The organism is Actinoplanes sp. NPDC020271 (assembly GCF_044388125.1).
GTDB lineage: Bacteria > Actinomycetota > Actinomycetes > Mycobacteriales > Micromonosporaceae > Actinoplanes.
The window spans coordinates 449068-506242 of sequence record NZ_JBIRWQ010000003.1 but is presented as its reverse complement, the minus strand read 5'-3'; the positions used below and the strand labels follow the sequence as shown (position 1 = coordinate 506242).

The window sequence follows — 57175 nt, the reverse complement described above, 5'->3', positions numbered from 1 at the left end:
GCTGATGAAGGAAGGTGTCGCCCGGGGCCGCATCGACACCGTGCACACCCAGCACACGCCGGAGGCGATGCGCCGGGCGCCGCGCGTCGACCGGCACGGCGGTGAGGTCTACGTCTACCGCCGCACCGGTCAGCCGTGCCTGGTCTGCGGCACGCCCGTCGCGATCGGCCCGCTGGCCGGCCGGAACCTGTATTGGTGTCCGACCTGCCAGCCGGTCACTCGGTAGCGGCCGGCGTCGCCGAGGTGCTGGTCGTCGGCGTGGCCGCCGGGTCCGGCGCCGTCGTGCTCGTCGACGGGCTGGGCGTGGCCGCGGTCGGCGCGGGCGTGGCCGGGCTGCGCGGCGTCTCGCCGGTGCCGGAGGGCACGCCCAGCTCGTAGTGCTCCTTGAGCCAGGGCAGCAGTTCCTTGTACGCCGCGATCGTGTCCGGCTGGTTGAAGTCGTGCGACAGCACGATCGCGCCCGGCTTCACGCCCTTCTTCACCGAGGCGACCACCCGTTTGATGTGCTCGGCGTCGCTCTCGTTCTCGGTGTGCTCCCAGTCGCGCGGGTCGACCTCCCAGTAGAGCGAGGCCATCCCGGCACCGTGCGCCACGGTCACCAGCTTGTCGTTGAAGTTGCCGCCCGGCGCCCGGAAGAACGGGATCGCCGCGTCCGGCACCGCGGCCCGGATCGCCGCGTTCGTCTTCGCCAGGTCGCCCCGGATCTGCGACGGCGTCTTCTTCGCGATCGTCAGGTCGTGGTTGAACGTGTGGTTGCAGAGCGTGTGACCGGCCGCGACGATCTGCCGCACCAGTTCCGGGTGCCGTTTGGCCTGCTCGCCGACCAGGCAGAAGGTGGCCTTCACCCCGTACTGCTGGAGCATGGCGAGGATCTTCGGGGTCTGCTCCGGGTCGGGCCCGTCGTCGAAGGTCAGCGCGACCTGCTGGCCGCCCGTGGTGAGCAGCGACTTGCCCGGCCCGGCGCCCAGCGGCACCGCCGTGGCCGGGCCGGCCTGGGCGGGCTTGCTGCTGGTGGTCGCCTCCGGGGTGGGCTTGGCGGTGCTCCCGGCGACCGGGTCGGCCTGCGGGTCGCCCTGCTTTCCGGCGGCGTCACCGGCCTTGTCGCGCTGTTTCGCCGCCTGCGCCGACGCTTCCGCCTGCGCGGCCGCGGTCAGCGACCCGGGGTCGGTGCGGCTCGGCTGCGACAGCGGCACCGCGGTGATCAGCAGGCCCGCCACGACGAGGGTGCCGAGCACGGTCGTCGGCCGGTTCCGGGCCGCCTGCAGCCACGTTTCCAGGGGCAGCGTGCCGGGCGCCCGATGCGAGCCGGTGACCGGCTGCTTCCGGCGGGATCGAGGAGTGCCCGAGGAGCGCCGGTCACGTCGCGACGATGACGATTCGGCAGTACGGACGGTGCTGTACGACCCGGTGTCACCCGCGCGATGCCGGGCGGCTCGGGTCGGTGCGTCCACAGCGGAACGCAGCGACGGCCCCAGGATCTCCGTGCGGGGCGTAACCCGCGACACGGTCTCCGAGCCGTCGGCGGAGTCCGGCCGACGGTGCCGCCCACCCGTCGCGGCTACGTCGCCGGAGCTCGTCAATTGCGGCGAGGTGTACGGCGGCATTCGTCATGCCTACCGGTTCACAAGATCAGGCGCGATACCAGATCGGTCATCGCGCCGTCACTCATCGTCGTTTCGGCTGCTCACTCACCGTAAAGCTGTGTGCAATCTGTGTCGCGGTTCAAGTGAGATTCTCGTCGCTGACCGTCTCGCCGCGGGTCGTCCGGGCCAGCCAGTCGACGACACCGGCCACCGGCACCCCCTTGGCGAGCAGCGCCCGCTGCCGGGCCGCGCCCGTCCCGCGCTCCCGCAACCGGTCGCTCAGGACCGTCACCAGTTCGGCGTCGCCGTGCCGTTCGAGTTCCGGCCGGACGTAGTCGATGAGCTGACGCAACAGCCGCCAGGCCGGCCGCGGCTCGCGACTCGCCATGTCCAGGCCGAGCCCCTCGAGGCCATCCTTGGCGGCCCGCCAGTGCGCGGCCATCAGCAACGGGTGCGGCACGTCCGGAGCGTCGATCCCGTCGCGCACGTCGTTCAGCACGGTCGAGACCAGCCCCCGGGCCAGGGCGGCGAGCAGTATCGCGTCGTCCAGGGTGGGCGTCACGTCGCCCATCCGGATCTCCACGGTGGGGTAGTTCGCGGAGAGCCGTGCGTACCAGTAGAGCATTCCCTCGTCGAGCATCGCGCCGCTCGCCTCGAGATCCGCGATCAGGGTCAGATAGTGGTCATGCGATTGGAGGTACGGCGTGGGCCCCACCGTGGGCCAGCGCTCCCACATCATCGAGCGCCAACTCGCGTACCCGGTGTCGCGGCCGCCCGACATCGGTGAGTTCGCCGTCGCCGCCTGCAGCACGGGCAGCCAGGCGCGCAGGTGGTTCAGCACCCGGACGCCGGTCTCCGGATCCGGGATGCTCACGTGCACGTGCGTCCCGCAGGAGCCCTGACCCGGCGACAGATCACCGAACCGTTCCCGCATCTGGTGGTAACGCGGCTTGTCGACCAGGCGCGTGTTCGGCCCGGCGGCCGGCCCGCACCCCACCGCGAGCAGGCGTGACCCGGCCCGTTCGGCGGCGTCGGCCAGCCCGGTCCGCAGTTTCGTCATCGCCTCGTAGAGCCCGAGCAGCTCCAGTTGCGGTGGGCTCGCCACTTCGATCTGGCTGCGCAGATACTCGTGCTGCACGCTGGGTCGCAGGTCGTCGGGCACCTCGGCCAGCACCGCCTCGACGGTCTCCACCCCGCGGGGCTCCACCGCGTCGACGAGCAGGTACTCCTCCTCGATCCCGAGTGTCAGAAGGTCCCGCTCCTCCGCGCGTGCGGCCAGTCGCGGGTCAATAGTCGTCGTGCCCTCCGCAGCGGCTTCCATGCGCGAGGGGATACCCGTCGCGTACAAATGAGAAACCGCAGCTCACAGCGGATTGCCGAGCCGGGATAAGCTTTCTTCCATGCTGCTACTCGGGTACTGGGCACTGGCGGGCACCGCCCTGCTCGAGCCCGGCCTGAGCAGCGGGCCGCGCCTCGTCCTCGCGCTGGCCCTGGTCACCGCCGCACTTCTGGTCGTCGCCGCGGTCGCCGTCCCCGTTCTGTTCGCGGGCCTCGTCCCGGGCATGCGCGCGTTCGTGCGCCGCTCCCGCGCGTCGTCCCCGCGCCTGCTCGACCCGGATGCCGCCGGGCGTCCACGTCCTCGAGCGCCGACCGCGTCCCCCGCGGTGGCCTAGCTCCTTCCTCAGCCCGTTTCCGGCCTGTTGCCGCCGGATCCTGCTCGGCTGCCGCCTCGGTGTCCATTCCGTTCCGGACCCTTGGGGTACGTCCATGTCTGTCACCGGTCTCTTCCACGCCGTCGTCAACGCCGCGCACACCGGCATCACCGGCCTCGCCCACCATCTGGATCCGCTGGCCGGAAGCCTCGCGGCCGCCGTCGCGATCGTCGTCTTCACGCTGCTCGTCCGGGCCGCCCTGACCCCGCTCACCTACCTGCAGATCCGCACCGAACGCCGCCGGGCCGCCCTCGCCCCGGAGATCGAGAAGCTCCGCAAGAAGCACAAGGACCCGATGCAACTGGCCACCGCCACGCTCGCGTTGCAGCGGGAACACGGCATCGGGCCGTTCGCCGGGCTCCTGCCCGCGCTGGTCCAGGCGCCGTTCTTCATGGTCATGTACCGGGTCGCCCTGAACCCGCCGTCCGGGGCGATCGCCGGCGTCCCGCTGACCGCGCACCTCTCCGCCGGTCTGCCCGTCTTCGCCGTGCTCCTGGCCCTGTCCGCCGGCATCGCCTGGTGGTCGTCCCGCCGGGCCGCCGCGCTCGCCGTGCCGGTCGCCCCCGGCGCGGACCCGAACCAGCAGGCGGCGGCGCTGACCGCCCGGATGCTCAAGTACCTCCCGTGGCTGAGCGTCCTGGCCGTCGCCTGGTTGCCGCTGGCCGGCGCCCTCTACCTGGTCACGTCCTCTGCCTGGACCGCCGCCGAGCAACTGGTCCGCCGCCGCCTGGTTCCCACCCCGGCCCCCGTCCCCGCCTGACCACCGCCCGCGCGATCGCACCGCCCGGCCGGCTCACAGCGGTGTTCCAGGCCGGGCGAAGTGCTCCGGGGGCCCAGGTACTGCGGGGAGCCGCGTTGCTGGTCGGGCTTGTGCGGACTTCGCGTGGCGTGATGCCGGCCGGGGGAGCGGGGCGCGCTGCTACCGGGATCAGCGGCGGGGTCGCGGACTCCGGGCGGCGGGGCTGGACGGGCTGGTCAACTGTGTGGACGGGTTTGTTGCTCGGACCGTGCCCCGCCACGGAGGCCGCCCTGGAGGGCCGAGCGCTCTGGGCGCCCCGCGCCCTGCCCGGCCCGGAAGGGTCCCCGCGGGAGCGGCGGAGAAGGACCACGGCGGACGGAGGACATCGGGGTCTTGACCCTGATCTCGACGGAAAAAGTTACAAATTGACACTCGTTGACAACAGCCTGAAACAAGCGTGCAATCTTTCACATGTGAGAGCGCTCTCACGCATCCCCGCGGAAAGGCGTGTCCCCCATGGCAGCTCCCCGAAGGCTTCTCGCTGTCAGTGCAGCGACCCTGACCGTCCTGGCATCCGTAGCTCTGGTGAACTCGGCGGAGGCGGCCGTGCCCGCGCCGCCGGCCGGCATGTCGCTGGTGTTCAGCGACGACTTCACCGGTGCGGCCGGCACCGGGCTGAACCGCACGAACTGGCTGTACGACATCGGCACCAGCTACCCCGGCGGCGCCGCGAACTGGGGCACCGGTGAGGTCGAGACGATGACGGACTCGACCGCGAACGTCTACCAGGACGGCGGCGGCAACCTGGTGATCAAGCCGATCCGTAGTTCGTCCGGGCAGTGGACGTCGGGGCGGGTGGAGACGCAGCGGACCGATTTCGCGGCCCCGTCCGGCGGCAAGGTGCGGATCGAAGCGCGCCTGCAGCAACCGAACGTGAGCGGCGCCGCGGCGGCCGGTTACTGGCCGGCGTTCTGGGCGCTGGGTGACGCGGCGCGGCCGGTCGGCGCGACGAACTGGCCGGGCATCGGCGAGTGGGACATCATGGAGGACATCAACGGCCGGTCCTCGGTCTTCTCGACGCTGCACTGCGGGACGAACCCGGGCGGCGTCTGCAACGAGACGACCGGCCTCGGCAGCGGTGAGCGGGCGTGTTCCGGCTGCCAGACCGGCTTCCACACCTACGCGGTCGAGTTCGACCGCAGCACCTCGCCCGAGCAGATGCGGTGGTATCTGGACGGCAACAACTACTTCACGCTCAACTCGTCCCAGGTCGACGCGACCACCTGGAACAACGCCACACACCACGGCATGTTCGTGATCCTGAACGTGGCGATGGGCGGTGGTTTCCCGGCTGCGTTCGGGGGCGGCCCGACCGCGGCGACGCAGTCCGGCGTGCCGATGCTCGTCGACTACGTGGCGGTCTACCAGTCGTCCGGCGGCACCACCACGACCCCGCCGACGAGTCCGCCGGCCTCCACGCCGCCGACCGGCGGGACGCGGGACGCCTACGCGCAGATCCAGGCCGAGTCCTACGACGCGGCGAACGGCGTGGCGGTGGAGACGTGTTCGGAGGGTGGTCAGGACGTCGGCAGCCTCGCCAACGGTGACTGGCTGCAGTTCAACAACGTGAACTTCGGGTCGGGCGGGGTGAAGGATTTCGTGGGCCGGGTCGCCTCCGGTGCGGCGGGCGGCGTGAGCGGCCTGGTCGAGGTGCGGCTCGACAGTCGCAGCAACGCGCCGATCGGCAGTTTCGCGTTGAGCAGCACCGGCGGCTGGCAGACCTGGACGTCGATCCCGGGAAACGTGTCGAGTGTGACCGGCACGCACACGGTGTACCTGACCTTCACCAGCGGTCAGCCGGCCGACTTCGTGAACGTCAACTGGATCCAGTTCCGGAAGTGACGACCGGCGTCGCGAACGCCGTGACGCCGAGACAACTGTCGACCTCGATGAGCCGTGCCCGCTGACCTGCGGTCACGGCTCTTCGTCGTGCCATCACGACAGATTGAGATTTAAAGATATTTAAGGTTCATACCCTCTTTACATTTACTGTTAACAGTCCTAAAGATTGAAGCATCTCACCGGAGGCGCATGGAAGGACAGCTATGAAGCGCTCCCGATCGGTTCTTCTAGCGACGGTCACCGCGGTGGCCGCCGCCGGCACGGCCACCTGGTTCGCGGGTGACGCCTCCGCGGCGGCGGCCTGCGCCCCGGCGTGGAGCTCGACCGCCACCTACGTCAAGGACAACGTCGCTGCACAGAGTGGTCACAACTACACCGCGAAGTGGTGGACCCAGAACGAGTCGCCGGCCACCCATAGTGGTCAGTGGGACGTGTGGATCGACAACGGCGCGTGCGGCGGGACGACGACGCCGACCAGTTCGCCGACGAGCAGCCCCACGACCGGTCCGAGCCCGACGGTGAGTCCCACCACGTCCCCGACGACCCAGCCGACCGGCACCGGATCCCTTCCGGCGCACTTCCTCACCGGTTACTGGCAGAACTTCGTGAACGGCGCGACCCCGCTGAAGCTGGCCGCCGTCCCCAGTACGTACGACCTGATCGCGGTCGCCTTCGCCGACGCCACCGCCACTCCGGGCGCGGTCAGCTTCACCCTCGACAGCGGGCTGGCCGGCGCGGTCGGCGGCTACACCGACGCCCAGTTCAAGGCCGACATCGCCACGCTGCACGCGCGGGGCAAGAAGGTGATCATCTCGGTCGGCGGGGAGAAGGGCTCGGTCGGCGTCGCCAGTGACGCGGCGGCCACGGCCTTCGCCGACTCGGTCTACTCGCTGATCCAGACGTACGGCTTCGACGGCGTCGACATCGACCTGGAGAACGGGCTCAACCCGACCTACATGGCGAGCGCGCTGCGGAGTCTGCGCAGCAAGGCCGGGGCGAACCTGATCATCACGATGGCGCCGCAGACCATCGACATGCAGAGCACCGGCTCGTCCTACTTCGCGCTGGCACTGTCGATCAAGGACATCCTCACGGTCGTCCACACCCAGTTCTACAACTCGGGCGCGATGCTCGGCTGCGACCGGATGAACGCGTACAGCCAGGGGTCGGAGAACTTCCTCACCGCGCTCGCCTGCATCCAGACCCAGAACGGCCTGCGACCCGACCAGGTCTCGCTCGGCCTCCCGGCCGGCCCGAGCGCGGCCGGTGGCGGATACGTCGCGCCGTCGGTGGTCAACGCCGCCCTGGACTGCCTGGCCCGCGGCACCAACTGCGGCACGTTCAAGCCGCCGGCCACCTACCCGGGCATCCGCGGCGCCATGACCTGGTCCATCAACTGGGACGTCACCAACGGCAACAACTGGGTCAACACGATCGACCCCCACCTCTCCACCCTGCCCTAAGGAGCTCCCCCCTCATGAAACTCAGCCGAAAGATCGCGCTTCTGGCGTCGGTCGCCACGGTCGGTACGGCCGCGGCCGTCCTCCCGATGACGTTCGCCAGCGCCGCGACCGCGTGCGCCCCCGCCTGGTCCGCCAGCTCGGTCTACGTCAAGGACAACGTCGCCTCGCAGAGCGGGCACAACTACACCGCGAAGTGGTGGACCCAGAACGAGTCGCCGTCCACCCACAGTGGTCAGTGGGACGTGTGGATCGACAACGGCGCCTGTGGCGGCACGACCACCCCCACCACCACCCCGCCCACCGGCCCGACCACGAACCCGCCGACCGCCGGCACGAAGATGGCCTCGGCGCCGTACGTCTACCCGGGCTGGGGCAACCCGCCGGCGCCGGCCACGGTCGTCAGCGCCACCGGCATCAAGGCCTTCACTATGGCGTTCGTGCTGGCCAACGGCTGCAACCCGGTGTGGGACGGCGAGTCCGGCCTGACCGGCGGCGTGCACGCCGGCTACATCTCGCAGATCAAGGCGGCCGGCGCCGACGTCGTCCCGTCGATCGGTGGCTGGAGCGGTAACAAGCTCGGCCCGAACTGCGCCACGGCGGACGCCCTGGCCGGCGCGTACCAGAAGGTGATCGACGCCTTCGGCCTCAAGGCGATCGACATCGACATCGAGAACACCGACGAGTTCGAGAACACCGCGGTGCAGGACCGGATCCTGGGCGCCTTGAAGATCATCAAGGCGAACAACCCGTCGGTGAAGACCATCGTCACGTTCGGCACCTCGCCGACCGGCCCGAACTACTACGGCACCCGGCTGGTGCAGCAGGCCAAGGCGCTGGGCGCGAACATCGACGTCTTCACCCAGATGCCGTTCGACTTCGGCGGCGGCTCGGACATGTACGCCGCGACGGTCGGCGCCACCGAGGGCCTGAAGAACCTGGTCAAGACCACCTTCGGCTACACCGACGCGCAGGCTTACGCGCACATCGGCATCTCCGGCATGAACGGTCTCTCCGACCAGCAGGAGCTGACCACGGTCGACACCTGGACCCGGATCCGGGACTACGCCAAGAACAACGGCCTGGCCCGCTTCACCTTCTGGTCGGTCAACCGGGACCGCGGTTGCGCCGGTGGCGGTGTGGTCTCCGACTGCTCCGGCATCGCGCAGTCCGACTGGGCCTTCACCAAGGTCAGTGCCGGCTTCTGACCTGATCGTCAGTGCGCGGTCGCTCGTTCGCCGAGCGGCCGCGCGCTTTTTTCACCATCCACCAGCCGATCGTGACGACGAAGAACGCCCACACCCCGTAGTCGAACCAGTGGCTGTACTTCTCCACGTCCTGCCAGCGCGACCCCAGCCCATATCCCGCCCCGATGAACAACGCGTTCCACACCCCGCTGCCGATCGTGGTGAACAGGGCGAACTGCCCGAGTGGCATCCGGTTCGCCCCGGCCGGGATCGAGACCAGGCTCCGGACCACCGGGGCGCATCGCCCGAACAGCACCGCGGCTCTCGCGTGCCGCTCGAACCACCGGTCCGCCTTGTCCAGGTCGGCGGCGTCGACGAGCGGGATCCGATCGAGCCGGCGCCGCAGCCGCTCCTCGCCCAGGCCGCGCCCGAGCCAGTAGAGCAGCAGCGCCCCGATCAGCGCGCCGAGCGTGGCGGCCAGCCAGACCAGGGTGAGGTCGACCCGCCCCTCACCGGCCAGGTAGCCCGCCATGGAGAGCACGATCTCGCTGGGGATCGGGGGCACCACGTTCTCCAGCGCGACGAGCAGGCCGACGCCGGCCTCGCCGAGCGTGTCGATGACCGAGGCGACCCAGCCCGCCAGCCCACTCAGTTCAGCCATTCACCAGTGGTACCCGGCCGCCTCCCGATCAACCACTTTTGTATATACCGATGATCGGTATATTCTCCTGTCATGAGCGACGTCCCCCTGCGGGAGCCCACGTTTCTGGTGCTCACCGCCTTGGCCGAGGAGCCGCGCCACGGCTACGCCGTGATCGAGGACGTGGCCACGATGACCGGCGGGCGGGTTCGGCTGCGCGCCGGGACGCTCTACGCGGCCCTCGACCGGCTCCGCCTCGACGGGCTGATCGAGGTCGACCGCGAGGAGGTCGTCCAGTCCCGGCTGCGGCGCTACTACCGGCTCACGGGGGCCGGCGAGCAGAGCCTGGCCGCCGAGTCCGCCCGCCTGCGCCAGCAGGCCACCATCGCCGAAAAACGGCTGAAGATCCGTCGCGCCAACCTCGGGGGAGCCACCGCGTGACCACACTGGAGTCTCGTTACCGCCGGTTGCTGCGGGTCTTCCCGGCCGCTCACCGGGCCGCCTACGAGGAGGAGATGCTCGGCGTCCTGCTCGCGGACGCGCCGCCGGGCCGCCGTCACCCTCGCCCGGCCGATGCGTTCGACCTGCTCCGCGCGGGTCTCGCGGTCCGCTTCGGCAGAAGGTCAAAAGCCGATCACGGTACGGCCTGGCGTGACGCCGCCGCGGTCAGCGCGCTCCTCGTCGCCCTGCTGATCGGCGGGTTCGCCGCGGCCACGTTCACCGAGGCGATCGCGGATCGGCTGCACGGCGTCCCGGTGCGGCTCGGCGGGGCCGACGGCCTGATCGATCCGGCGTTGCGGGCCGTCGCCTGGCTGTCCGTCGCCGTCGCCGCGCTCGCCGGGCGCTACCGGGCCGCGGCGCTGCTCTCCGGCGTCACGCTGCTGGTCGAGCTCGGCACCCTGGGCTTCTGGCTGGGTCTGACCCCGTGGGCAGCACTGCGGCTGGCGTGGGCGCCGAGCATGGCCATCGTGATGACCGCCGCGTTCGTCGCCGCGCTGACCGCCCGCCCGATCCGGGTTCTGACCGGCCGGCTCGGGCTCGGCCTGGTCCTGGCCGCTGTCGTCGTCGCCCCGTTCGCCGACTGGGTGACCCGGGTGTCGTTCCTCGAGTTCGACGACCTCTCGGTCTGGTTGCCGCTGGCCCTGTTCACCGGGGTGCTGATCGGTGTCGTCCCGCCGGTGCGAGGACGAGCGGCGCTGGTGTTCCCGGGCATGCTGCTGGTGCCGGTCGTGCTGCTGCAGACCTGGGACTCGACGGTCCTGGCCGGTTCGGGCGGCGAGGTTCCGGACGTGGTCACCCCGCGGGGCGTGGCGCTCTCGCTGGCGCCCCTGGCGATCGTCGCCGTGGCCGCTCTCTGGTTCGCCCGACGTTTTGCGGTCCGGGCGCGCGGTCAAGTAAGGGTGCATGAGTGACCGGTGGTACCAGCAGGCGGTCGTGTACTGCCTGGACATCGATACCTTCGCCGACTCGAACGGCGACGGCTGCGGGGACATCCCCGGACTGATCGGCCGCCTCGACTACCTGGCCCGGCTGGGTGTCACCTGCCTGTGGCTGAACCCGATCCACCCCTCGCCGGACCGCGACGACGGTTACGACGTGGCCGACTTCTACAACGTCGACCCGCGGTTCGGCACCCTCGGGGACTTCGCCGAGCTGCTGCACCAGGCCGGTAACCGGGGCATCAAGGTGATCATCGACCTGGTGGTCAACCACACCTCGGACAAGCATCCGTGGTTCGTCTCGGCGCGGTCGTCGCCCGATTCGCCGTACCGCGACTGGTATGTCTGGAGCGAGACCGCGCCGCCGGACCGCAAGCAGGGCATGGTCTTCCCCGGCGAGCAGGACGAGACCTGGAGTTACGACCGGACCGCGAAGCTCTGGTACTACCACCGGTTCTACAAGTTCCAGCCGGACCTCAACATCAAGAACCCCGAGGTGCGCGAGGAGATCAAGAAGATCTGCGCGTTCTGGCTGCAGCTCGGGGTGGCCGGATTCCGGATGGACGCGGTCCCGTTCATCATCGAGGAGACCGTCCCCGGCAAGGCGGACGCGGCCAAGGACTTCGGGTACCTGACCGAGCTGCGCCAGCACGTGCAGTGGCGCAGGAGCGACGCGGTGCTGCTGGCCGAGGCCAATGTGGAACCGGAGGAGCTGGTCACGTACTTCGGCGACGAGGGCGGCTCCGGCAACCGGATCCACATGCTCTTCGACTTCATGCTGAACGCGAAGATGGTGCTGGCGCTGGCCCGGGAGAATCCGGAGCCGATCATCGACGCGCTGCGGGACACCCCGAAACTGCCGGCCGGCGGCCAGTGGGCCACGTTCCTGCGCAACCACGACGAGATCGACCTGTCCCGGCTCGCCGCCGAGCAGCGCGCCGACGTGTTCGCGAAGTTCGGGCCGGACGAGAACATGCAGCTCTACGGCCGGGGCATCCGCCGGCGCCTGGCCCCCATGCTCGGCAACGACCGGCGGCGGCTCGAACTGGCGTACGCGCTGCAGTTCAGTCTCCGCGGAACCCCGGTGCTGAGGTACGGCGAGGAGATCGGCATGGGCGACGACCTGGCGCTCGAGGGCCGGGACTCGATCCGGACGCCGATGCAGTGGTCCGGCCTGCCCAACGGCGGGTTCTCCACGGCCGACCCGGGTGACCTGGTCCGGCCGGTGATCAGCGAGGGCGATTTCGGGTACGAGAAGGTCAACGTCACCCTGCAACGCCACGACGCCAGCTCGCTGCTGTCGTGGTTCGAGCGGATGATCCGCACGCTGCGCGAGGCACCCGAGGTCGGCAGCGGCGCCTGCGCGTACGTCGACGTACCCGCCCCGAAGGGTCTGCTCGTGCACCGCGCCGACGACGGCACCGGCACCATGCTGTTCCTGCACAACCTCGGCCCGGACGACGTGACCGTCGACCTGAGCAGCATCGGTGAGACCGCGGAGCTGCCCAACGACGTGCTCGCCGACGCCGAGTACCCGGATCCCGGCAAACTCGCCGACCTCCCGGTGTCCGGATACGGATACCGGTGGATCCGCGTGCGCAGAACTGCCTGACTCGGATTAGGCTGCGGCGAGAGCAGCGAAGATCACAACGGGAGGCCGCAGTGTCGCAGTCCGCATCGTCGAGGGTCGCCATCGTCACCGGGGCCGCGCGCGGCATCGGTGAGGCCATCGCACTCAAGCTCGCCGCCGACGGCCTCGCCGTAGCGGTCGTCGACCTCGACGAGGGCGCCTGTGCGAACACGGTCACCGCGATCCACGACGCCGGCGGCACCGCGGTCGCGATCGGCGCCGACGTGTCGAAGCCGGAACAGGTGACCGCCGCGGTGGAGCGGGTCGTGGCCGAGCTCGGCCCGCCCACCGTCCTGGTCAACAACGCCGGCGTGCTCCGCGACAACCTGCTCTTCAAGATGTCCGACGACGACTGGGACATCGTGATGAACGTGCACCTGAAGGGCTCGTTCCTGTTCAGCCGCGCGGTGCAGAAGCACATGGTGGACGCGGGTTTCGGCCGGATCGTCAGCCTGTCGAGCACCTCGGCGCTGGGCAATCGCGGTCAGGCGAACTATGCGGCGGCCAAGGCCGGTCTCCAGGGTTTCACCAAGACGCTGGCGATCGAGCTCGGCAAGTTCGGCATCACGGCCAACGCGGTGGCGCCCGGATTCATCGTCACCGACATGACCCGCGCGACCGCGGCGCGGATGGGTGCGGACTTCGCCGACTTCGAGAAGGCGATGATCGGTCAGATCCCGGTGGCCCGCGCGGGCCGTCCCGAGGATGTGGCGAACACCGTCTCGTTCCTGGCGAGCGAGGGCGCCGGATTCGTGTCCGGACAGGTGATCTACGTGGCCGGTGGGCCGAAGGACTGAGTTCCCGCACGGCGATCCGGGTCCGGCGGTGCCGGGCCCGGTGCCGGATCTGACTGGTCCACCGATGCTGTCAACTTGCTGAAAGCGGCTACAAAGAAGTGATGAACCGACGCATGAGCTCCCGCAGCGTGTCGCTGACCAGCACATTCCTGCTGCTCGCCGCGGGCGGCGCGGCGGCTTGTGACAACGACCGCTATCACAACGAGGGGTTCTACTGCGCCGACGAGAACGGTGTGATCGTCGACGAGGACCTCTGCGACGACAACTACCACGGCTATCGCGGCGGCGGGGGGTACTACATCTACCACTCGCCGAGCTACCGGTCCGGGTACACGGTCGGGCAGAAACTGCCGTCCGGCGGGAGCCGGTTCGCCTACAACGACTCGGCCTCGCGCAGCACGTACGGGCTGCCGTCGACCGGCCGGGTCGGCAACGGCACGGTCAAGACGGGCGTGGTCGGCAAGGGTGGCAGTGGCGGCAAGGGCTCGTCCGGTCACGGCACCTCGGGTGGATGATCAGTAGATGCGACGCATTCCGTACGGCCCGGTCCGGGACGGCTGGCGGCTGACCAATTTCAGTCTCGGGCTGACGTACAACGACGACGTGCTGCCCGACGGGTCGATGTACTCGTACTGGCAGGAGGGGCCGTACTACGACTTCACCGCGGCCGAGATCGAGGAACTCGAGACGGCCACGGCCACGCTCTACGACATGTGCCTCGAAGCCGGCGACTGGATGATCGAGCAGTGCCCACGGCGTACCGTCGAAGGCCGCAGGCGGGGTTTCATGTCCTCGATCTGCACGCCGGAGGCGTGTTACCTGAGCCGCATCGGCATCCCGGAATACACGCACGAGCAGATCATCCGGACCTGGCTGGACGGCGACGCGGAAACGTGGACGCACTACGACAAAGACCCGGACATGCGCACGCCGATGCAGACGCCGGACTTCTCGCCGACGATCTACGGCCGCTTCGACCTCTGGTACCACGGCGCCGGCAGCACCCCGCGGCTGCTGGAGTTCAACGCGCAGACCCCGACGTCGCTGGTCGAGGCCGCGGTGATCCAGTGGCACTGGATGGACCAGACCGGGATCACCCGGCACGAGTGGCGGCAGTGGAACTCGATCCACGACCGGCTCGTCGGCTGGGAGGCGACCCCGGGCGGTGAACCGGCCGAGCTCGGCGCGTGGCGGCGCAACATCGCCAAACTGCGCGAAGCTCGTCCGTGGCTGCCGGAAAAGCCCAAGATCTTTTTTGCGTACGAGACGTCGGACACATCCGGCGAGGACCGGATGAACGTGGCCTACCTGATGGCCACGGCCGAGGAAGCCGGTTTCCCGGTCGAACTCATCGCCATGAGCCAGATCGGCTGGGACGTGGCCGGTGACCGGGTCGTGTTCGTGCCGGGCCCCGGCCGCGAGCACGAGGCCCAGCCCATCGACGTGATCTTCATGCTCTACCCGTGGGAGTGGTTCTGGCACGAAGAGGGCGGCAAAGCCTTCTTCCGGAACATGGCCGACCCGGCGAAACGCGGCACGGTGTGGATCGAGCCGCCGTACAAGGCCGCACTGCTCGGCAACAAGGCGCTGCTCCCGGTGCTGTGGAAGCTCTTCGGGTCCGACCCCGAGCGTGGCAAGTACCTGCTGCCGGCCTACTTCGCGGAGTCATCGAAGGCGGCGGAGCTCACGTCGTACGCGAAAAAGCCGGTCTGGGGCCGCGAAGGTGGATCAGTGACCCTGGTCCGCGACGGCAAACCGATCATCGACAACCCGTCCGAGTACGGGTCGGACGGGCGCTACATCGTGCAGGAGCTGTGTGAACTGCCGGCCTTCGACGGGCTGGAGGGCACCGTGCACCCGGTCATCGGGTCCTGGCTGATCGACGGCGAACCGGCCGGGATGGGCATCCGCGAGGGCATCGGCGTCGAAGGCCTGGTCACCAAGAACAACTGCAACTTCCTGCCGCACGCCATCGAATCGGAGAACTGACCCTCGTCCGCGGCGTCAGGCGGTCGGCGAGCGGAAGCCGGTGACCGTAGGCCGGCGAGCGGCGAGCGGCGTCTGTTCGGCCGTCGCCGAGCTGACCAGAACGGCTGGATGAGCGCTATGTGCTTGTCCGGACAGAATGGACGGCGCCCGGGTGACCGGAGATGATCCGTTCGCGGCGAGCACGTCCCACCCACCCTGGGGATGCCACCTCCGCTGGCATCAGTGTGACGCGAATCGGTGGGGCTCCGTCGACGGGCTGTGGACGACCGGCTGGTGTGGATAACTTCTCCCGGCCGAAAGTGATCGCTATCTGGCCTTTCGCCAGTTGACCCGTTCGGACGCCGGAAGAAATTCAGGGCCGGTGGCCACCACGCCGAGGCCCAGCTGAGGGTGCTGGGCTGAGCCTCAGCGAGGTCATGCGGGTGCGATCAGCGCCGGACCTGAGGCAGCGATCAAGTCCTGAGAAGGGTCAGGCCTGCTCGGCGGGCGTGGGGCGGTGGCGCCAGATCCACCAGAGGCCGATGAACGGCAGGATCAGCGGAACATAGCCGTATCCGCTGCCGTACCGCGACCACACCGTGTCGTCCGGGAACGCCACCGCGTCGGCGATGCTCAGCGTGCCGACGATCAGCACGCCCAGCAGTTCGATGCTGCAGCTGATCAGGGCGATCAGCCGGCCCCGGGCGCCGCCCACGGCGAGGCCGACGGTGGCGGCGATGTAGACCACACCGGCCAGCGCGGAGAGCAGGTAGGCCAGCGGTGCCTCGCTGAAGTGCGTGGTGATCTGGACCAGCGCGCGGGCGCTCGCGGAGAGCGCGAACGTGCCGTAGACGAGCAGCAGGACCCGGCCGAGCCCGGTGCCGAGCGCGGCGTCGCGGGGGCGGGTGGAGAGGGCGGGTTCGTCAGGCACCGGTCACCGACGCGATCTGCTGCAGGCGCAGCACTAGGACGGGCAGGACGACGGCGCCGACGCCGAGGATGAGGCTGCCCCAGCGGGTCGGCTCCAGCTTGGCCAGCCAGACCGCGGCCGGGGCGAAGCAGAACGTGGTGAAGAGGTAGCCGCCGAACGTGGGGGTGTCCGACGGCCGGGGCCCGTCGATCAGGCCGATCGCGGCGACCACGACGAGGACCGCGACCAGGACGCTGAACGCGACCATGGCCAGCAGGTCGAAGCGGCTGGGCGCGCGGTCGAGCGCGCTGCGCAGGAAGTACCACGCCGCGAGGAGGAGAGCGACGACGATGGTCGCCACCGAGAGGGGACCGTTCACCCGGCACAGGTTACTGAGGTGGCTCTGGGCTGGTAACTTCCGGCCCCGGGAGATCCTTTCGCGGAGAGTGGGCAAATAGTGCGCTTCGGATTGTTCGGTACTGGCCCGTGGGCTCACATGGTGCACTCCGAGGCTCTCGCGCGGCACCCGGGAGCCGAGCTCGCCGGGGTGTGGGGGCGGAATCCGGCGAAGGCGCAGGAGCTGGCGGCCAAGCACGGGAGCCGTGCCTACGACGACGTGGACGCGCTGATCGCCGACGTGGACGCGGTCGCGATCGCGCTGCCCCCGGACGTTCAGGCGCCGATCGCGCTGCGGGCGGCGCACGCGGGGCGGCACCTCATCCTGGACAAGCCGGTCTCGTTGCGTACGGCGGAGGCCTCCGCACTGGCCTCGGCCGTCGCGGCGGGTGACCTGGCGTCGGTGGTCTTCTTCACCCGGCGTTTCGTGCCGGAGACGGAGAGGTTCCTGGCCGAGGCGGTGGCGGCCGGCGGCTGGACCGAGGCGCGCGTCGACCACCTTGGTTCGATCTTCACGCCGGACAACCCGTTCGGTGCGTCGCCGTGGCGGCGGGAGCGTGGCGGGCTCTGGGACGTCGGCCCGCACGCGCTCTCCCTGGTGCTGCCGGTGCTCGGGCCGGTGACCGAGGTGACCGGGCTGGCCGGCGAGCGCGACCTGACCGCGCTGGTGCTGCGCCACGAACGTGGCGCGATCAGCCGGCTCACCCTTTCGGTGGACGCCCCGGAGGGTGCCGCCCGGCAGTCGGCCGAGTTCGCCGGGGAGGCCGGGGTGTGGCCGGTGCCGGCTGTCGAGTTCGACGCCGTGGAGATGTTCGGCCACGCCATCGACCAGCTGCTGGCGGCGGCCGCGGGCGGGCCGAAGTCGGCGGTCGACGTCCGGTTCGGGCAGCGGGTGACGGCGGTCCTGGCCGCCGCCGACGAGGCGATCGCGCAGGGCCGCACGGTCCGGATCGGCTGAGCCGGAAACCGGATAATCCCTGCTAGGGGACGGTGCGTTCGATCGCCGCGGCGCCGTCGCGCTCCAGTTCGGCGCGGGCCCGGGCGACGTTCTCCGGCGTCGGGTACCTACCCTGGGCCACGGCCAGATCTTCGGGGTCCCAGGGCTGCTCGGCGCCGGTCCGCCAGACGGGCGGTGCGGTGTCCTCCGAGGCTGTCCGGATCGTGTGCATGGCGTCCACCTCCGTGTGAAAATCCTGACCCACAGCCCATTCTGTACGCCGGGTGAGGGCAAGGGGGCCCGAACTGAGCGCTAACTGGACAGGACCTGCGCGTTACGGATGGACGCAAAGTAGTGGGCCGAATACATTTTCGCCTGTCATGTACGCGCGGGGCGGACCGTCCCCGGCGGCCGGCCCGCGGGCTCGGCCTCGGCGTGCGTGGGGTGAGGGGACTGGTACCGCGATGACGGACTGCGCCGAGCACGGTATTGCAGGTGACGCCCGGGAGGGAACGCCGGAAGCAGGCCCGGCATGACCGGGCTCTGGGACGCGGAGCGGGACGCGGGCGAGGTGGTGCGGGCCTTGAAGGGCCTGGCTGCCCTGCTGGGCCGGGACACCGAGGAGCCACCGGACGCGGACACGCTGCGGATCATGCGCCAGCTCGTCGAGAGCGGCGCGTCGTCGGCCGTCCGCATGCAGGGTTATCTGCACCGGCTGCGCGGCCCGGGGGACGGTGACGCCGTCGCGTTGTCGCCCGTGCTGGCCCCGTGGCGGGACTGGTCGCCGTCGCGCGGGCTGCTCTTCGGCCCGCGTCGCGCGCCGGCGACGCGGGGCGCCCGCCGCACCAACGAGGTGCCGCAGCCCCGCCGCTGCGATCCGGGGGAGTAAGACCCGGGGGGAGTAAGACCCGGGGAGCCGAGCTTCGGGGGCCGAGCCCCGGCGGCGACTTCTCAGGCCGGCCCGCGCAGGGTCTCCGACGGCGTGACGCCGAACCGGGCCCGGTAGGCCGACGCGAACCGTCCCAGGTGGGCGAACCCCCAGCGGTTGGCGACCGTGGCCACCGTGACCAGCCCGGGATCGGCCTCGCGCAGCGTGTCGTGCGCCCGTTCCAGCCGGGTCTGCTGCAGGTACGCCATCGGCGTGCACCCGAGGTGCCGCCGGAATCCCTCCTGCAGCGAGCGCACGCTCGTCCCCGCGATGCGGGCGAGGTCGGCGACGGTGAACGCGCGGTCCGGCTCGTCGTTGATCGCGTCCAGCACCCGCCGCATCGCCCGCGGCGGCCCGGCGCCGGCCGGGGTGGTCAGCTCGTCGTGGTAGCGGTGCGGCACGCTCAGCAGCAGCCCGCTCAGCACGCTGCTGCACAGCTGCTCGGCGATCAACGGCTGGAAGATCAGGCTGGTCGCGTGCTCCAGTTCGTCGTGGAGCAGTCGGACGAGCCGACTCCAGCTGTGCGCCGGCCCGGAGGTCAGGTCGAACGCGGCCGGCAGGTCGATCGGTCCCTCGACCGGGTGACCGAGCAGCGACGCGAGTTCACTCTCCAGCGCCCAGCGTTCGATCCGTACGTCGATTTCCGCGGACGGCGCCTCGGGGCGCAGGTAGACCGGATCGCCGGGCCGGAAGGCGACCGCGGTGGCCGGTCCCGCGGTGAGGTCGCGCCCGTTGCGCCGGGCCAGGACGCGCCCGATCACCGGGAGGGTGACGTGGTACGCGTCCGCCTCGGCCGCGGCCAGGGTGACGCGGCCGGCGAAGGTGAGATGACCCACGGTGAGCGGTCCGAGTTGGATCACCTCGACGCCGACCTTGGTGTCCGTGCTCTCGGGCGCGCCGAGCGACACCGGGTGGTAGAAACGATTCAGAACGTCACGGGCCTCACGGACGTCGACGCAGTCGAAGTAGACGGTCCCCGGGGCCGGTGTGGATCCGGCTCCCGGTACGGCGTCACCCATGCCGTCCGGTGCTCCATCGCATACGGTGAGTATTCGGCCAGATTCAGTGGACAGTCAACGTGGTCGCCACGCAGTGACCGTTCCAGCACATTCCGGCCATATGAACTACTCTGGCGTTCCGCGCCTACGTGGCGTAACTTGCAGACCAGCGGATTGTTGTAGGAACGCGGGTTCGGCTCGGCGTATCCCAGCGAACGCCATGTGTGGATGACTCTTTCCCGGGCGTCCCACCGTGTCCCGCGGCAAGTCGGCGTCGGACCTCCCGCCGCCAGAAGAGAGGGCAGCTGTGTATCTGCCGATCACGACCCGCCAGCTGGCCGACGGCACTGTCGAGATCGCCCCGAGCGGCGAGATCGATCTGGACAACGCGCACGTCATGCGGGACGCCGTGAACGACGTCCTGACGAGCATGACACCCAGCCGGATCTGCCTCGATCTCCAGCGCGTGATGCTGATCGACAGCATCGGGATCGGCATCCTGGTGGCGTGTTTCCACACCGCGGCGGCAAGCGGCATCAAGCTCGTGGTGAGCCACCCCAGTGCCACGGTCTACCGGCAGCTCTGGGTTTCCGGCCTGGTCGGCCTCCTCGGCTGCGCCGAGCCACCCTCGCCGCGCACCTCGGTGGGCCTGCGGCCCTCCTGACGACCCGCGTGCGATCCCACAGCCGTTTCACCCATGCGGGTGGCCACGGCTGACCGATTTCGATCTCACTACAGTGCGGCCCTCGCTCCCGACGGGAACGAGGGCCGCACTGTTTGATCAGAGCAGGGTCAGTGCATCGCGGCGGCCTGCTCCTGCGCCGCGCGCTCGTCGCCGGTGAGCGTCGAGAGCGGCTTCTCCTTGATGAACAGCACGGCGATCACCGCGAGGAACGCGATCGGGGCGCCGACCATGAACAGGTGGGCGGTGGCCGTACCGTAAATGTCTTCGAAGATCTCGCGGACCTGGGGCGGCAGGGTGGCCGGCTCGGGCACCTTGGCCGTGCCGCCGGAGGAGGCCGCGGCGCCGAACTTCTCGGTGGCCAGCGAGGTGACCTTGGCGGCCAGGACGGCGCCGAGCGCACTGACCCCGATCGAGCCGCCCATGCTGCGGAAGAAGGTGAGCGCCGAGGTGGTGGCGCCCAGCTCGGCGGCGGGCACGTCGTTCTGCGCGGCCAGCACCAAATTCTGCATGAGCATGCCGACGCCGATGCCGAGCACGGCCATGTAGACCGAGATCAGCGGCACCGAGGTGTCCGCGCCGATGGTGCTCAGCAGCAGCATCCCGCCGGTCATCACGATCGCGCCGGCGACCAGGAAGATCTTCCACCGGCCGAACTTGGTGATCAGCTGGCCGGCGACCGTGGAGGAGACCAGCAGGCCGAAGATCATCGGGAGGCTCATCAGGCCGGCCACCGTCGGCGACTTGCCCAGCGAGATCTGGAAGTACTGCGAGAGGAAGACGGTGCCGCCGAACATCGCGACGCCGACCAGCACGCTCGCGATGACGGTGAGGCTGACGGTGCGGTGCCGGAAGATGCCCAGCGGGATGATCGGCTCGGCCGCGCGGGACTCCACCCAGACCGCCAGCGCCAGCAGGACCACGCCGCCGGCGACGAACGCGGCGCTCGTCCCGGAGATCCAGGCGAAGTGCTGGGGACCGGCCAGCGTCGACCAGATGAGCAGCGTGCTCACGCCGGCCGTGATCAGCAGCGCGCCCAACCAGTCGATCTTCACCTCGCGACGGGTGACCGGCAGGTGCAGGGTCTTCTGCAGCATCAGGATCGCGGCGACCGAGAACGGCACGCCGATCAGGAAGCACCAGCGCCAGCCCAGCCAGGACGTGTCGACCAGGACGCCGCCGATCAGCGGACCGGCGATGGTCGCGACGCCGAAGACCGCGCCGAACAGGCCGGAGTAACGGCCCAGCTCACGCGGCGGGATCATGGCGGCCATGACGATCATGGCGAGGGCCGACATGCCGCCCGCGCCGATGCCCTGGGCGATGCGGCTGACCAGCAGGATCTCCACGTTCGGGGCGAGGCCGGCGATCAGCGAGCCGACCACGAACAGGCCGAGTGAGAGCTGGATCAGCAGCTTCTTGCTGTAGAGGTCGGCCATCTTGCCCCAGAGCGGGACGGTGGCGGTCATCGCGAGCAGCTCGGTGGTGACGATCCAGGTGTAGACGGACTGGCTGCCGCCCAGCTCGGCGATGATCGTCGGCAGGGCGTTGGCGACCACGGTGGAGGCCAGGATGCTGACGAACATGCCCAGCATCAGGCCGGAGAGGGCCTGGACGACCTCGCGGTGGGTCATCCGGCCACTCGCCTCGGCGGAGTCGGCGGGGACGGGTACAGCGGTCATCGATTCCTCGGTGCGTTCGTCGGGGTGGGGTCCGGGCCGCCGGCGGCCTCGCCGACGGCTGTCCGGAGGTGCGGGGTGGGGTCCGGGCCGCCGACGGCTGTCCGGAGGTGCGGGGTGGGGTCCGGGCCGCCGGCGGCTGTCCGGAGGTGCGGGGTGGGGTCCGCCAGGCCGTCGGCGACCATGCCGAAGGCCTCGTGGACATGATCAGAAAGGCTTTTCTCCGGTACGTCGGGAAGACCGTTCTGTGCGTCCTCGGCCCACCGCATCAGCGCGACCCGCAGAGCCGCGCCCGTGACCGCGGCCAGCACCGGCGGAAACGCGTGGCCGGTGGCCAGGCCGAGTCGGTCGGCGATCGCGGCGGTCATCTCCCGCTCCGCGGTCGCGGCCGTGGCGGCCAGCCGGGGCAGCAGGTGCGGATTGTTCATGATCACGCGGAGCCGGAGCAGCCACAGCTCACGATCGTCCTGGATCAGCCGGATCGCCGGGGCCAGGGCCGCCTCCACCGCGGCCAGCGCGGGGCCGGGCGGGGCGCCGAGCAGCAGCTCCCGGGGGTCGGTGACGCCTTCCAGGGGGTCGCCGACGAGTGCGTCCTCCCGGGTGGGGAAGTAGTTGAAGAACGTGCGCGGGGAGACGCCCGCGGCCTCGCTGATCTCGTCCACCGTGACGCGGTCGGCGCCACGCTCGTCGGCGAGCCGGAGCGCGGCGCCGATCAGGGCGCGTCGGGTGAGCCGCCGCTTGTCGTCCCGGTTCATACCCGGGAGGTTACGTCAAACTTTGCAGACTCTGCAAAGTTTCAGAGGGTGCGGTTCAGGAACTCCACCGTCCGCTGCACCGCCCGGGTGACGTGCTCGTCCCCGTCGTAGAGGTCGACGTGCCGGTCGGAGTCCAGCCACAGCGTCTCGTCGGCCCGCATCGCCTCGGCCAGCTCCGGCGAGCAGTACGCGTCGACCCGGCCGTGCACGATCAGGCTCGGCGGCAGCAGCGGGCGCACGCCGAGCACATCCAGGGTCATCAGGCTGTGCAGCGAACCGCGGGTCACCCGGTTCTCCCAGCCCGGGGACCCGATCCACTTCGAGTAGTACGACCACGGCTCCTCGCCGGGCATGGCCGCCTCGCCGTCCTGGGCGACCGCCGGAATCTCCTCGTCGTAGCCGTCGATCATGCCCACCAAGGCTTCCCGGTACGCCGTGAGCCCCATCCGCCCCGCGAACCAGGCCGGACTGTTGTAGGCCCCGGCGATCCCGGCGACCGCCTTCACCCGGGGATCCGTGGCGGCGGCGCGCATGGCGTACCCGGCGCCCAGGCAGATCCCGACGAGCGCGCGGTCGTACCCGTCGAGCACGCCCACGGCCGCCCGCAGATCGGTCAGTTTGCCCTGGCTGTCCTCGTGTCCCCGACGGCCCTCGCTGGCGCCGAACCCGCGGTGGTCGAATGCCAGGGTGGTGATGCCGGCCGCGGTCAGGCGCTCCGCGTACTCGGCCACCACCTGCTCCTTCACGCCGCTGAACGGGCCGGTGAGCACGGCCGCGCGATTGCCGGGGGCGGTGCGCAGCACCCCTCGGAGGCGAAATCCGTCACTGAGGAACGTCACTGTCTCGGTCACGCCCCGACGCTAGGCTGCTTCCGTCGGGGTGGACAGAGGGCACTTCGCGGTGCCCATCGGGGGTGGCATGTGGACCTGGTCGTACCGGACGTGCTGGAGGAGAGCTGTGTCACCCGGCAGGCGCTGGAGCGGCTCGCCGTGAAGTGGCGGGTGCTGCTGATCTACGCGCTCGCCGACGGGCCGCAGCGCCCGGCCCGGCTGCGCCGCCGGATCCCCGGGATCACGCCGAAGATGCTCACCGAGACGCTGCGCGGTATGGAGACCGACGGCCTGGTCAGCCGCCGGGTGTACAAGTCGGACCCGCCGCAGCACGTCGAGTACGAGCTGACCGGGCTGGGCCGCACCCTGCGCGAACCTCTGGCCGCGATCTGCGCCTGGGCCCGGGACAACCAAGCGGTCAGTCGTTGAGCTGGGTGTGCTGAATCTCGGTCAGCGCCGTGGTCAGCCACACCCCGAGGTCGCGCCCGGCCAGCAGGTCGGTGAGCAGCAGCGCGGCGTTGCGGGCCAGGGCCTCCGGCGGCGGGGCCGGGGCGCCCTCCTCGTCGAGCACGCCGAGCGCGCCGGCCAGCAGCCAGAGAACGACCTGCGGATCCGCCCCCGGGTGGGCGCGGACGCAGGAGGCGAGCGCGTCCCGGACGTCGTCGGCGGCCAGCCCGTCCGGATGCCCCTCCTCCAGCAGCAACCGGACCGTCGTGCCGAGAATCAGGCCGGTGTGCGCCGGGTCGAGCGCGGCCAGGCCGGCCACGGCGTCGTCGAGCGCCTCCGCCTCACCCTTGCGGACGGCGTCGACGGCCGCGGTGACGGCCGCCGCGACCGGGCGGGCCGGGGACGGCAGATGACGCCAGGTGTCGGTCACCACGTGACCCTATCCGGCTCCGGAATTCACCTGTTCACTTGACACCGATTCGCCGCCGACACGAGAGAAGGCAGGATGACGAGCCTGGACGCGGTGACCGCGTGGGTGGACCGCTACCGCAGGGCGTGGGAGTCGAACGACCCGGACGACATCCGGGATCTGTTCGCCGACGACGCGGCGTACTTCACCGAGCCGTACTCGCCGCCGTGGGTCGGCCGGGAGGCGATCGTGGCCGGCTGGCTCGCGCGTCGGGACGAGGCGGGCATCACCACGTTCACCTGGCAGCCGCTGATCATCACCGAGGAGCTCGCGGTGATCGAGGGCCGCACGGTCTACCCGGACCGGGAGTACCGCAACATGTGGGTGCTGCGCCTGAACCACATCGGCCAGGCGCGCCAGTTCACCGAATGGTGGATGCAGGTGCCGTCGGCACCGGAAGAGTGAGCCGCGACTGCGCGACCGCCACGGTGTGCCGGGACGCGGCCAGGCCCCTGCCGTCGGTGCCGGGGTTGCGGTCGAAGCGGGGGAACGCACCGCCCGCGATCAGCAACCGCAGCCGGTGCCCGGCGAGCAGCCGGTGGAAGCACGGGTCCAGGGTCAGCGTCAGCCGCTGCGGTTCGCCCGCCGGTAACGCCGCGTCGAGCCGGCGGTACTGGTCGGCGAAGTTGCGCGAGTGCCCGCGCGCGTCCACGTCGCAGAGCCGCACGAACACGTCGGCTCGCGGGTTGTCCACGGTGACGGTCAGCTCCAGCACCGGGCGGCCGCTGACGTCGACCGCGGTCGGCAGCGGATCGGTGGTGAAGGTCAGCACGTCGCGCCGGCTCTCCAGGGCCCGGTTGTCCTTCACGCCCGTCGAGCCGGTCAGCGTCCGCCCGCCCACCGACGGGGTGGGGTCGGCCGGGTCGTAACGGAACTCGGCGACGCCCTCCGGCCCGTCCGGCGCGGTGGTGGTGAGCCGGCGATCGGAGCGGAGGTGGAACGTGACCGGCTCGGACGGCGGTGGCCACGCGGGCATCTCGTGCCAGGCGCGTTCACCCGTCCGGAACGCCCGAACGGGTGATTTGCGGGCCGCGGGCCCGTCGGCCAGGTGCTGATCCAGCCAGGCGACGCTCTCCCGGCTGAGAACCCCGCCGCCCTGCAGCGCGGCCTGCAGATGTGTCCACGGGCCGACGGTCAGCGCGACGTCGACGCCACGGGCGCGCAGGGCCTCGTACTGAATCATGGTCTGATCGAGGAAAAGGTCCTGCCAGCCGCCGATCAGGAGCACCGGGATGTCGAGGCCGGCCAGCGCGGCGCCGGCCCGATACGGCGTCCACCAGGGGTCCTCGCCGTCCGGATGGTCGAGCCACTCCCGGTACCAGGGTGCGCGGCCCAGCAGCACCGGCTCGGCCGCGTCGGCCAGCGGCAGGCCCTCGTGCGCGGGCCGCAGCCGGCGCTTCGACGCGACCATGCTGAGCAGTCGCCCGGCAAGACCGTCCTCCTGATGCGCGATCTGGTAACTCCAGCCCAGGAAGTCACCCAGCGTGAACGCGCCGGTCCCGAAGACCGCCTCGCGGAAGTCGTGCGGCCCGACGTAGAGCACCGCGGTCCGCAACTCCGGCGGCGGGTCCTGCAGCAACGTCCACTGCGACCAGGCCAGGTAGGACGCCCCGAGAGTGGCCAGGTTCCCGTCGAACCAGGGCTGCTCGCGCAGCCACGCGACGGTGTCCTGACCGTCCTCCACCTCCTGCGCCATCGGGCGGAAGACACCCTCCGAGCCGAAGGTGCCGCGCACGCTCTGTAGCAGGACGTGGTAGCCGCGCGCCGCGAAAATGCGCCCGTCCATCACCGGATTGGGGAGATTCCGGCCGTACGGCGTCCTGATCAGAACCGTCCCCCTGGACGCACCGGAATCCGGGGCGAGGTGGTCACCGAGCAGGTGCACCCCGTCTCGCATCGGGGTCCTGACCTGCTCCGTCGTGTAGCCGTGCGTAGCCGGTGGGAGGCCGAGGAACCGGCTCACCACGGCGTCGGTCAGCCGGGGTCGTCTCGAGGCTCTGTCCACGATCTCCGAAGATATCCACGCACCGCGGAATATGAAAGACGAATGGCATTCGCAGATTGCCGATGTGCGAATTCGCGAGCATTTCGGCAAACTGCGACGAGTGGACGAGGGACGCAAACTCGGAGGACGTTACCGGCTGCACGAGGAACTCGGCCGGGGCGGGATGGCCATCGTGTGGCGGGCCACCGACGAGGTGCTGAACCGGCCGGTCGCGGTGAAGGTGCTGGCCGGGCGGTACGCCGGCGACGACCGGTTCCGTTCGCGCATCCTGCACGAGGCGCGCGCGGCGGCGACCCTCTCGCACCCGAACATCGCCCAGATCTACGACTTCGGGGAATCCGGCGAGGACGGGACCCCCGTGCCGTACGTCGTCATGGAATTGATCAATGGACCCACGTTGCAGCAACGTGTGGCCGATGCGCCGATGCCGCCCCGGCGGGTGTTCCGGATCTGCGGCGAGGTGGCCGCCGCCCTCGCCGCCGCCCACGCCGACGGGTTGGTGCACCGCGACATCAAACTGGCCAACGTCATGGTCACCCCGGCCGGGGCGAAGGTGGTGGACTTCGGGATCGCCGCGGCCGCCGGGCCGGCCGAGCCCGACGAAGGGCTGCTGGGCACGCCCGCCTACCTGGCGCCGGAGCGGCTGACCGGCGGCACGATCGAGCCCGCCTCGGACGTGTACGCGCTGGGTGTGCTGCTGTACCGCCTGCTCGCCGACGAGTCGCCGTGGACGGTCGAGACGACCACGCAGATGCTGTCGGCGCACATGTACGCCGAGCCGGCGCCGCTCCCGGAACTGCCCGGAGTGCCCGAGGTGGTGGCCGAGATGGTCGACCGCTGCCTGGCCAAGGAACCGGCCGACCGGCCGGACGCGGCCGAGGTGTCGGCGATCCTGGGCGACGCGGCCGAGGCGGCCGCGACCAAGCCCGTACTGGTCGCCGCGCCGGCCGCGGAGGGCCGGCACTCGTCACCTCCGGACGATCGGCAGCCGTTGCCTCCGGACGGGCTCCGGTTGCCTCCGGACGGGTCCCGATCGTCGCCTCCGGCTGGTCGGCCCTTGTCGCCGGAACCGGAGAACGAGCCGGCCGGGCCGTCCGCGGACGGGCGGGATCCCGGGCCGGTGGACCCGGAACGGATCCCCGGGTTCGAGGCGGGCCGGGCGGCGGCGCTCCCGAGCACCCGGTTCGACGAGCAGACCGAGCTGATCTCCGGGGCGCGCCCGGCGCGACCCCGGCGCGACAACCGGCGGCTGCTGATCGCCGGCTCGGCTCTCGTCGCGCTGCTGCTCGCCCTCACCGGTTGGCTGGTCACCCGGGAGGACGATCCCGACCCGGCCACGGTGAACGCCGCGCCGCCGGCCAGCCGGCCCGCCGACCGGCCGGGCGTCGTGCGGTCGTCCGGTGCCGCGCCGAGCCCGACCGGCACCCGCCACGACCGCAGCGCCGCCGCGGTGCCCAGCAACCAGCCGGCCAGCGCGGCCGTCTCCCCGCCCGCCTCGGCGGCGCCCTCCCCGGTGCCGGAGCCGAGCGCGGGCGAGAGCGCGCCGCCCGCCTCGGCCGGCCCGGAGAGCACCCGGCTGTCGTCGAGGGGCGGCGCGGTCTACGTCGTCTGCGTCTCCGGGAACGCTCAGGTGCTGAGCTGGGAGCCGGCCGAGGGATTCGTGGTGGAGCAGGCCGATCCGGGGCCGGGGCTGACCGCGTCGGTGGTCTTCACCAACGGGATCAGCCGCTACCGCATGTCGATCACCTGCTTCGGCGGCAAGCCGTCCGCGGTGGTCCTGCCGCTCTAGGGCGTCACGGCAGGGCGCCGAGGCCGGCCAGGAGCTCGACTCGTTCCTGATCGTCGAGCACCTGATAGATCGGCTCGTCGCGGCGGTCGGTCGCGGCGTCGATCGCCTGCCGTTCCGGGCCGGCGGGCAGCGCCATGATCTGGCTCGCGGTCAGACCGGCGGCCTGCCACGCCGCGCGGTGCGCGTCACCCCGGTGGTGCCGGAGCGCGCCCAGCCGGGTGGTGAGGCGCACCGCGGGGGAGGCGTCGGCAGGCTCGTACACCGGCGCCATGGCCCGGAAGGCGGGGCCGCCGGTGGCCAGGCCTGCCTCCAGCAGCCGGCCGACCAGGTCGGCGAGGCGGGGGAGGGCGGCCGGGCCGGGCAGCACGGCGTCCAGCGGAGGTCCGGGACTCCAGTGTTCGGCCGCACCCTCGCCGATCGCCTGCTGCACGGCCCCGGCGACGGCCCGGCCCCGGTCGGTGAGCCGCCACGTGCCGTCGGCGTCGACCGACGCGATGCCCTGTTCCAGTTCCGCGGTCATGTCCCCGCTGCCGTAGGCGGTCGCGGCGGCGAAACTGTCGGCCGGCATCGGGCGGGCCAGCAGGCCGAAGTAGAAGCTGCTCTCGAAGCCGGGTCTGAGGCCCAGCTCGGCGTAGACGGCGAGGACACGGTCGCGGCTGGCCGCCCTCGCTCCGACGTAGACCCTGTCGATCACCGGCCTGATACGTCCTGCGAAATCCATGAGTGTCGAGGTTAGGTCATGCGAGGCGCCGACGGGCCGCGGCGAGCAGCGTCTCCGCCGCCGGGGTGCGGGAGTTCAGCAGCGAGCGCCCCTCCCGGTGCGTCGCGACCAGCCCGGCCGCCCGCAGGACCCGCAGGTGCTGGGAGATCCCGCCGGCTGTGATCCCGGTCCGCCGCGCCAGCTCGGTGGTCGACAGGGGGCTGCCCAGCGCGACCAGGATCCGGGCCCGCCCGGCGCCGACCAGCGCGCCCAGCGCGTCCGGCGGCGCTGACGGCTCCTCCCAGAGGGTGGCCACCCCGGCGGCCGGGTAGGCGAGCTGCGGCGTCCCCCAGGCGGAGACGGTGAGCACGGACGGCCAGGCGAAGACCGACGGGATCAGGACCAGGCCGCTGCCGTCGGGCACGTCCGGTGCGGTGCAGTGCCGCTGGTCGACCAGGAGCGTGCCGTCGATCCAGCGGACCCGGTCGTGCAGGTCGTTGAGGACGGCCGCGGCGCCGTCGGTGGCGAGGTGGTGGGCGCGGCGGCGGACGTCGGCGTCGAGCAGCGCGTGCATCCGGGGCCAGTCGGGCTCGATCGCCGTGGCCCAGTAGGCGGCGATCTCGTCGCTGAGCCGCGCGAGACCGGTCGCCGGGTCGTGGAACAGGCCGAGGTCGCGACCGCCGGGCATCAGGGCGAGGTGCTCCCGGACGACCGCCGGCTCGGTCCGGCGCAGCACGGTCAGTTCGGCCTCGAGGTCGGCGGTCAGGCCGGTGGGCGGCGGGGTCAGGAAGTCCGGTGCGTAACTCCCGGCCGACGGGACCAGGCGGGCGAGCAGGCCACCCGGCCCGGGCCGATCCCTCAGAGCCCATTTCCGATGTACGGAGGACACGCCCCGCAGACTGGCCAGCACCTCCCACAGGCAGGAGACGGCGAACCGGATGCGGGTGGCGGCGCCGGGCGGGAGGGCGATCGCAACCATGCTTTTAGTCTCCGCTAAATACCTGTCGCCGGGCGAGCCGCCCGCGAAGACTTCCGGTGTGACCGACTTTCGTTCCCTGCATCAGCCCGGTTCCCCGCTCGTCCTGGTCAACGCCTGGGACGCGGCGAGTGCCCGGATCGTCGCGGCGGCCGGGGCCGCTGCCGTCGCCACCACCAGCGCCGGGGTGGCCTGGAGCCTGGGCGCGCCGGACGGTGGCGCCCTGGGCCGTGCACTCGCCGTCGAGGCCGCCCGCCGGGTCGTCGCCGCGGTGTCCGTGCCGGTCTCGGTGGACGTCGAGGCGGGGTACGACGACCCGGCCCGCACCCTGCGCGAGGTCGCCGCGGCCGGGGTGGCCGGCGTGAACCTGGAGGACGGCACCCGCGCGATCGACGAGCAGGTCGCCCGGATCGCGGCGGCACACGCGGCCGCGCCGGACGTCTTCCTGAACGCGCGGATCGACACGCTGCTGTTCGGCCTCGGTGACGTGGCCGAGGCGATCGCGCGGGCGCGGGCGTACCTGGACGCCGGTGCGGACGGCATCTTCGTGCCCGGGGTGACGGACCCGGCCGCGATCGGCGAACTGGTCGAGGCGGTCCCGGGGCCGGTGAACGTGATGGCCGGGCCGGGCGCGCCGTCGATCGGTGAGCTGGCGAAACTCGGCGTGGCCCGGGTCAGCCTGGGCTCGTCGGTGGCGCAGGCGGCGTACGGGCTGGTCGAGCGGGCGGCCCGGGAGGCGTTCGGCGCCGGCACCTACACCGGGCTCGCCGGTGCGCTCGACTACGGCCGGTTGAACGCGCTGAGCGCACCGTCGTCGATCGACACGCCGAGTAATGACAATTCCAGCAATTAGTGAGCATTTCTTTGACAGAATTCGTCCGGTAGGCACAAAGCTGATTCGTAGATTCCGTTCCTAAGGTCGTGATCGACCAATCGGAAGGAATCGGAAACGATGATTCGCACCCCTGTGATGCCCCCCGAGGAAGGCGCCCAGGTCTTCGTCGACGCGACCGGGCGGCGCAAACGGCTGCTCGCCGTCATGGGATTCTTCGTCGCCCTGTTCGCCGCTCTCTACATGGGTGTGGTCGGCGCGAGCGTGGTGCAGGCCGCCGACTCGGCGCTGACCACCAAGGCCACCGTCTCGACGGCGGCGACGGCCACCGCCGGTGCCGGTGTCGGTGCCACCGCGACGAGTTCGGCGTCGAGCTAACCCGCGTAATCGTGGAACTGGTCGGTGAACTGATATGTGGCCTGGGCCATGCCACTGCAATGCGAGGCCACCGAGCCGTCGGTGCAGTTGCCGTTGTCCCGGTTCACCGACCAGAAGCGTACGAATCCCACGTTCTTCCCGGCGGCCCAGTCCAGCAGATATTTCGCGTCGGCGGTCTTCGTCGTCCCGCCGGAGTTGTTCACGCCGATCATCGGGGTGACGCCGAGCATCGCGTACAGTTCCGCGTCGGACTTGTCCGTCCAGATGCTGTCCAGGTCCTCCTTCACCGCCTCGGCCGCCGTGGTCATCGCCAGACCCCAGCCGCCGCCGGCCGCGTCGAAGTTCATCGTCATCGCGTTGACGGTCACCTCGGCGCCGGTGTCCTCGACCGCCTCGAGCAGCTCGATCCCGGCGTCGGCGAGGCCCTGGGTGGTGCCGGCCACCGGTAGCGTCACCGTGATCGCGGTGCCGCGGGCCTTCTGCAGCGCGGCCAGCGCCCCGGCGACCGTCTCCACGGTCACGGACTGCTCGATGTCCACGTCGAGGCGGTTGCTGCCGGCCGCGTCGAGAGCTTTCTCGTACGCCGTGACCAGCTGGTCCTCCGTGCAGGCGGTCTCCAGGTACGTGCCGGTCGCGCCACCGGTGGCGACGATCGCGCTCCCGCCGGCGGTGCTGATCCCGCCGATCGACGCGGCCACTGTGCTGTCGTCGATCGCGGTCTTGCCGCCCCAGGTCGGTGTGCACGCGCCGGTGCTGTCGGCCAGCACGAACGCCAGCGTGAAGTCGGTCTGCCCGGTCTTGGCGGCCACGTCGGAGATGTCGACCGAGCCGCTGACGATGTCGACATAAGGCGCCGACTTGAGCGTCGCCGGGATGGTGGTGGCCGGGGCGGACACGCTCGCCGAGGTGGTCGTGGAGGCGGACGGGGTGGTGGTCGTGCTCTTGTCGTCGTCCCCGGAGCAGCCGCCGAGGGTCAGCAGGGCAGCGGCCGAGGCGTACGCCAAGCGGTGTGAGGCCACTCGATGACTATCTCACCGGCAAAAGCCTCACGTGTGCGGAATTCCGGCCGATAGGTACTTCTGCCGCGCAGCGCAGCGCGGCGCGAGGGGGAAATCGGTGTCCGTCGAGACGTCGGAGGGGGCACGCCGGCGGCGTGTCCGGGTGCCCGTGCCGCGCCCGCGCTGGATCGTGCTGACCGTGGTACTCGGCCTGTTCGCGTGCATCCTGCTGGTGAACGGCGTCGTGCAGGGTGAGTTCACCCAGGACGGCGCGGCTGCCTCGACCAACGACACCGATCAGGTGCCGGCCGCGGCGCTCGAGGGCGGCCCGATCATCCAGACCGACGGGACGACCACCACCACGGTCACCGTGCCGGACAACCGGATCGTGCTGACCTTCGACGACGGGCCGTCCCCGACGTACACGCCGGAGATCCTGGACGTGCTCGAGGAGTACGACGTCCCGGCCACCTTCTTCATGATCGGCTCGCAGATCAGCCAGTACCCCTCGCTCGTCAAGCGGGTGAAGGACGCCGGCCACGAGATCGGCATCCACACGTTCACCCACCCGGACATGTCCGGCAAGGGCGAGTGGCGGCGCGGTGTGGAAATGCAGGAGACGCAGTTCGCGCTGGCCGGGGCGGCCGGGGTAACCAGCCTGATCTTCCGGCCGCCGTACTCGTCCACGGTCGAGGCGCTGGACGACAACACCTGGAACGTGATGGCCGACATGGGCGAGCGCGGCTACCTGACCGTGGTGAACAACCTGGACAGCCGGGACTGGGAGTCGGCCGCGACGATGACCGACATCGAGGACGCGGTCCGGCCCGACGACGGCGCCGGGGCGATCCTGCTCTTCCACGACGGCGGCGGTAACCGGTCGAAGACCGCGACGGCGCTGAAGACCGTGATCCCGGCCCTGCAGAAAGAGGGCTACACGTTCACCACGGTCGCGGCGCTCACCGGCAACAGCACGATCAATCCCGCGGCGAGCACCCGTGACCGCGCGATCGGCACGGGGCTGGTCGGCGCGATCCGGCTGGCCGCGGGTGTGACGATCGGGTTCTCGTATCTGCTGCTCGTGCTGGGCGTGCTCACGGTCGTACGGCTGATTCTGATGTTGATCCTGGGTCGAAGGCATGCCAACCGGTACAAGAAGAATCCTGATCCGTGGGGCGGCGAGTACACCGAGCCGGTGACCGTGATCGTGCCGGCCTACAACGAGAAGGAATGCATCGCCGACACGCTGCGCTCGCTGGTCGCGAGCACGCACCCGATCGCGATCGTGGTGGTCGACGACGGGTCGACCGACGGCACCGCCGAGATCGCCGAGGCGCTCGGCCATCCGAACGTCGAAGTCGTCCGCCAGACCAACGGCGGCAAGTCCAGCGCGCTGAACAACGGCATCGCCCACGCGAGAACCGAGGTCGTCGTGATGATGGACGGCGACACCGTGTTCGAGCCGGACACCGTCCGCCTGCTCGTCCAGCCGTTCGCGAACCCGGAGATCGGGGCGGTGGCCGGCAACGCCAAGGTCGCCAACCGGAACAGCATGGTCGCGATCTGGCAGCACATCGAATACGTGGTCGGGTTCAGCATCGACCGCCGCGCCTACGACGTGATGCGCTGCATGGCGACCGTGCCGGGCGCGATCGGCGCATTCCGCCGCGAGGCGCTGCGGCAGGTCGACGGGCTGAGCGAGGACACCCTGGCCGAGGACACCGACCTGACCGTGGCGATCATCCGGGCCGGCTGGCGGGTCGTCTACGAGGAGCGGTCGCGCGCCTGGACCGAGGCGCCGTCCACGATGTCGCAGCTCTGGCGGCAGCGGTACCGGTGGAGCTACGGGACGATGCAGGCGATGTGGAAGCACCGCGGGGCGCTGTTCGAGAAAGGCCCGGGCGGCAGGTTCGGGCGGCGCGGGCTGCTCAACCTGGCCCTGTTCCAGACGGTGCTGCCACTGCTCTCACCGTTGATCGACGTGTTCCTGGTCTACGGGTTGTTCTTCCTCGACCCGGTCAGGACCGTGGGCGCCTGGGCCCTGATGCTGGCGGTCCAGATGTTCAGCACGTGGTACGCGTTCCGGCTCGACGGCGAGTCGCTGAAACCGTTGTGGCGGGTGCCGTTGCAGCAGTTCGTCTACCGCCAGCTGATGTACCTGGTGCTGATCCAGTCGGTGCTGGCCGCGCTCGGCGGGATCAGGCTGGGGTGGCAGAAGCTGCGGCGGACGGGCGGGCTCAACGCCCTGATCGGCACGCCGCGCCGCTAGGTCCTGCGATCGGTTGTCGTCGAGAAGCCGCTGCGCCGGCGGGGTGGTCGTCCGGATCCCGAGCCGGCAGCCCTGGTCGTCGCCGCCGGACGACGGGCTATGGTCGCCTGCGTGAACAACGTTCCGGACAAGCCCACCCTCGACGGGATCGAGCGGAAGTGGCGGGAGACATGGGCCGAGCAGGGCACCTACGCTTTCGACCGGACGGCGCCGCGAGTAAAGGTGTTCTCCATCGACACGCCACCGCCGACGGTGAGCGGCTCGCTGCACGTGGGGCACGTGTTCTCGTACACGCACGCCGACGCCGTCGCGCGCTACCGGCGGATGACCGGGCGCGAGGTGTTCTACCCGATGGGGTGGGACGACAACGGGTTGCCGACCGAGCGGCGGGTGCAGAACTACTACGGCGTGCAGTGTGACCCGTCGTTGCCGTTCGACCCGACGTTCGAGCCGCCGGACAACCCGCCGAGCCGGCCGCTGCCGATCTCCCGGCGCAACTTCGTCGAGCTGTGCCAGCGGCTGACCGCGATCGACGAGCAGGCGTACGAGGACCTGTGGCGCCAGCTCGGCCTCTCCGTCGACTGGTCGTTGCAGTACAGCACGATCAACGACGTCAGCCGGGCCGTGTCGCAGCGGGCGTTCCTGCGCAACCTGGAGCGCGGCGAGGCGTATGTCGCCGACGCGCCGACGCTGTGGGACGTCTCGTTCCGGACCGCGGTGGCGCAGGCCGAGCTGGAGGACCGGGAGCGGCAGGGTGCGTACTACCGGCTGGCGTTCGGGCTGGCCGGCGGCGGGACCGTGCACATCGAGACGACCCGGCCCGAGCTGCTCCCGGCCTGCGTGGCGCTGGTCGCGCACCCCGACGACGAGCGGTACCAGAAGTTGTTCGGCACCACCGCGACCACGCCGGTGTTCGGCGTCGAGGTGCCGATCCGGGCGCATCCGCTGGCGCAGCCGGACAAGGGTTCCGGGATCGCGATGATCTGCACGTTCGGCGACCAGACCGACGTGATCTGGTGGCGGGAGCTGGACCTGCCGACGCGGCCGGTGATGGGACGTGACGGCCGGCTCCTGCCGACGCCGCCCGAGGGCATCGATGCCGGGGTCTACGCGGCTCTGGCCGGGAAGACGGCCTTCTCGGCCAAGGAGGCCATGGTCTCGCTGCTGCGGGAGGCCGGCGCGTTGGACGGGGAGCCCCGGCCGACCACTCAGAAGGTGAAGTTCTACGAGAAGGGCGACAAGCCCCTGGAGATCGTCACCACCCGGCAGTGGTACATCCGCAACGGCGGCCGGGACGCCGCCCTGCGCTCCGCCCTGATCGACCGCGGCCGGGAGATGACCTGGTCACCGGCTTTCATGCGCAGCCGCTTCGAGAACTGGGTGGAGGGCCTGGCCGGCGACTGGATCATCAGCCGGCAGCGCTTCTTCGGTGTCCCGATCCCGGTCTGGTACCCGTTGGACGCGGCCGGCGAGCCGGACTACTCGTCCCCGATCACGCCGTCCTCACTGCCGGTCGACCCGAGCAGCGACACCCCGCCCGGCTACCGCGAGGACCAGCGCGACCAGCCCGGCGGCTTCATCGCCGACCCGGACATCATGGACACCTGGGCCACCTCGTCGCTGACCCCGGAGATCGCCGGCGGATGGGGTACCGACGACGACCTGTTCCAGCGGGTCTTCCCGATGGACCTGCGCCCGCAGGGCCACGACATCATCCGGACCTGGCTGTTCGCCACGGTGCTCCGCGCCCACCAGGAGTTCGGCAGCCTCCCGTTCCGGACCACGCTGCTCTCCGGCTGGATCCTCGACCCGGACCGCAAGAAGATGTCGAAGTCCAAGGGCAACACCGTCACCCCGATGGCGCTGCTGGAGGAGTTCGGCTCGGACGCGGTCCGTTACTGGTCGGTCAGCGGGCGGCCGGGCACCGACACGGCGTTCGACACCGGCCAGATGAAGGTCGGCCGGCGGCTCGCCATCAAGATCCTCAACGCGACCAAGTTCGTGCTCCGCTTCGACCTGCACGAGGGGGAGGTCACCGAGCCGCTGGACCGGGCGATGCTGGGTGACCTGGCATCCGTCGTGGCTGACGCCACGAGACATTTCGAGGCGTACGACTACGCCCGCGCGATGGAGCGCACCGAGCAGTTCTTCTGGACGTTCTGCGACGACTACCTGGAGCTCGTCAAGGAACGTGCCTACGGCTCGGCCGACGACCCCGCCACGCGGTCCGCGCACGCCGCCCTGGCGCTGGCCCTGCGCACGCTGCTGCGGCTGTTCGCGCCGATGCTCCCGTTCGTCACCGAGGAGGCGTGGTCCTGGTGGCAGGAGGGCTCGGTGCACCGCGCGCCGTGGCCGTCCGCGGACGAGTTCGCCCCGGCGCTCGACCCGGGACTCCCGGCCGGTCTGCTCACTCTGGCCGGTACCGTTCTCGGCTTGGTCCGCAAGGCCAAGTCGGAGGCGAAACAGTCCATGCGCAGCGAGGTCGCGCGGCTCGTCGTGCGCGGTCCGGAGGCATCGTTCGCGCTGGTCAGCCGGGATGTCCTGGCCGCCGGCGTGATCCGCTCGGTCACGACCGAGGCGGTCGAGGGGCCGCTCACCGCCGAGATCGAACTCGCCTGATCGATCGGTCACAGCCCGGTTGTTTCCTGCCGGGCTGTGACGATTGATGTACGCTCCGCCCGTGTCCGAGGACAAGATCACCGGTCGTCCCTTTTACCGTTCCAAGGGCTTCGAGCTCCTGGTGCTCATCGTCGTGGGCGTGCTCGTCGCCGCTGGCGTGCGCACCTACCTGCTCCAGACCTTCTACATCCCGTCCGGGTCGATGGAGAACACCCTGCTCCTGAACGACAAGGTGCTGGTGAACAAGCTCCTCTACCGGTTCCGTGACCCGCACCGAGGCGAGGTGATCGTCTTCGAGCCGCCGGCAACGTGGGGCGCCGGCCCGGGCGAGCAGGAGTACATCAAGCGGATCGTCGGCACCCCCGGTGACCACGTGATCTGCTGCGACTCGCAGAACCGGATCACGGTCAACGGCCACGCCCTGGACGAGAACTACCTGTACCCCGGCGACGCGCCCTCGGACGACAAGTTCGACGTGACCGTTCCGGCCGGGCGGCTCTTCGTGATGGGCGACCATCGCTCGGACTCCGCCGACTCCCGTGCCCACCTCGACTCCGATCTGGGGACCGTCCCGATCGGCCGGGTCGCGGGCCGGGCATTCGCGATCTACTGGCCGGTCTCGCACTGGACCAGCCTGTCGGTCCCGTCCACCTTCGAGGGCGTCCCCGACAAGTAGGGCACCTACCGGCGAACACCAGGACCGCGGCGAGTTTCTCGCCGCGGTCCTTCTGGTTTTCCTCCCCGTTCCGGGTTGACCGGCAATGGCGAAAGCGGTATGTGAACCGGATTTCGGGCGACCCCCGTTGGGTGTCTTGAAAAAGAGTTCAAGTGCCCTAGCCTATTTCTCGACAGCGCGGATTACGTGACTCCGCCTGCCGGGCAGGCAGCGAAGCATGCCCTTCTAGCTGCTGTTACGGCGATCGATGCGGTGCATCCGAACAGCGATCTCGTGGTTTCCCCGGTGCCGATCGCGCCGGTCGACGCCGCGCGCCGACGTGAAACCCGAATGAGTCGTTCTCGCAATGGAGAAATCATGACACGCAGGCAATGGCGGTGGCCATTGGTCTTTCTGACCGCGGCCGGCCTGGCCGTGGCCGCCGGAGTCGCGGTTTCACCGGCGGCGTCCGCGAGCGAGCCGAAGCGCCCGCTCGACAACGACTGCTCGGGCGGGAACGTCGCTCTCACCTTCGACGACGGCCCCGGGCCGCACACCCGGGCGATGCTCGACGAGCTCGACGCACTGCACGTCAGGGCCACCTTCTTCGTGGTCGGCAAGAACATCGCCACCGGCGGGGCCGCCGCAGCCGAACTGCTGCGGGCCGAGGTCGCGGACGGACATTCGGTGCAGAACCATACGTACGATCACGCGTCCATCACCGGGGCGTCGACCGGGACGGCGCCGCTCACCGACACGCAGATCAAGCAGGAGCTCACCCGGGCGTCCACGGCGATCGTCGCGGCCGGCGTACCGAAGCCGACGCTGTACCGGCCGCCCTACGGCGACATCGACGCGCACGCCGACGCCCTGGCCCGGAGCCTCGGTTACCGGATCGTCATGCCCTGGGGTATGCCCGGCACGAACATCATGGACTCCAAGGACTGGGACGGCAGCTCGACCGAGCAGATCGTGTCGAACGTCGTCGACGGCTACACGATCGACGGCAACAGGTACGACGGCATCGAGGACGGGACCATCGTGCTCATGCACGACGGGCTCGAACAGGAGACCCTCAACGCGATCGCGGCCCTGCAACCGATCGTCGACCACATGAACGCGCAGCACCTGTGCGCGACCACCACGATCCGGGCCGACGCCACCGGCGGGGTGGTGCCGGCGCCGCCGCTGCCCGAACCCGCCGCGGCCCTCAACCTGGTGCGCAATCCGTCCCTGGAACAGCGCCGCGGGGCCGGGCTCGCCGCCGAGCCGATCTGTTTCCAGCACGCCGGCGCCGACCTCGCCGGAACGACCGCCCGGTGGTCCCGGATCACCGGCGCGCACCGGGGTGTCGCCGCCGACCAGGTGACCGTCACCCGGTGGGCGAGCGGGGACCGGAAGCTCGTGCTCAGCCAGAACACCGCGGACAGCTCCTGCCTGGCGGTGGCCCGGCCCGGGGTCCGGTACGGGACCTGGGTCTGGTTCAAGGGCAGCTGGCCGGCGAGCGGCGCCCACCCGGCGACCGTCTGCGTGATCACGTACTACCGCGACGCGACCGGGACCTGGCAGTACTGGGAGACCGGCACGTGCGTCGACCCGTCGAACACCTGGAAGCTCACCGGCTACGTGACCGCGCCGCTGCCCGCCGGCGCCGACGCGGTCAGCTTCGGACTTGCCCTGAGCGGCACCGGGACCCTGGTCACCGACGACTATTCCCTGGCCGCGCAGTAACCCCACGACGCTTGAAGAAGGTCCCGATGTTTTCCAGTGACACCTTTGCCACTGATGCTCCGACACGGATCCTGACCCGGCCGAGCCGGATCGCCCAGCACGGGCCGAGTGCGTTGTACGGCGGCTCGACCTCGACCGCTGACGGGAACCGGCCGGCGCGGGTCGTCGTGCTGATCCCCGCCCACAACGAGGAAGCCTCGATCGGCCCGACCGTGGAGGCGCTGCTCGCCCAGGAGCGGATGCCCGACCGGATCGTGGTGGTGGCCGACAACTGCACCGACGAGACCGTGGGGAAGGCGTCCGCGCTGCACAACCAGGTGCTGGTGGTCACCCGGACGGTCAACAACCGTGACAAGAAGTGCGGTGGGCTGAACGCGGCGTGGCGGCGGTACGCCACGGATGCCGACATCGTCGTCTGCCTCGACGCCGACACCGTGCTCCCACCGAACGCCATCGGCGACTGGGTGAAAGAGTTCGCCGAGGACCCGAAGCTGGCCGGGTCGAGCAGCAAGTTCACCATGCGCGGTACGGCGTTCCTGGTCCGGCTGCAACGGGCCGAGTTCGCCAAGTGGACCGACTCGTCGCTGCGCCGCGGCTGGACCTCGGTGCTGGCCGGCACCGCGTGCGCCATCCGCAACTCGGTGCTGCACGAGGTCACCCGGACCCACAAGCGGCACGGGCCGTGGCTGCACGCCAGCCAGGTCGAGGATTTCGAGCTGACCTACCGTATCCGTGAGCTGGGGTACTACTGCCGGGTGTCGCCCACCGTCCGGGCCTACACCGACGCCATGGTCACGGTCCGCGCGCTCTGGGGTCAGCGGATGAAGTGGCAGGTCGGCACCGTCGAGGACCTGCTGCGCTTCGGCTGGAACAAGCACACCCGGCTCGACTGGCGGCAGCAGGCGGCGGGCCTGCTGGCGGCCGGAGTCCGGTTCGGCTGGATCTTCTTCACGGTGCTCTACGCCGCGCTGGGGATCCTGCACTTCGCGCCCGTCTGGTTCTTCGTGCCTCTGCTGTTCATCGCCAACGACGTGAAGCAGGCGCTGCGTATCCCGCACCGCGACCGCTGGGACATCATCCTGGCCGCGCTGCTGCTGCCCCAGGAGGCGTTCGCGTGGATGCGCGCCTGCTGGTTCGTCGCGGCGTGGGTCGAAGTGCTGCGAAGCCGGATCACCGGGCGCCGTAAGGACCGCTGGACCATGCAATACGCGGCCGAAGCGGCAGCGTAGAACCCAACAGGAGATCAAACGATGTACGGAAGCAAAATGGCCCTCGCCGGTGGCGGCACCATCCCGATCGCCGGTGCTCTCGTCAACCTCCCCGCATGGATCATGGCGGGCGTCACCATCACGTTCGCCGTCGGAGCGATCATCGGGCTCCTGCGGCCGAGCGGGAAAGCCAAGCCCTGACGACCGAGCCTCACCGGCCCGCCGCCGGCGTGACCCGGGTCGCGCCGGCGGCGGGTTCGCCGTCACCCTGGGCGGTCCGAGCCGGCCTCGTGCTCGCTCTCGTGGGCGTGCTCGCGGGCCTGGCCCGGCCCGGCCCTCCCCGACCCGGTCCCGGCTGCTCCACGGCGGGCGGAGCGGCCCCGGGGACCCGGAGCCCGATCGCCGTCGGCTGGTCCCGCCGCTGGGCGGGCACCGGGTCCCCACCCTGCTACGCGGTGCCGATCCCGGCCCGGGGAACCTGGCTGGTCACCTTCGGGCTCGGGAAGAGCGCCGCGACCGCGCTGACCCTGACGGCGGACGGCGCCTCCGGGCCGGTCCGGCAGCGCGCCGACCTCCACCACCTGCGGCGGGTGAGCCTGACCGTGCCGGCTGCCGAGGGCCGTCTGCGAGTCGGCATCGAGCCGCTGCCCGGCCCGGTCACCGTCACCTCGGTGACGCTCACCCTGGCCCGGCGCGGGACCGATCCACCCCGGACGATCTTCGCCGACGACTTCGACGGCCGACGACTCGACCGCACCAAGTGGCGCCCGGAGACCGGGGACCACGGCTGGGGCAACCGGGAGCTGCAGAACTACACCGCGTCGACGGCCAACCTCACCGTCGCCGCCGACCGGCTGTCGATCACCGCCCGCCGCGGGCCCGCACCCGGCTCATTCACGTCGGGCCGCCTGAACAGCCGTTTCTCCGCCACCTACGGCCACCTGGAGGCCCGCATCCGGACGCCCGACGGCGCCGGTCTGCTGCCGGCCTTCTGGATGCTCGGTGCCGACGCCGCCCGGATGCCCTGGCCCCGCTGCGGCGAGATCGACATCATGGAGAGCCTCGGTCGTCGCGAACCCTCCACCGTCCACGCCACCATCCACGGTCCCGATCCCGCGGGCCGTCCCTGGCAGCGTGAGGTCACGACGGCCACCCGGCAGTCGCCGTCGGACGACTTCCACCGGTACACCCTCGACTGGTGGCCGGGCTCCGTCCAGATGTCCTTCGACGGCACGGCCTACGCCTCGTTCGCCCCCGAAGATCTGTCCCGGGGCGACCCCTGGCTCTTCGACAAGCCGTACTACGTCCTGCTCAACGTCGCGGTCGGCGGGGGCTGGCCCGGACCTCCCAGCCCCACCCTCCCGTTCCCGCAGACCATGCAGGTCGACTACCTGCACTGGCAGCGCTGACCTCGCCGGCCGGGCGAGGCCGACGGAGGCCTGAGATCGGTGGCCGGGTGTCGGGCGGCGACGTGCAGCGGCCGGGAGCGCGGTTTCCTTGGTTCAGCGACCGCTCGGTCCCGTGCGCGACATGCGCGAACACCGCTGACCCCGTACCGAATCGGCTCTCGATGAGCGAAGCGAGATCGTCGTCGGCGAGCGGCTGGAACAGCAAGAGCGACGTCTCCCCGAGCGCCTGATGGTGCTCCGGGGTATCCCCGGCGTGGGGGTCTGGGGCTAGGTCCCCAGGGTAGAAAGCACGATGGCCCCGCTCCGCGCTTTCCGCGGAAATACGGGGCTTGCCATCGTGCCCCCGGCAGGATTCGAACCTGCGCTTTCGCCTCCGGAGGGCGACGCTCTATCCCCTGAGCTACGGGGGCCCAGTGGTTCAGAAGCCTAGCAGGCTCCCGGAGACCACCGCCAACCGGTACCGGTCAGCTCGCCTGGGCCTGCTTGAGCAGGTCGTCGATCAGTTGGATCTCGCCTTGCTGGGCGGTGACCATGCTGTCGGCCAGCCAGTCCACATTCTTGTTGCCGGACAGTTCTTCGGCTTCCTGGGCCATGTGGATGCCGCCGAGGTGGTGTGCCCGCATCAGCGTGAGGAACTGCACGTCGAGGTCTTTGCCGCTGGCTTTGCGCAGGGAGGCGAGTTGTTCCGGGGTGGCCATGCCGGGCATCAGTCCGTTGACGACGGAGCCGGCGGCGTCGGGCATCCAGGCCATGGCGGGCTGGTCGCCGGTCGGGTCGAGGTCCCAGTCGCGCAGCCACGCCTGCATGTAGCCGATCTGGGCCTGCTGGGTGGTGGCGATGTCGGCGGCGAGGGTGACGATGCCCGGGGTGTCCGAGCCGGCGTGGGCGATCATCGCCATGGCGACGGCTTGGGCGTGGTGGGTGGACATGTCGCGGAGGAAGCCGGCTTCGACGGAGTCCGTGTCCGGGGTCCGGAAGCGGGGGATGACCAGGCCGATCGCGGCGCCGAGGACGATGCCGGCGAGCAGCAGGGCGACCGCGGCATACCCGAACCGGCGGCGGCTCGGGGCGGGTGTCTCCTCGGACGCCGGGTCGGCGTCCGAGGAGGTGACGTCCGAGATCATCAGTTACCGCTGGTGCTTCCGGTGGTGGCGCTGTCCATGCTGGCGCCGTTGCTGGTGGCGGCGGTGACCGGGCCGGTCGTGGTGTTGCCGCTGGAGCAGGCCGCGCCGGGCTCCATCGAGGCCTTGAGGCGGGCGGCGGAGATGAAGTCGTCGATCGCCTTGTCGTTCACGTCGTCGGTCTTGTACTGGTAGCCCCAGACCTGGACGGACACGTTCTTGTCGAGGCCGGCGTAGGGCGACATCAACATGTAGTCCTTGCCCTCGACCTTCTTCTGCAGGACGGCCACCTGGTCGGCGGCGAGGCCCTGCTTGTACGTCACCCAGACCGCCCCGTGCTCGAGGCTGTGCACCGCGTGCTCGTTGGCGATCGGCTCGGTGTAGACGTCACCCATGCAGTTCTGCCACGTCGGGTTGTGCGCGCCGCCGACGGGCGGGCTGGTCACGTAGGTGAGCGCGCCGTCCTTGTGGGTGCGGTCGTCAAGCGTCGCGTTCTTCTGCGCGCGGTAGTTGACGACGCCCTGGATGTCGGCGAGCTTGTCGGTCCAGTCGCGGGAGCCCTGGACGGAGGCGAACACGCCGTAGCCGATGATGCCGACGGCGAGCAGGACGACCACGCCCGCGACGGCGATGGGGCCCCAGTTGCGGCCACCGCTCACCTTGACCGGGGTGACCGGCTTGCGGCCTTTCTTGCCGGCGTTGGGGCGATTGGGCCCCGGCTTGCCGACCGGCGGCTTACCCTGGCCGGTGGTCTTGCCGACCTTGACGGTGGACGGGACCCGTTCGGGCCCCGGCGTGCTCATGCTCATCGTGCCTCGTCGATTCGTCAAGAAGGGGAAGGGCGGGGCTCGGGTGGCCGCCGAACGCTGAAGTCTACCCCCGATAGCATGGCCGGGTGACTCCCGCCAACCTTGCTGACACCGTTCTCTCAGCTGCTCGTGCCGTATTCGAGACGCGTGGCCTGGACCCGGCCGCGCTGCCCGCGACGACCGCGGTGGAGCGCCCGCGCAATCCCGAGCACGGCGACTACGCCTCGACCCTCGCCCTGCAGCTGGGCAAGAAGGTCGGCGTGCAGCCGCGTGAGCTGGCCGCCGCTCTCGCCGAGGAGCTGGGCCGGCGTGAGGGGATCAAGGCCGTGGAGATCGCCGGCCCGGGCTTCCTGAACATCCGGCTGGACGCCGCCGTGACCGGGACGATCGCGCGCACGGTGGTGGAGGCCGGGGCGGCCTACGGGCACAACGAGCAGCTCACCGGACAGAAGATCAACCTGGAGTTCGTCTCGGCGAACCCGACCGGGCCGATCCACCTGGGGCACACCCGCTGGGCTGCCGTCGGTGACTCGCTGCGCCGCGTGCTGACCGCCGCCGGCGCCGAGGTGACCAGTGAGTACTACATCAACGACGCCGGCGCGCAGGTCGACCGGTTCGCCCGGTCGCTGTTCGCGGCGGCGAACGGTGAGCCCGCCCCCGAGGACGGGTACGGCGGCGACTACATCGGCGAGATCGCTCAGCAGATTCTCAGCGAGAATCCAGAATTGGCCGGCCGGCCTGCCGAGACCGCACTGCCGGTCTTCTGGACCAGTGGCTACGCGCTGATGCTGAAGGAGATCCGGGAGAGCCTCGAGCGCTTCGGGGTGCACTTCGACGTCTGGTTCTCGGAGAAGGAGCTGCACGACGGCGGCGCGGTCGAGCACGCCATCGAGGAACTGCGCAAGCAGGGGCACATCTTCGAGGACGGGGGCGCGGTCTGGCTGCGGACCACGGACTTCACCGACGACAAGGACCGGGTGCTGATCCGGTCGAACGGGGAGAAGACCTACTTCGCGGCCGACGCGGCGTACTACATCAACAAGCGCGAGCGCGGCTTCGACCGGTGCATCTACCTGCTCGGGGCGGACCACCACGGCTACATCGGCCGGCTCAAGGCGATCGCGGCGTGCGCCGGCGACGACCCGAAGCAGAACATCGAGATCCTGATCGGCCAGCTGGTGAACCTGGTCCGGGCCGGCCAGCCGGTGCGGCTGTCGAAGCGGGCCGGCAACATCATCACGCTGGACGAGCTGCTGGAGGCCGTCGGCAAGGACGCCGCGCGGTACTCGCTGGCGCGCTCCTCGACCGACTCGATGCTGACGCTGGACATCGAGGAGATCACCAAGCACTCGAGCGACAACCCGGTCTTCTACGTGCAGTACGCGCACGCCCGGATCAGCTCGATCCTGCGGGTCGCGCAGGAGCGGGGGATCAGCAAGGGCGAGGCGTACGACCCGTCGCTGCTGTCCCACGAGCGGGAGAACAACCTGCTCAAGACGCTCGGCCAGTTCCCCGCCGTGGTCGCCACCGCCGCCGAGTTGCGCGAGCCGCACCGGATCGCGGTCTACCTGGAGGAGCGGGTCGCCACCGACTGGCACCGCTTCTACGACGCCTGCCAGGTGGTGCCGAAGCCGGAGGAGCCGGTCGAGCCCGTGAACCAGGCCCGGCTGTGGCTGGCCGAGGCCACCCGAACGGTGATCGCGAACGGTTTGGACCTGCTCGGGGTCTCCGCGCCGGAGAGGATGTAAGGCATGCGCGCACACGAGGCCGGGGCGCTGCACGGCGATCTCGGCAACCGCGGGCCGGCCTGGCTGCGGACGCCGGACGACGTGAACGCCCTCGTGCCGCACCTCTGGTCGCGCACGGTATCTCGTACCGAGGAAGGGGCCTTGCAGGTCGGCGGTGTCCCGGTGACCGAGCTCGCGGCTGACTACGGCACCCCGGCCTACCTGCTCGACGAGGACGACCTGCGGGCCCGGCTGCGGGACTTCGCGGCCGCTTTCGCCGGCGCGGACGTCTACTACGCCGGCAAGTCGTTCCTCTGCAAGGCGGTCGTCCGGATCGTCGAGGAGGAGGGCCTGTTCCTGGACGTGTGCTCCGGCGGCGAGCTGGCGGTGGCGCTGGCCGCCGGGTTCCCGCCCGAGCGGCTCGGCTTCCACGGCAACAACAAGTCGGTGTCCGAGTTGCGGCGCGCCCTGGAGGCCGGGGTCGGCAAGATCGTCCTCGACTCGTTCCACGAGATCGCCCGGCTCACCGAGCTGGCCCGGGAGCTCGACAAGCGCCCCAAGGTGCTGGTCCGGGTCACGGTCGGCGTCGAGGCGCACACCCACGAGTTCATCGCGACCGCGCACGAGGACCAGAAGTTCGGTTTCTCGCTGGCCGGTGGCGCGGCGTTCGCCGCCGCCGCGCAGATCCTCGACGAGGGCGTGCTGGACCTGCGCGGGCTGCACTCGCACATCGGGTCGCAGATCTTCGACACCAGCGGGTTCGAGGTCGCCGCGCGGCGGATCCTGGAGCTGCAGGCGCAGATCCGCGACTCGCGCGGGGTGGAGTTGCCCGACCTGAACCTGGGCGGCGGCTTCGGCATCGCGTACACCACGCAGGACGACCCGTCCACGCCGGGCGACCTGGCCAAGCGGATCAACAAGATCGTCGAGTCCGAGTGCGAGCTGGCCTCGCTGCGCGTTCCCAAGCTCTCCGTCGAGCCGGGGCGCGCCGTCGTCGGACCTTCGGTCTTCACGTTGTACGAGGTCGGCACGGTCAAGGACGTCGACGGCATCCGCACGTACGTGAGCGTCGACGGTGGGATGAGCGACAACATCCGGACCGCGCTGTACGACGCGTCGTACTCGGCCACGCTGGCCAACCGGAGCTCCACGGCCGAGCCGATGCTCGCCCGCGTTGTGGGAAAACATTGTGAGTCCGGGGACATCCTCGTGAAGGATGAATTCCTGCCCGCCGACGTGCAGCCCGGAGATCTTGTTGCCGTTCCGGGCACCGGTGCTTATTGCCGGAGCATGGCCAGCAACTACAACCACGTTCCTCGGCCGCCCGTGGTGGCAGTGCGCGACGGCGCGGCCCGCGTCATCGTGCGGCGCGAGACCGAGGACGACCTGCTTGCATTGGATGTTGGATGAGCCCAGCGAAGCCGCCGATCCGCCTCGCCCTGTTGGGATGCGGCACCGTCGGAACCGAAGTTGTCCGGCTGCTGCACGAGCAGGCCGACGATCTGACCGCCCGGATCGGCGCCCCGCTGGAGATCGCCGGCATCGCCGTGCGCCGGCTCGGCCGCGACCGCGGTGATCTGCCGGTCGACCCGTCGCTGTTCACCACGGACGCGCTCGGCCTGGTCAAGCGCGACGACGTGGACGTGGTGATCGAGGTCGTCGGTGGCATCGAGTCGGCCCGGACGTGGCTGGTCGAGGCGCTGCGGGCCGGCAAGAGCGTGGTCACCGCGAACAAGGCGCTGCTCGCCGAGGACGGCGGCACCCTGCACGACGCGGCCGCCGAGGGCAACGCCGATCTGTACTACGAGGCGTCGGTGGCCGGCGCGATCCCGCTGCTGCGGCCGCTGCGCGAGTCGCTGCACGGCGACAGGGTGACCGCGGTCACCGGCATCGTGAACGGCACGACCAACTTCATCCTCTCCTCGATGGCGTCCACCGGCGCCGGCTTCAACGAGGCCCTGGAGGAGGCCACCGAGCTGGGGTACGCCGAGGCCGACCCGACCGCCGACGTGGAGGGCTTCGACGCCGCCGCGAAGGCCGCGATCCTCGCCTCGCTGGCGTTCCACACCCGGGTCACCGCGGCCGACGTGTTCCGCGAGGGCATGACCGGCGTGACCGCGGGCGACATGGCCAGCGCCAAGGAGATGGGCTGCACGATCAAGCTGCTGTGCATCGCTCAGCGGCGCGACGATTCCGTCTCCGTCCGGGTGCACCCGGCGATGATCCCGCTGAGCCACCCACTCGCCGGCGTCGGTGACGCGTTCAACGCCGTCTTCGTCGAGACCGAGGCGGCCGGCCCGCTGATGTTCTACGGGCGGGGAGCGGGCGGGCGCCCGACGGCCAGCGCGGTGCTCGGCGACATCGTCGCGGCGGCCCGCAATCGGCTGACCGGCACCCGGGCGCCCAGTGAGAGCAACTACGCCAAGCTGCGTGTACGCCCGATCGGCGAATCCCTCACGCGCTACCACATCAGCCTCGACGTGGCCGAGCGGCCGGGCGTCCTGGCGACCGTGGCCGGGGTCTTCGCCCAGCACGAGGTCTCCATCGCGACGGTCCGCCAGTCCGGCCGGGCGGATGACGCGAAACTGGTCATCGTCACCCACAGCGCTCCGGACGCCGCGCTGGCGGCTACCGTCGAGGAACTGGCGAGCCTGGACATCGTCCGCTCGATCGCCAGCGTGCTGCGCGTCGAGGGAGGTGCGGGCTAGTGCTCGACCACGTGGGTCTCCCATGCTCCGATCTGGCTGCCAGCGCCGCGTTCTACGATGCGGCGCTGGCTCCACTGGGCGTGTCCCGGCGGATGGATTTCCAGGTGGCGATCGGGTACGGGAGCGGCGACCACGCCGACTTCTGGATCGGCGGGCTGAGCGAGGGCGACGGTTTCCGCGAGTCGCACATCGCGTTCGCGGCCGCTGACCGGGCCGAGGTCGACGCGTTCTTCGCGGCGGCGGTCGCGGCCGGCGCCGAGGTGCTGCACGAGCCGAAGCTGCACCCGGAGTACCACGAGCACTACTACGGTGCGTTCGTCCGTGACCCGGACGGCAACAACGTCGAGGCCGTGAGCCACCGTCCTGAATAGTGGACATCCGGTCCCAAAGATCGGATCAGTGGGGCACGCTGTGCGCGAATGCCCAGCTTGAGTGAGGAGTGACGGCCATGTGGCGGGGTTTGATCGAGGCATACCGGGACCGGCTTCCGGTGACCGAGTCCACCCCGGTGGTCACGTTGCACGAGGGCAACACGCCGCTGGTGCCGGCGCCGGTGCTGTCGCAGCGGGTCGGGGCGGACGTCTACCTGAAGGTGGAGGGCGCCAACCCGACCGGCTCGTTCAAGGACCGGGGCATGACCATGGCCGTCTCCAAGGCGGTCGAGGAGGGCGCGAAGACGATCATCTGCGCGTCCACCGGCAACACCTCGGCGTCCGCCGCGGCGTATGCGGCCCGCGCCGGCATCGGCTGCGCGGTGCTGGTGCCGCAGGGCAAGATCGCGCTCGGCAAGCTCTCCCAGGCCCTGGTCCACGGCGCCAGGCTGCTGCAGGTCGAGGGGAACTTCGACGACTGCCTCGCGCTCGCCTCCAAGCTCTCCCAGGATTTCCCGGTCGCGCTGGTCAACTCGGTGAACATCTTCCGCCTGCACGGGCAGAAGACGGCCGCGTTCGAGATCGTCGAGGCGCTCGGCGACGCGCCCGACATCCACTGCCTCCCGGTCGGCAACGCCGGCAACATCTCGGCGTACTGGATGGGTTACCAGGAGGACAAGGAGGCCGGGAACAGCACGCAACTGCCGAAGATGTACGGCTTCCAGGCCTCCGGCGCCGCGCCGATCGTCAACGGCAAGGTGGTGGAGCAGCCGTCCACGATCGCGACGGCCATCCGCATCGGCAACCCGGCGAGCTGGACCAAGGCGCTGGACGCCCGGGACTCGTCGGGCGGGCTGATCTCCGCGGTGACCGATCGGGACATCCTCAACGCGTACCGTCTGCTCGCCCGTGAGGTCGGCGTCTTCGTCGAGCTGGGCAGCGCCGCGAGCGTCGCCGGTCTGCTCCAGCAGGCCGAGGCGGGCCAGATCCCGGCCGGCTCGCGGGTGGTCTGCACGGTCACCGGGCACGGCCTGAAGGACCCGGAGTGGGCCATCTCGACCGCGCCCTCGCCGACCGTGATCGCCAACGACGCCCTGGTCGCGGCGAAGGCGCTAGACCTCGCCTGACGGCGCTTCTTTCCTCTCGGCGATCCGCGTCGCCTCCCGCACGAGCAGGGCTGACGCCCGGGACACCACCGCGAGCTCCTCGGCTGTGAGCCGGCTGAGGAGCTCGCGCTGTTTTTTCACGCCCGCGGTGATGATGCCCTCGATGAGCTCAGTGCCCGCTTTCGTCAGGCCGATCCGGCGTATGCGCCGGTCGTTCAGGTCTTCCGTACGCGTGACCAGGTCCTGCACCACGAGCCGGTCGATCATGCCGCTCAGCGCGGCGGCGCCGACGCCCATCATGCGGGCCAGCGCACCGCCCGGCATCGCCCCCTGGCGGGAGAGCAGGACCAGGATTTTGAGCTGCGACATCGTCAGGTGCGATGCGAACAGCGGCTGGGACCGATCATCGGCAAACAACTGCTCCAGGCGGATGTGTGCGCCCATGATGTCTGCGATGAGCTGTTCTTTCTCGCTCAGCGACTGCTCCTCTGTGACGTGCTGATGGCCGTGATGAGTCCATCCGATGACGGACGCTATCAGGCGACCCCCATCGAAAACCATTTGTTCGCGTCAGGCAAACTATCAGTGTCGGACGAAATTATCTCGGGGGAGCGCCCATGTCAGCTCTGACACGGTTAAGCCTTGCCAATCGAGGTCTGGTCGCCCTGATCGCGATGGTGATCAGCGGCTTCGGCCTCTTTGCGATCCCGTCCTTGAAGCAGCAGCTGTTCCCGTCGATCGAGCTGCCCGCGGCGTTCGTCAGCGCGGTGCTGCCCGGCGCCTCGCCGGAGACGGTCGAGGAGCAGGTCACCAAGCCGATCGAGGACGCGGTCAAGGGCATCGACGGCATCGACTCGGTCACCTCGACCTCGAAGGAGAACGTGACGAGCGTCGTCGTCCTCTTCGAGTACGGGACGGACATCGAATCGGCCGTCAACCAGGTCACCACCTCGCTCAACCGGATCCAGTCGCAGCTTCCGGACGACGTCGACCCGCAGGTCTTCGCCGGCGGCACCGACGACATCCCGGCGATCGTGCTGGCCGCCTCCGGTGGCACGGACGAGAGCGACCTGTTCAACAAGCTGAACGAGACCGTCGTCCCGGAGCTGAACGGGATCACCGGGGTGCGTGACACCCAGGTCACCGGCGCCCGCAGCAAGCAGGTGGTGATCACGCCGAACCTGGCGAAGATGGGTGCCGCCGGCATCGCCCCGGCCTCGCTGACCACGCTGCTGCAGGCCAACGGCGTCTCGATCCCGGCCGGTGCGGTCACCGACGGCAGCAAGTCGCTGACCGTGCAGGTGGGCACCCCGATCACGACGGTCGAGCAGTTGCAGGACGTGTTCCTGACCGGCACCAAGGGCCCGGTGCGCCTGGGTGACGTCGCCGGCGTGGAGAGCAAGCTGCCGGCCGCGGAGTCGTACACGCGCACCGACGGCAAGGACAGCCTGGGCATCGCGGTCACCGCGCGGCCCGACGGCAACCCGGTGGAGATCTCGCACCAGGTCCGCGACATGCTGGCCGACCTGGAGAAGGACTCCGGCGCCCAGCTGACCGTGATCACCGACCAGGCGCCGTTCGTGGAGCGCTCGATCAAGAGCCTGACCACCGAGGGCCTGCTCGGCCTGGCGATGGCCGTCGTGGTCATCCTGATCTTCCTGCTCAGCGTCCGCTCGACGCTGGTCACCGCGGTCTCCATCCCGCTGTCGGTGCTGGTCGCGCTGATCGCCCTCTGGGTCGGCGACTACACGCTGAACCTGCTCACCCTCGGCGCGCTGACGATCGCGGTGGGCCGGGTGGTCGACGACTCGATCGTCGTCCTCGAGAACATCAAGAGACATCTGGAGTACGGCGAGGAGAAGTCCCACGCCATTCTCGCGGCCGTTCGCGAGGTGTCCGGCGCGGTCACCGCCTCCACGCTCACCACGGTTGCCGTCTTCGCCCCGATCGCCCTGGTCGGTGGCCTGATCGGGCAGATCTTCTCGTCGTTCGCGATCACCGTGACCGTCGCCCTGCTCGCGTCGCTGTTCGTGGCGCTGACCGTGGTTCCGGTCCTGGCGTACTGGTTCCTGCGCCCGCCAAAGGGCGGCGCCGCCGAGGCCGAGGCGATTCGCCTGGCGGCCGAGGAGAAGGAACTGCGCAACCCGCTGCAGCGCGGTTACCTGCCGGTCATCCGGTTCGCCACCACCCGCCGCTGGACCACGGTGCTGATCGGCATCGTGGTGCTGATCGGCACGTTCGCCCTCTCGACCCGTCTGGAGACGAACTTCCTGGACGAGTCCGGCCAGGACAGCATCACCGTCACCCAGGAGCTGCCGGTCGGCACCAGCCTGGCGGCCACCGACGAGGCGGCCAAGAAGGTCGAGGCGATCATCGCCGGCCGGGAGGACGTGAAGACGTACCAGGTGACCGTCGGCGGCAACTCGGCGAACCCGTTCGCCGGGGGTGGCGGCGCCGGCACCGCGACGTTCAACGTGGCGCTGGACGAGGACGCCGACGCGGAGAAGCTCTCCGACCAGCTGCGCGCGGAGTTCGGCAAGCTCACCGACGCCGGTGAGATCAAGATCGGTCAGGAGAGCTCGGGGCTGGGCAGCAGCCAGCTCTCGGTCGAGGTGACCGCCGCCGACAACGACGTCCTGGCCGGCGCGACCGACCAGGTCAAGACCGCGATGACCGGGATCGCCGGGGTCGCCGACGTGGACACCACGCTGGCCGCCAGCGTGCCGCGGCTCGACGTGATCGTGGACCGCAAGGCCGCCGCGGCCGCCGGGCTCACCGAGGCGCAGATCGGTCAGACCGTGGCCGGCACGTTCCGCTCGGCCCCGGCCGGTCACATCAGCATCGACGGCGCCGGTCAGGACGTGGTGATCTCGTTCGGCACGGCCCCGACCGACACCGCCGCGCTCAAGGCGCTGCCGCTGACCACCCCCAAGGGTGTCGTCCCGCTGAGCTCGGTCGCCGAGGTCAAGCAGGTCAACGGCCCGGAGCAGGTGACCCGGACGGACGGCAACCGCACCGCCACGGTCACCGGCTCGGTCACCGGCTCGAACCTCAGCCAGGTCAACAAGGACCTGACCGCCAAGCTGAAGGCGCTCGACCTGCCGGCCGGTGCCTCCTACACGGTCGGTGGCGTCAGCGCCGACCAGGCGGACGCGTTCAAGCAGCTCGGTCTGGCCGTGCTGGCCGCCATCGCGATCGTCTTCATCATCATGGTGGCGACGTTCCGCAGCATCGTGCAGCCGATCATCCTGCTGGTCTCGATCCCGTTCGCGGCGACCGGCGCGATCGGCCTGCTGCTGGCGACCGGCACCCCGCTCGGCGTGCCGGCCCTGATCGGCGTGCTGATGCTGGTCGGCATCGTGGTCACCAACGCGATCGTGCTGATGGACCTGATCAACCATTACCGGGCCGACGGCATGGGCGTGCAGGAGGCGGTGATCGAGGGTGGCCGGCACCGGCTGCGGCCGATCCTGATGACCGCGATCGCCACGATCTTCGCGCTCATCCCGATGGCGCTGGGCCTGACCGGCGAGGGTGGCTTCATCTCCCAGCCGCTGGCCATCGTGGTGATCGGTGGTCTGGTCAGCTCGACGCTGCTGACCCTGGTGCTGGTCCCGACGCTCTACACGATGGTGGAGACGCGGAAGGAGAAGCGCCGCGCGAAGCGGGAGCTGAAGCGGGCCCGCAAGCAGGGGCAGCCGGCCGAGGCCCCCGCGGAGGCCACCGAGCCGGTCACCGTTCCCGACGACGGCCCGGCGCCGGCCGAGTCGAACGGCGCGCTGCGCGGTTACACCGATCAGTTCGAGGTCCTGAAGATGCCGAAGGGGCCGGAGAAGCCCGCCTAGAAATGAGCGAGTGACAAGGAAACCGATGCCCGGCCCCGGCGGCCGGGCATCGGCCTTTCCCGGGTACGACTAGATTCCGGTACGTGCCACCAACGCTCACGGTCCTTACCGGCAATCGCGACTTCCGCCGTCTGTTCGCCGCTGAGCTGGTGGTTTTCGGTGCCGATTGGTTCGTCATGGTGCCGCTGCTGGTGTTGCTGCCGGAGTTGACCGGGCACGGTTTCTGGGGCGGTCTGGTGCTGGCCGTGGACACCGGGATCAACGCGCTGCTGCTGCCGTACACCGGGACCATCGCCGACCGCCTGGACCGCCGGAAGATCCTGATCGGTGCGAACCTCGCCTCGTTCGCCGCGGTGCTGGTGCTCTTCGCGGTCCGCTCGGCCGCCACCGCGCCGCTGGCCCTGGTCGCGATCGGGGCGATGGCCGTGGCGAAGGCGTTCTACCAGCCGGCCAGCTCGGCCGCGCTGCCGAACGTGGTGGACCCGGCCGACCTGCCGGCCGCGAACGCGATCGCCGGCTCGGCGTGGGGCACCATGACCGTGCTCGGCGCGTCGCTGGGCGGCGTGGTCAGCAACGCCTTCGGGCCGTACGCGTGTTTCACCGTCACCGCCGTCTGCCTGCTGACCGGCACCCTACTCACCGCCCTGGTCCGCCGCCCGTTGCAGGCCGGGCGCGAGTCCGTCGGCGAGCACCCCCGGCCGATGCAGGCGTTGCGGGAGGCGCTCGGCTACATCGGCGCCCGCCCGCGGATCCGCGCGCTGGTCACGGTCAAGTCCGCGGTCGGGCTCGGCAACGGTGTCCTGACCGTGTTCCCGCTGATCGCCGCGGCGCACGGGGCCGGTGCGCTCGGTGCCGGGCTGCTCTTCGCCGTCCGGGGGCTGGGCGCCCTGTTCGGCCCGTTCCTGATGCGCCCGGTGCTGACCCGCCGTTCGTGGCTGCTGCCCGGTCTGGCGCTGTCGATGGCGCTCTACGGCGCCGGTTACGTCGGGGTGGCGTTCAGCCCGTGGTTCCCGGTGGTGTTGCTGCTGGTCTTCGTCGCGCACTTCGCCGGCGGCACCAACTGGTTCCTCTCCAACTTCGTGCTGCAGGCCGAGGTGCCGGACCGCCTGCGGGGCCGGGTCTTCGCCACCGATCTGATGCTGGCCACGCTCTCCATCGCGATCAGCCAGCTCGGTGCGAGCGCGATCGTCGACCGCGTCGACCAGAGCGTCGTGCTGATCGCCTGCGGCCTGGTCACTCTGGTCTACGCGGCCGGCTGGTGGCTCGCCGTACGGCGGCTGAGTCCACAGAGTGACCGCGACGACGATCCGGAGATGATCAAGCCCTAGCATGTGGCGATGGGCCTGACCTTCGTCACCGATCCGGTTTCCGTCAGCACCCCGGCGACCAGCGCGAATCTGGGCCCGGGCTTCGACGCGCTGGGCCTCGCGCTGACCCTGCACGACGACCTCACCGCGTGGGTGACCGACGGCGGTTTCTCCGTCGAGGTGAGCGGCCAGGGCGCCGGTGAGCTGCCGGGCAACGAGGAGCACCTGGTCGTCCGGGCCATGCTGCGCACCTTCGACGAGTTCGGCGAGCGCCCGCCCGGCCTGGCCGTGCGCTGCGTCAACCGCATTCCGCAGGCCCGCGGCCTGGGCAGTTCCTCGGCGGCGATCGTGGGCGGCGTCCAGTTGGCCCGCGGCCTGGTCCGGGGCGGGCTCGACCTGATCGACGACGAGGCCGCGCTGCGCATCGCCGCGAAGATCGAGGGCCACCCCGACAACGTGGCGCCGTGCCTGCTCGGCGGCTTCACCGTGGCCTGGACGGAGGGGACCGGCGCGCGGGCCGTGCGGCTGGACCCGGCCGAGGGCGTACGCCCGACGGTTTTCGTCCCGGACGAGCGGGGGTATACGGCGACCGCGCGCGCCGCCCTGCCGTCCGAGGTGCCGCACCGGGACGCCGCGTTCAACGCGGGTCGATCCGCCCTGCTCACGCACGCCCTCACGAGTGATCCGTCGCTGCTGTTCCCGGCCACCGAGGACCGGCTGCACCAGGGTTACCGGTCGCCGGGCATGCCGGGCACCGCGTCCCTGGTGGCGGCGCTGCGATCGGTCGGCGTGGCCGCCGTGGTCAGCGGCGCGGGCCCGACCGTTCTGGCATTGACCGAGGTCCCGGGCGATTTCCACCCGGGCGCGCACTGGCACGGCGAAGTGCTGGGCGTGGACGGCGCCGGTGCTGTTGTGAAAGGGGGTATGGTGGAACACGCCGAGCGGGGTCCTGTTGCCGCAGGTCGCAAGAGTTGATTACGCTCTAGACCTAGCACAGCCGCGAAGCAAGCGATCTCTGCGGTTCGGCGCACCCCCGAGATTTCTGGGCCGTCCAGGCTCGTCTCACTTCTCATCAAGGCATACGCCGGGCAGCAAGCCATAGATCGTTGCACTCGCCGAGACCTACCCGTCAAGGTATGACGGGCAGGGAAACCGTCGAGCTGCCGTGCAGTAAGAAAACCCCGCGCCGCTGCTGCGAAGCGGGTTCCGAGGGCACCCGGCCCAGGCTGCAGTTCCGGGTTAACTCGGGCTTTTCCGACGGAAGGAATCCATTGAGCGACACCACCGACGTGACGTCGGGTGTTTCTGACGTCGCTGACGGCGCCGGCACCACCGCGACCGCCACGAAGCGCCGCCGCGGCGGCACCGGGCTGTCCGCGATGCTGCTGCCCGAGTTGCAGAGCCTCGCCGCCTCCCTGGGCATCTCCGGCACCGCCCGGATGCGCAAGGGTGAGCTGATCACCGCGATCTCCGAGCGGCAGAGCGGTGGCTCGTCCGCCGCCGAGCCGGCGCCGCGCCCGCGGAGCGAGGCCGTCGCCCCGGCCCAGCCGGCCCCGGCCCAGGCCGCGCCCGCTCAGCAGGCTCCGGCCGAGACGCCGCGCACCGCAGCCGCCGCCCCGGTCGAGACCACTGCGGCCCCCGAGGCGGCCCCGGCCGCGGAGCGCCCGTCCCGGCGCAGCCGCGAGCGGGCCGCCCGTGAGTCGACGCCCCGTGAGACCGCCCCGGCGCAGGCCGAGGCCACCCCCGCCGTGGCCGAGCCCGCGGCCGTGACCACGGCCGCCCCGGCCGCCGACACCACCGAGCGCACCGAGCGCCCGGAGCGCGGCGAGCGCAGCCGTGACCGTCAGCGCAACCAGCGCGACGGCGAGCGGACCGAGCGCGGCGAGCGGACCGAGCGCAGCGACCGCAGTGACCGGACCGAGCGCAGTGACCGGACCGAGCGCAGTGACCGGACCGAGCGCAGTGACCGGACCGAGCGCAGTGACCGGACCGAGCGCAGTGACCGGACCGAGCGTCCCGAGCGCGGGGAGCGCCCGGAGCGTGGCGAGCGGACCGACCGCAACGACCGGGTCCAGCGCGACAACGACCGGTCCGGCGACCGGGGCCCGCGTGTCGACCAGGGTCACGACGACGACGACAGCGACGGCGAGGGTGGCCGGCGGAGCCGGCGGAGCCGTTTCCGGGACCGCCGCCGTGGCCGGGACCGCGACGACAACCCCCGCGAGGACAACCGTCGTGACGGCGGTGGCCGCGAGCCGCACGTCGCCGACGACGAGGTGCTCGTCCCGGTCGCGGGCATCCTCGACGTGCTGGACAACTACGCGTTCGTCCGCACCACCGGTTACCTCTCCGGGCCGAACGACGTCTACGTGTCGATGTCGCAGGTCAAGAAGTACGGGCTGCGCCGCGGTGACGCGGTCACCGGCGCCGTGCGCTCGGCCCCGCGTGACGGCGACGGGCAGCGGCGGGACAAGTACAACCCGCTGGTCCGCCTGGACACCATCAACGGCATGGAGCCGGACGA

At 70.6% G+C, this 57175-nt stretch carries 54 protein-coding genes and 1 tRNA gene (2 of these 55 running past the window's edge); 36 read left to right on the top strand and 19 right to left on the bottom strand.

Features of this window, described 5'->3' with window-relative positions; genetic code table 11:
• Positions 1-226 carry the 3' end of an Fpg/Nei family DNA glycosylase gene (locus ACH442_RS09635; protein WP_396337494.1) on the top strand. 590 nt of this gene lie to the left of the window's left edge, so 226 of the gene's 816 nt are visible here — the last part of the coding sequence; its start codon lies beyond the left edge, outside the window; its stop codon occupies positions 224-226.
• Here the strand turns inward: ACH442_RS09635 and ACH442_RS09630 are convergent.
• A complete protein-coding gene (locus tag ACH442_RS09630) occupies positions 216-1451 on the bottom strand; it encodes a polysaccharide deacetylase family protein (RefSeq protein ID WP_396337493.1) in 1236 nt (411 codons plus the stop codon). The genes ACH442_RS09635 and ACH442_RS09630 overlap by 11 nt on opposite strands.
• 271 nt (positions 1452-1722) lie before the next feature.
• Entirely contained in the window at positions 1723-2904 is a 1182-nt protein-coding gene (locus tag ACH442_RS09625) for a glutamate--cysteine ligase (RefSeq protein ID WP_396337492.1), read from the bottom strand.
• Between the two features lie 79 nt (positions 2905-2983).
• On the opposite strand from ACH442_RS09625, the gene ACH442_RS09620 reads away from it, so the two are divergent.
• From ACH442_RS09620 to ACH442_RS09600, 5 genes are all read left to right on the top strand, one after another.
• Positions 2984-3256, top strand: a complete 273-nt coding sequence (locus tag ACH442_RS09620; protein ID WP_396337491.1) for a DUF6412 domain-containing protein — start codon at positions 2984-2986, stop codon at positions 3254-3256.
• 94 nt (positions 3257-3350) lie between these two features.
• Positions 3351-4055: a YidC/Oxa1 family membrane protein insertase gene (locus ACH442_RS09615; RefSeq protein ID WP_396337490.1), complete on the top strand. Its 705-nt coding sequence runs from the start codon at positions 3351-3353 to the stop codon at positions 4053-4055.
• Between the two features lie 495 nt (positions 4056-4550).
• Positions 4551-5936, top strand: a complete 1386-nt coding sequence (locus ACH442_RS09610) for a carbohydrate-binding protein (protein ID WP_396337489.1) — start codon at positions 4551-4553, stop codon at positions 5934-5936.
• Positions 5937-6139: 203 nt separating this feature from the next.
• Positions 6140-7399 carry a glycosyl hydrolase family 18 protein gene (locus tag ACH442_RS09605; RefSeq protein ID WP_396337488.1) on the top strand — a complete coding sequence of 420 codons (1260 nt, stop codon included), beginning with the start codon at positions 6140-6142 and terminating at the stop codon, positions 7397-7399.
• Positions 7400-7413: 14 nt separating this feature from the next.
• A complete protein-coding gene (locus ACH442_RS09600; RefSeq protein WP_396337487.1) occupies positions 7414-8604 on the top strand; it encodes a chitinase in 1191 nt (396 codons plus the stop codon).
• Here ACH442_RS09600 and ACH442_RS09595 read toward each other — a convergent pair.
• On the bottom strand, positions 8588-9244 hold the full coding sequence (locus ACH442_RS09595) for a DedA family protein (protein ID WP_396337486.1): 657 nt from the start codon (positions 9242-9244) through the stop codon (positions 8588-8590). The two genes, ACH442_RS09600 and ACH442_RS09595, sit on opposite strands and share 17 nt — an antisense overlap.
• A gap of 72 nt (positions 9245-9316) precedes the next feature.
• On the opposite strand from ACH442_RS09595, the gene ACH442_RS09590 reads away from it, so the two are divergent.
• The 6 genes from ACH442_RS09590 to ACH442_RS09565 all read left to right on the top strand — a co-directional run bounded on the left by ACH442_RS09590 (position 9317) and on the right by ACH442_RS09565 (position 15078).
• Positions 9317-9664, top strand: a complete 348-nt coding sequence (locus ACH442_RS09590; protein WP_396337485.1) for a PadR family transcriptional regulator — start codon at positions 9317-9319, stop codon at positions 9662-9664.
• On the top strand, positions 9661-10635 hold the full coding sequence (locus tag ACH442_RS09585; RefSeq protein WP_396337484.1) for a hypothetical protein: 975 nt from the start codon (positions 9661-9663) through the stop codon (positions 10633-10635). The genes ACH442_RS09590 and ACH442_RS09585 overlap by 4 nt, the downstream gene beginning before the upstream one ends.
• The gene (locus ACH442_RS09580) at positions 10628-12274 is read left to right on the top strand and encodes an alpha-amylase family protein (RefSeq protein ID WP_396337483.1); all 1647 of its coding nucleotides are present in this window, start codon (positions 10628-10630) and stop codon (positions 12272-12274) included. The genes ACH442_RS09585 and ACH442_RS09580 overlap by 8 nt, the downstream gene beginning before the upstream one ends.
• 50 nt (positions 12275-12324) lie before the next feature.
• Positions 12325-13089, top strand: coding sequence for a 3-oxoacyl-ACP reductase FabG (gene fabG, locus ACH442_RS09575; protein ID WP_396337482.1), 765 nt, complete (start codon positions 12325-12327; stop codon positions 13087-13089).
• Positions 13090-13190: 101 nt separating this feature from the next.
• Positions 13191-13604: a hypothetical protein gene (locus ACH442_RS09570; RefSeq protein WP_396337481.1), complete on the top strand. Its 414-nt coding sequence runs from the start codon at positions 13191-13193 to the stop codon at positions 13602-13604.
• Between the two features lie 7 nt (positions 13605-13611).
• Entirely contained in the window at positions 13612-15078 is a 1467-nt protein-coding gene (locus tag ACH442_RS09565) for a glutathionylspermidine synthase family protein (protein ID WP_396337480.1), read from the top strand.
• A gap of 469 nt (positions 15079-15547) precedes the next feature.
• On the opposite strand, the gene ACH442_RS09560 is transcribed toward ACH442_RS09565, so the two are convergent.
• Both ACH442_RS09560 and ACH442_RS09555 read right to left on the bottom strand, forming a co-directional pair.
• Positions 15548-15988 carry a hypothetical protein gene (locus tag ACH442_RS09560; protein ID WP_396337479.1) on the bottom strand — a complete coding sequence of 147 codons (441 nt, stop codon included), beginning with the start codon at positions 15986-15988 and terminating at the stop codon, positions 15548-15550.
• The gene (locus ACH442_RS09555) at positions 15981-16346 is read right to left on the bottom strand and encodes a hypothetical protein (protein WP_396337478.1); all 366 of its coding nucleotides are present in this window, start codon (positions 16344-16346) and stop codon (positions 15981-15983) included. The genes ACH442_RS09560 and ACH442_RS09555 overlap by 8 nt, the downstream gene beginning before the upstream one ends.
• Positions 16347-16424: 78 nt before the next feature.
• Between ACH442_RS09555 and ACH442_RS09550 the strand changes: the two genes are divergently transcribed.
• On the top strand, positions 16425-17321 hold the full coding sequence (locus ACH442_RS09550) for a Gfo/Idh/MocA family protein (RefSeq protein WP_396337477.1): 897 nt from the start codon (positions 16425-16427) through the stop codon (positions 17319-17321).
• A gap of 22 nt (positions 17322-17343) precedes the next feature.
• Here ACH442_RS09550 and ACH442_RS09545 read toward each other — a convergent pair whose 3' ends face one another.
• Entirely contained in the window at positions 17344-17532 is a 189-nt protein-coding gene (locus ACH442_RS09545; protein WP_396337617.1) for a hypothetical protein, read from the bottom strand.
• 300 nt (positions 17533-17832) lie between these two features.
• Here ACH442_RS09545 and ACH442_RS09540 point away from each other — a divergent pair, with 300 nt between their 5' ends.
• Complete coding sequence (locus ACH442_RS09540; RefSeq protein ID WP_396337476.1) at positions 17833-18189, top strand: hypothetical protein; 357 nt, start codon at positions 17833-17835, stop codon at positions 18187-18189.
• A 62-nt stretch (positions 18190-18251) separates the two neighbouring features.
• On the opposite strand, the gene ACH442_RS09535 is transcribed toward ACH442_RS09540, so the two are convergent.
• Complete coding sequence (locus tag ACH442_RS09535; protein ID WP_396337475.1) at positions 18252-19247, bottom strand: AraC family transcriptional regulator; 996 nt, start codon at positions 19245-19247, stop codon at positions 18252-18254.
• A 286-nt stretch (positions 19248-19533) separates the two neighbouring features.
• On the opposite strand from ACH442_RS09535, the gene ACH442_RS09530 reads away from it, so the two are divergent.
• A complete protein-coding gene (locus tag ACH442_RS09530; RefSeq protein WP_396337474.1) occupies positions 19534-19890 on the top strand; it encodes an STAS domain-containing protein in 357 nt (118 codons plus the stop codon).
• Between the two features lie 128 nt (positions 19891-20018).
• On the opposite strand, the gene ACH442_RS09525 is transcribed toward ACH442_RS09530, so the two are convergent.
• The 3 genes from ACH442_RS09525 to ACH442_RS09515 are packed head-to-tail and all read right to left on the bottom strand — an operon-like array spanning position 20019 to position 23193.
• Positions 20019-21590 carry an MDR family MFS transporter gene (locus tag ACH442_RS09525; protein ID WP_396337473.1) on the bottom strand — a complete coding sequence of 524 codons (1572 nt, stop codon included), beginning with the start codon at positions 21588-21590 and terminating at the stop codon, positions 20019-20021.
• On the bottom strand, positions 21587-22342 hold the full coding sequence (locus tag ACH442_RS09520) for a TetR family transcriptional regulator (RefSeq protein ID WP_396337472.1): 756 nt from the start codon (positions 22340-22342) through the stop codon (positions 21587-21589). The genes ACH442_RS09525 and ACH442_RS09520 overlap by 4 nt, the downstream gene beginning before the upstream one ends.
• A 41-nt stretch (positions 22343-22383) precedes the next feature.
• Positions 22384-23193, bottom strand: coding sequence for an alpha/beta hydrolase (locus tag ACH442_RS09515; RefSeq protein WP_396337471.1), 810 nt, complete (start codon positions 23191-23193; stop codon positions 22384-22386).
• 69 nt (positions 23194-23262) lie between these two features.
• On the opposite strand from ACH442_RS09515, the gene ACH442_RS09510 reads away from it, so the two are divergent.
• Positions 23263-23601: a winged helix-turn-helix transcriptional regulator gene (locus ACH442_RS09510; RefSeq protein WP_396337470.1), complete on the top strand. Its 339-nt coding sequence runs from the start codon at positions 23263-23265 to the stop codon at positions 23599-23601.
• Here ACH442_RS09510 and ACH442_RS09505 read toward each other — a convergent pair.
• Positions 23591-24049: a hypothetical protein gene (locus ACH442_RS09505; protein WP_396337469.1), complete on the bottom strand. Its 459-nt coding sequence runs from the start codon at positions 24047-24049 to the stop codon at positions 23591-23593. The two genes, ACH442_RS09510 and ACH442_RS09505, sit on opposite strands and share 11 nt — an antisense overlap.
• Before the next feature lie 75 nt (positions 24050-24124).
• Here ACH442_RS09505 and ACH442_RS09500 point away from each other — a divergent pair, with 75 nt between their 5' ends.
• Entirely contained in the window at positions 24125-24493 is a 369-nt protein-coding gene (locus tag ACH442_RS09500; RefSeq protein WP_396337468.1) for a nuclear transport factor 2 family protein, read from the top strand.
• Here ACH442_RS09500 and ACH442_RS09495 read toward each other — a convergent pair.
• The gene (locus ACH442_RS09495) at positions 24450-26093 is read right to left on the bottom strand and encodes a CocE/NonD family hydrolase (protein ID WP_396337466.1); all 1644 of its coding nucleotides are present in this window, start codon (positions 26091-26093) and stop codon (positions 24450-24452) included. The two genes, ACH442_RS09500 and ACH442_RS09495, sit on opposite strands and share 44 nt — an antisense overlap.
• Positions 26094-26157: 64 nt before the next feature.
• On the opposite strand from ACH442_RS09495, the gene ACH442_RS09490 reads away from it, so the two are divergent.
• Positions 26158-27882, top strand: coding sequence for a protein kinase (locus ACH442_RS09490; RefSeq protein WP_396337465.1), 1725 nt, complete (start codon positions 26158-26160; stop codon positions 27880-27882).
• Positions 27883-27886: 4 nt separating this feature from the next.
• On the opposite strand, the gene ACH442_RS09485 is transcribed toward ACH442_RS09490, so the two are convergent.
• Both ACH442_RS09485 and ACH442_RS09480 read right to left on the bottom strand, forming a co-directional pair.
• Complete coding sequence (locus ACH442_RS09485; protein WP_396337464.1) at positions 27887-28576, bottom strand: hypothetical protein; 690 nt, start codon at positions 28574-28576, stop codon at positions 27887-27889.
• A gap of 43 nt (positions 28577-28619) precedes the next feature.
• Positions 28620-29561 (bottom strand): DUF5937 family protein, encoded by a 942-nt coding sequence (locus ACH442_RS09480; RefSeq protein WP_396337463.1) that lies wholly within the window; start codon positions 29559-29561, stop codon positions 28620-28622.
• 58 nt (positions 29562-29619) lie between these two features.
• On the opposite strand from ACH442_RS09480, the gene ACH442_RS09475 reads away from it, so the two are divergent.
• Both ACH442_RS09475 and ACH442_RS09470 read left to right on the top strand, forming a co-directional pair.
• Positions 29620-30411 (top strand): isocitrate lyase/phosphoenolpyruvate mutase family protein, encoded by a 792-nt coding sequence (locus tag ACH442_RS09475; RefSeq protein WP_396337462.1) that lies wholly within the window; start codon positions 29620-29622, stop codon positions 30409-30411.
• 99 nt (positions 30412-30510) lie between these two features.
• Positions 30511-30768, top strand: coding sequence for a hypothetical protein (locus ACH442_RS09470; protein ID WP_396337461.1), 258 nt, complete (start codon positions 30511-30513; stop codon positions 30766-30768).
• On the opposite strand, the gene ACH442_RS09465 is transcribed toward ACH442_RS09470, so the two are convergent.
• On the bottom strand, positions 30765-31787 hold the full coding sequence (locus ACH442_RS09465) for a glycosyl hydrolase (protein ID WP_396337460.1): 1023 nt from the start codon (positions 31785-31787) through the stop codon (positions 30765-30767). The genes ACH442_RS09470 and ACH442_RS09465 overlap by 4 nt on opposite strands.
• A 97-nt stretch (positions 31788-31884) precedes the next feature.
• Here ACH442_RS09465 and ACH442_RS09460 point away from each other — a divergent pair, with 97 nt between their 5' ends.
• The 7 genes from ACH442_RS09460 to ACH442_RS09430 all read left to right on the top strand — a co-directional run bounded on the left by ACH442_RS09460 (position 31885) and on the right by ACH442_RS09430 (position 41657).
• Positions 31885-34035: a bifunctional polysaccharide deacetylase/glycosyltransferase family 2 protein gene (locus ACH442_RS09460; protein ID WP_396337459.1), complete on the top strand. Its 2151-nt coding sequence runs from the start codon at positions 31885-31887 to the stop codon at positions 34033-34035.
• Positions 34036-34146: 111 nt separating this feature from the next.
• Entirely contained in the window at positions 34147-36654 is a 2508-nt protein-coding gene (gene valS / locus ACH442_RS09455; protein ID WP_396337458.1) for a valine--tRNA ligase, read from the top strand.
• 46 nt (positions 36655-36700) lie between these two features.
• The gene (gene lepB, locus ACH442_RS09450) at positions 36701-37330 is read left to right on the top strand and encodes a signal peptidase I (RefSeq protein WP_396337457.1); all 630 of its coding nucleotides are present in this window, start codon (positions 36701-36703) and stop codon (positions 37328-37330) included.
• 357 nt (positions 37331-37687) lie between these two features.
• Entirely contained in the window at positions 37688-39040 is a 1353-nt protein-coding gene (locus ACH442_RS09445; protein ID WP_396337456.1) for a polysaccharide deacetylase family protein, read from the top strand.
• A 26-nt stretch (positions 39041-39066) separates the two neighbouring features.
• On the top strand, positions 39067-40269 hold the full coding sequence (locus ACH442_RS09440) for a glycosyltransferase family 2 protein (protein ID WP_396337455.1): 1203 nt from the start codon (positions 39067-39069) through the stop codon (positions 40267-40269).
• A gap of 21 nt (positions 40270-40290) precedes the next feature.
• Positions 40291-40449 carry a hypothetical protein gene (locus ACH442_RS09435; protein ID WP_396337454.1) on the top strand — a complete coding sequence of 53 codons (159 nt, stop codon included), beginning with the start codon at positions 40291-40293 and terminating at the stop codon, positions 40447-40449.
• Between the two features lie 254 nt (positions 40450-40703).
• Positions 40704-41657, top strand: coding sequence for a family 16 glycosylhydrolase (locus ACH442_RS09430; protein WP_396337453.1), 954 nt, complete (start codon positions 40704-40706; stop codon positions 41655-41657).
• Between the two features lie 338 nt (positions 41658-41995).
• On the opposite strand, the gene ACH442_RS09425 is transcribed toward ACH442_RS09430, so the two are convergent.
• The 3 genes from ACH442_RS09425 to ACH442_RS09415 form a co-directional block, all read right to left on the bottom strand.
• Positions 41996-42067, bottom strand: a tRNA-Arg gene (locus ACH442_RS09425).
• 54 nt (positions 42068-42121) lie between these two features.
• The gene (locus ACH442_RS09420) at positions 42122-42781 is read right to left on the bottom strand and encodes a DUF305 domain-containing protein (protein WP_396337452.1); all 660 of its coding nucleotides are present in this window, start codon (positions 42779-42781) and stop codon (positions 42122-42124) included.
• Positions 42781-43587: a DUF3105 domain-containing protein gene (locus ACH442_RS09415; protein WP_396337451.1), complete on the bottom strand. Its 807-nt coding sequence runs from the start codon at positions 43585-43587 to the stop codon at positions 42781-42783. The genes ACH442_RS09420 and ACH442_RS09415 overlap by 1 nt, the downstream gene beginning before the upstream one ends.
• An 86-nt stretch (positions 43588-43673) precedes the next feature.
• Between ACH442_RS09415 and argS the strand changes: the two genes are divergently transcribed.
• The 5 genes from argS to thrC all read left to right on the top strand — a co-directional run bounded on the left by argS (position 43674) and on the right by thrC (position 49520).
• Complete coding sequence (argS, locus tag ACH442_RS09410; protein WP_396337450.1) at positions 43674-45335, top strand: arginine--tRNA ligase; 1662 nt, start codon at positions 43674-43676, stop codon at positions 45333-45335.
• Positions 45336-45338: 3 nt separating this feature from the next.
• Positions 45339-46724 (top strand): diaminopimelate decarboxylase, encoded by a 1386-nt coding sequence (gene lysA, locus ACH442_RS09405; protein ID WP_396337449.1) that lies wholly within the window; start codon positions 45339-45341, stop codon positions 46722-46724.
• Complete coding sequence (locus tag ACH442_RS09400; protein ID WP_396337448.1) at positions 46721-48022, top strand: homoserine dehydrogenase; 1302 nt, start codon at positions 46721-46723, stop codon at positions 48020-48022. The genes lysA and ACH442_RS09400 overlap by 4 nt, the downstream gene beginning before the upstream one ends.
• A complete protein-coding gene (locus ACH442_RS09395) occupies positions 48022-48393 on the top strand; it encodes a VOC family protein (RefSeq protein ID WP_396337447.1) in 372 nt (123 codons plus the stop codon). The genes ACH442_RS09400 and ACH442_RS09395 overlap by 1 nt, the downstream gene beginning before the upstream one ends.
• A 77-nt stretch (positions 48394-48470) precedes the next feature.
• Positions 48471-49520 (top strand): threonine synthase, encoded by a 1050-nt coding sequence (gene thrC, locus ACH442_RS09390; protein ID WP_396337446.1) that lies wholly within the window; start codon positions 48471-48473, stop codon positions 49518-49520.
• On the opposite strand, the gene ACH442_RS09385 is transcribed toward thrC, so the two are convergent.
• Positions 49506-50060, bottom strand: coding sequence for a MarR family transcriptional regulator (locus ACH442_RS09385; RefSeq protein ID WP_396337445.1), 555 nt, complete (start codon positions 50058-50060; stop codon positions 49506-49508). The two genes, thrC and ACH442_RS09385, sit on opposite strands and share 15 nt — an antisense overlap.
• A gap of 56 nt (positions 50061-50116) precedes the next feature.
• Between ACH442_RS09385 and ACH442_RS09380 the strand changes: the two genes are divergently transcribed.
• From ACH442_RS09380 to rho, 4 genes are all read left to right on the top strand, one after another.
• The gene (locus ACH442_RS09380) at positions 50117-53344 is read left to right on the top strand and encodes an efflux RND transporter permease subunit (RefSeq protein ID WP_396337444.1); all 3228 of its coding nucleotides are present in this window, start codon (positions 50117-50119) and stop codon (positions 53342-53344) included.
• Positions 53345-53427: 83 nt separating this feature from the next.
• The gene (locus ACH442_RS09375) at positions 53428-54672 is read left to right on the top strand and encodes an MFS transporter (protein WP_396337443.1); all 1245 of its coding nucleotides are present in this window, start codon (positions 53428-53430) and stop codon (positions 54670-54672) included.
• Positions 54673-54681: 9 nt separating this feature from the next.
• The gene (thrB, locus tag ACH442_RS09370) at positions 54682-55626 is read left to right on the top strand and encodes a homoserine kinase (protein WP_396337442.1); all 945 of its coding nucleotides are present in this window, start codon (positions 54682-54684) and stop codon (positions 55624-55626) included.
• 296 nt (positions 55627-55922) lie between these two features.
• On the top strand, positions 55923-57175 hold the 5' portion of the coding sequence (rho, locus tag ACH442_RS09365) for a transcription termination factor Rho (protein ID WP_396337441.1). The gene runs 886 nt beyond the window's last position; 1253 of the gene's 2139 nt are visible here — the first part of the coding sequence; the start codon lies at positions 55923-55925; the stop codon falls past the right edge of the window.

What these genes read in the sequence shown, in the direction of transcription:
- ACH442_RS09625 (WP_396337492.1), bottom strand. Translation starts at nt 2,904, where the DNA reads ATGGAAGCCGCTGCGGAGGGCACGACGACTATTGACCCGCGACTGGCC.
- ACH442_RS09620 (WP_396337491.1), top strand. Translation starts at nt 2,984, where the DNA reads ATGCTGCTACTCGGGTACTGGGCACTGGCGGGCACCGCCCTGCTCGAG.
- ACH442_RS09615 (WP_396337490.1), top strand. Translation starts at nt 3,351, where the DNA reads ATGTCTGTCACCGGTCTCTTCCACGCCGTCGTCAACGCCGCGCACACC.
- ACH442_RS09610 (WP_396337489.1), top strand. Translation starts at nt 4,551, where the DNA reads ATGGCAGCTCCCCGAAGGCTTCTCGCTGTCAGTGCAGCGACCCTGACC.
- ACH442_RS09605 (WP_396337488.1), top strand. Translation starts at nt 6,140, where the DNA reads ATGAAGCGCTCCCGATCGGTTCTTCTAGCGACGGTCACCGCGGTGGCC.
- ACH442_RS09600 (WP_396337487.1), top strand. Translation starts at nt 7,414, where the DNA reads ATGAAACTCAGCCGAAAGATCGCGCTTCTGGCGTCGGTCGCCACGGTC.
- ACH442_RS09595 (WP_396337486.1), bottom strand. Translation starts at nt 9,244, where the DNA reads ATGGCTGAACTGAGTGGGCTGGCGGGCTGGGTCGCCTCGGTCATCGAC.
- ACH442_RS09590 (WP_396337485.1), top strand. Translation starts at nt 9,317, where the DNA reads ATGAGCGACGTCCCCCTGCGGGAGCCCACGTTTCTGGTGCTCACCGCC.
- ACH442_RS09580 (WP_396337483.1), top strand. Translation starts at nt 10,628, where the DNA reads ATGAGTGACCGGTGGTACCAGCAGGCGGTCGTGTACTGCCTGGACATC.
- ACH442_RS09570 (WP_396337481.1), top strand. Translation starts at nt 13,191, where the DNA reads ATGAACCGACGCATGAGCTCCCGCAGCGTGTCGCTGACCAGCACATTC.
- ACH442_RS09565 (WP_396337480.1), top strand. Translation starts at nt 13,612, where the DNA reads ATGCGACGCATTCCGTACGGCCCGGTCCGGGACGGCTGGCGGCTGACC.
- ACH442_RS09545 (WP_396337617.1), bottom strand. Translation starts at nt 17,532, where the DNA reads ATGCACACGATCCGGACAGCCTCGGAGGACACCGCACCGCCCGTCTGG.
- ACH442_RS09540 (WP_396337476.1), top strand. Translation starts at nt 17,833, where the DNA reads ATGACCGGGCTCTGGGACGCGGAGCGGGACGCGGGCGAGGTGGTGCGG.
- ACH442_RS09535 (WP_396337475.1), bottom strand. Translation starts at nt 19,247, where the DNA reads ATGGGTGACGCCGTACCGGGAGCCGGATCCACACCGGCCCCGGGGACC.
- ACH442_RS09525 (WP_396337473.1), bottom strand. Translation starts at nt 21,590, where the DNA reads ATGACCGCTGTACCCGTCCCCGCCGACTCCGCCGAGGCGAGTGGCCGG.
- ACH442_RS09520 (WP_396337472.1), bottom strand. Translation starts at nt 22,342, where the DNA reads ATGAACCGGGACGACAAGCGGCGGCTCACCCGACGCGCCCTGATCGGC.
- ACH442_RS09500 (WP_396337468.1), top strand. Translation starts at nt 24,125, where the DNA reads ATGACGAGCCTGGACGCGGTGACCGCGTGGGTGGACCGCTACCGCAGG.
- ACH442_RS09480 (WP_396337463.1), bottom strand. Translation starts at nt 29,561, where the DNA reads ATGGTTGCGATCGCCCTCCCGCCCGGCGCCGCCACCCGCATCCGGTTC.
- ACH442_RS09470 (WP_396337461.1), top strand. Translation starts at nt 30,511, where the DNA reads ATGATTCGCACCCCTGTGATGCCCCCCGAGGAAGGCGCCCAGGTCTTC.
- lepB (WP_396337457.1), top strand. Translation starts at nt 36,701, where the DNA reads ATGTACGCTCCGCCCGTGTCCGAGGACAAGATCACCGGTCGTCCCTTT.
- ACH442_RS09445 (WP_396337456.1), top strand. Translation starts at nt 37,688, where the DNA reads ATGACACGCAGGCAATGGCGGTGGCCATTGGTCTTTCTGACCGCGGCC.
- ACH442_RS09440 (WP_396337455.1), top strand. Translation starts at nt 39,067, where the DNA reads ATGTTTTCCAGTGACACCTTTGCCACTGATGCTCCGACACGGATCCTG.
- ACH442_RS09435 (WP_396337454.1), top strand. Translation starts at nt 40,291, where the DNA reads ATGTACGGAAGCAAAATGGCCCTCGCCGGTGGCGGCACCATCCCGATC.
- ACH442_RS09420 (WP_396337452.1), bottom strand. Translation starts at nt 42,781, where the DNA reads ATGATCTCGGACGTCACCTCCTCGGACGCCGACCCGGCGTCCGAGGAG.
- ACH442_RS09415 (WP_396337451.1), bottom strand. Translation starts at nt 43,587, where the DNA reads ATGAGCATGAGCACGCCGGGGCCCGAACGGGTCCCGTCCACCGTCAAG.
- lysA (WP_396337449.1), top strand. Translation starts at nt 45,339, where the DNA reads ATGCGCGCACACGAGGCCGGGGCGCTGCACGGCGATCTCGGCAACCGC.
- ACH442_RS09400 (WP_396337448.1), top strand. Translation starts at nt 46,721, where the DNA reads ATGAGCCCAGCGAAGCCGCCGATCCGCCTCGCCCTGTTGGGATGCGGC.
- thrC (WP_396337446.1), top strand. Translation starts at nt 48,471, where the DNA reads ATGTGGCGGGGTTTGATCGAGGCATACCGGGACCGGCTTCCGGTGACC.
- ACH442_RS09385 (WP_396337445.1), bottom strand. Translation starts at nt 50,060, where the DNA reads ATGGTTTTCGATGGGGGTCGCCTGATAGCGTCCGTCATCGGATGGACT.
- ACH442_RS09380 (WP_396337444.1), top strand. Translation starts at nt 50,117, where the DNA reads ATGTCAGCTCTGACACGGTTAAGCCTTGCCAATCGAGGTCTGGTCGCC.
- thrB (WP_396337442.1), top strand. Translation starts at nt 54,682, where the DNA reads ATGGGCCTGACCTTCGTCACCGATCCGGTTTCCGTCAGCACCCCGGCG.